Source organism: Filibacter tadaridae, from assembly GCF_900609045.1.
GTDB classification, from domain to species: Bacteria; Bacillota; Bacilli; order Bacillales_A; family Planococcaceae; genus Sporosarcina; species Sporosarcina tadaridae.
In genome coordinates this window covers 57672-115342 of sequence record NZ_UXAV01000039.1, presented here as the reverse complement: position 1 = coordinate 115342, position 57671 = coordinate 57672, and the positions used below count along the sequence as shown (strand labels likewise).

General features: G+C 42.6%; 54 protein-coding genes (2 of these 54 cut by a window edge). 44 read left to right on the top strand and 10 right to left on the bottom strand.

Translation table 11 applies throughout. The features are described from left to right. The 6 genes from FILTAD_RS08455 to FILTAD_RS08430 form a co-directional block, all read left to right on the top strand. Positions 1–347: the final stretch of an ABC transporter ATP-binding protein gene (locus FILTAD_RS08455; RefSeq protein WP_124070070.1), read on the top strand. It extends 631 nt beyond the left edge of the window; only the last 347 of its 978 coding nucleotides appear in the window; the start codon falls outside the window, past its left edge; the stop codon is at positions 345–347. A 1-nt stretch (position 348) separates the two neighbouring features. Next, complete coding sequence (locus tag FILTAD_RS08450) at positions 349–1308, top strand: winged-helix domain-containing protein (RefSeq protein WP_124070068.1); 960 nt, start codon at positions 349–351, stop codon at positions 1306–1308. Positions 1309–1342: 34 nt separating this feature from the next. Beyond that, positions 1343–2191: a D-amino-acid transaminase gene (gene dat, locus FILTAD_RS08445; RefSeq protein ID WP_124070066.1), complete on the top strand. Its 849-nt coding sequence runs from the start codon at positions 1343–1345 to the stop codon at positions 2189–2191. 111 nt (positions 2192–2302) lie between these two features. Continuing rightward, positions 2303–3121, top strand: coding sequence for a M55 family metallopeptidase (locus FILTAD_RS08440; RefSeq protein WP_124070064.1), 819 nt, complete (start codon positions 2303–2305; stop codon positions 3119–3121). 45 nt (positions 3122–3166) lie between these two features. Then, positions 3167–3880: a gamma-glutamyl-gamma-aminobutyrate hydrolase family protein gene (locus FILTAD_RS08435; protein WP_124070060.1), complete on the top strand. Its 714-nt coding sequence runs from the start codon at positions 3167–3169 to the stop codon at positions 3878–3880. A 630-nt stretch (positions 3881–4510) separates the two neighbouring features. Further along, entirely contained in the window at positions 4511–5680 is a 1170-nt protein-coding gene (locus tag FILTAD_RS08430) for a YeiH family protein (protein WP_124070058.1), read from the top strand. A 127-nt stretch (positions 5681–5807) separates the two neighbouring features. Here FILTAD_RS08430 and FILTAD_RS08425 read toward each other — a convergent pair whose 3' ends face one another. Next, complete coding sequence (locus tag FILTAD_RS08425; RefSeq protein ID WP_124070056.1) at positions 5808–6773, bottom strand: S8 family peptidase; 966 nt, start codon at positions 6771–6773, stop codon at positions 5808–5810. A gap of 705 nt (positions 6774–7478) precedes the next feature. Here FILTAD_RS08425 and FILTAD_RS08420 point away from each other — a divergent pair. Continuing rightward, positions 7479–7694 carry a hypothetical protein gene (locus FILTAD_RS08420; protein ID WP_124070055.1) on the top strand — a complete coding sequence of 72 codons (216 nt, stop codon included), beginning with the start codon at positions 7479–7481 and terminating at the stop codon, positions 7692–7694. A 50-nt stretch (positions 7695–7744) separates the two neighbouring features. Then, positions 7745–8170 carry a hypothetical protein gene (locus tag FILTAD_RS08415; protein WP_124070053.1) on the top strand — a complete coding sequence of 142 codons (426 nt, stop codon included), beginning with the start codon at positions 7745–7747 and terminating at the stop codon, positions 8168–8170. A 93-nt stretch (positions 8171–8263) separates the two neighbouring features. On the opposite strand, the gene FILTAD_RS08410 is transcribed toward FILTAD_RS08415, so the two are convergent. After that, entirely contained in the window at positions 8264–10240 is a 1977-nt protein-coding gene (locus FILTAD_RS08410) for a methyl-accepting chemotaxis protein (RefSeq protein ID WP_124070051.1), read from the bottom strand. Positions 10241–10544: 304 nt separating this feature from the next. Between FILTAD_RS08410 and FILTAD_RS08405 the strand changes: the two genes are divergently transcribed. Both FILTAD_RS08405 and FILTAD_RS08400 read left to right on the top strand, forming a co-directional pair. Next, complete coding sequence (locus FILTAD_RS08405) at positions 10545–10928, top strand: AbrB/MazE/SpoVT family DNA-binding domain-containing protein (protein WP_124070049.1); 384 nt, start codon at positions 10545–10547, stop codon at positions 10926–10928. Next, positions 10921–11265, top strand: a complete 345-nt coding sequence (locus tag FILTAD_RS08400; protein WP_124070047.1) for a type II toxin-antitoxin system RelE/ParE family toxin — start codon at positions 10921–10923, stop codon at positions 11263–11265. Before FILTAD_RS08405 ends, FILTAD_RS08400 begins: the two co-directional genes overlap by 8 nt. Positions 11266–11342: 77 nt before the next feature. Here the strand turns inward: FILTAD_RS08400 and FILTAD_RS08395 are convergent, their stop codons facing one another. Then, the gene (locus FILTAD_RS08395; protein ID WP_124070045.1) at positions 11343–12758 is read right to left on the bottom strand and encodes an IS1096 element passenger TnpR family protein; all 1416 of its coding nucleotides are present in this window, start codon (positions 12756–12758) and stop codon (positions 11343–11345) included. A 304-nt stretch (positions 12759–13062) separates the two neighbouring features. Here FILTAD_RS08395 and FILTAD_RS08390 point away from each other — a divergent pair, with 304 nt between their 5' ends. Beyond that, positions 13063–13434, top strand: a complete 372-nt coding sequence (locus tag FILTAD_RS08390; RefSeq protein ID WP_124070043.1) for a hypothetical protein — start codon at positions 13063–13065, stop codon at positions 13432–13434. 150 nt (positions 13435–13584) lie between these two features. Here FILTAD_RS08390 and FILTAD_RS08385 read toward each other — a convergent pair whose 3' ends face one another. Continuing rightward, positions 13585–15582 carry a methyl-accepting chemotaxis protein gene (locus FILTAD_RS08385; RefSeq protein WP_124070041.1) on the bottom strand — a complete coding sequence of 666 codons (1998 nt, stop codon included), beginning with the start codon at positions 15580–15582 and terminating at the stop codon, positions 13585–13587. A 248-nt stretch (positions 15583–15830) separates the two neighbouring features. On the opposite strand from FILTAD_RS08385, the gene flaG reads away from it, so the two are divergent. From flaG to hpf, 7 genes are all read left to right on the top strand, one after another. After that, the gene (gene flaG / locus FILTAD_RS08380; RefSeq protein WP_124070039.1) at positions 15831–16199 is read left to right on the top strand and encodes a flagellar protein FlaG; all 369 of its coding nucleotides are present in this window, start codon (positions 15831–15833) and stop codon (positions 16197–16199) included. Positions 16200–16216: 17 nt separating this feature from the next. Next, positions 16217–18031 carry a flagellar filament capping protein FliD gene (fliD, locus tag FILTAD_RS08375; RefSeq protein ID WP_124070037.1) on the top strand — a complete coding sequence of 605 codons (1815 nt, stop codon included), beginning with the start codon at positions 16217–16219 and terminating at the stop codon, positions 18029–18031. Between the two features lie 38 nt (positions 18032–18069). Next, positions 18070–18471 (top strand): flagellar export chaperone FliS, encoded by a 402-nt coding sequence (gene fliS / locus FILTAD_RS08370; RefSeq protein WP_124070035.1) that lies wholly within the window; start codon positions 18070–18072, stop codon positions 18469–18471. Beyond that, the gene (gene fliT / locus FILTAD_RS08365) at positions 18468–18821 is read left to right on the top strand and encodes a flagellar protein FliT (protein WP_124070033.1); all 354 of its coding nucleotides are present in this window, start codon (positions 18468–18470) and stop codon (positions 18819–18821) included. The genes fliS and fliT overlap by 4 nt, the downstream gene beginning before the upstream one ends. Positions 18822–19010: 189 nt before the next feature. Further along, positions 19011–20480, top strand: coding sequence for a methyl-accepting chemotaxis protein (locus FILTAD_RS08360; protein WP_203229677.1), 1470 nt, complete (start codon positions 19011–19013; stop codon positions 20478–20480). 326 nt (positions 20481–20806) lie between these two features. Beyond that, positions 20807–21181 carry a PilZ domain-containing protein gene (locus FILTAD_RS08355; RefSeq protein WP_124070030.1) on the top strand — a complete coding sequence of 125 codons (375 nt, stop codon included), beginning with the start codon at positions 20807–20809 and terminating at the stop codon, positions 21179–21181. 139 nt (positions 21182–21320) lie between these two features. Next, positions 21321–21884: a ribosome hibernation-promoting factor, HPF/YfiA family gene (gene hpf / locus FILTAD_RS08350; protein WP_124070028.1), complete on the top strand. Its 564-nt coding sequence runs from the start codon at positions 21321–21323 to the stop codon at positions 21882–21884. A gap of 45 nt (positions 21885–21929) precedes the next feature. On the opposite strand, the gene FILTAD_RS08345 is transcribed toward hpf, so the two are convergent. Beyond that, complete coding sequence (locus FILTAD_RS08345; RefSeq protein ID WP_160117586.1) at positions 21930–22211, bottom strand: hypothetical protein; 282 nt, start codon at positions 22209–22211, stop codon at positions 21930–21932. 141 nt (positions 22212–22352) lie between these two features. On the opposite strand from FILTAD_RS08345, the gene secA reads away from it, so the two are divergent. From secA to FILTAD_RS08285, 12 genes are all read left to right on the top strand, one after another. Then, positions 22353–24860: a preprotein translocase subunit SecA gene (gene secA / locus FILTAD_RS08340; RefSeq protein ID WP_124070025.1), complete on the top strand. Its 2508-nt coding sequence runs from the start codon at positions 22353–22355 to the stop codon at positions 24858–24860. 39 nt (positions 24861–24899) lie between these two features. Continuing rightward, positions 24900–26001 (top strand): peptide chain release factor 2 gene (gene prfB / locus FILTAD_RS08335; RefSeq protein WP_124070119.1). Its coding sequence is split into 2 segments (ribosomal slippage): positions 24900–24971 and positions 24973–26001, totalling 1101 coding nucleotides; the frame shifts between segments, so codons are not numbered across the junction. Positions 26002–26323: 322 nt separating this feature from the next. After that, complete coding sequence (gene cccB, locus FILTAD_RS08330; protein WP_124070023.1) at positions 26324–26665, top strand: cytochrome c551; 342 nt, start codon at positions 26324–26326, stop codon at positions 26663–26665. Between the two features lie 608 nt (positions 26666–27273). Next, positions 27274–27960, top strand: a complete 687-nt coding sequence (ftsE, locus tag FILTAD_RS08325; RefSeq protein ID WP_124070021.1) for a cell division ATP-binding protein FtsE — start codon at positions 27274–27276, stop codon at positions 27958–27960. Then, positions 27950–28834 carry a permease-like cell division protein FtsX gene (gene ftsX, locus FILTAD_RS08320; protein ID WP_124070019.1) on the top strand — a complete coding sequence of 295 codons (885 nt, stop codon included), beginning with the start codon at positions 27950–27952 and terminating at the stop codon, positions 28832–28834. Before ftsE ends, ftsX begins: the two co-directional genes overlap by 11 nt. A 34-nt stretch (positions 28835–28868) precedes the next feature. Continuing rightward, positions 28869–30152, top strand: a complete 1284-nt coding sequence (locus FILTAD_RS08315) for a murein hydrolase activator EnvC family protein (RefSeq protein ID WP_238988194.1) — start codon at positions 28869–28871, stop codon at positions 30150–30152. 311 nt (positions 30153–30463) lie between these two features. Next, positions 30464–31120 carry a hypothetical protein gene (locus FILTAD_RS08310; RefSeq protein WP_124070017.1) on the top strand — a complete coding sequence of 219 codons (657 nt, stop codon included), beginning with the start codon at positions 30464–30466 and terminating at the stop codon, positions 31118–31120. Next, complete coding sequence (locus tag FILTAD_RS08305; protein WP_124070016.1) at positions 31117–31698, top strand: redoxin domain-containing protein; 582 nt, start codon at positions 31117–31119, stop codon at positions 31696–31698. The genes FILTAD_RS08310 and FILTAD_RS08305 overlap by 4 nt, the downstream gene beginning before the upstream one ends. Positions 31699–31771: 73 nt before the next feature. Continuing rightward, entirely contained in the window at positions 31772–33208 is a 1437-nt protein-coding gene (locus tag FILTAD_RS08300; protein ID WP_124070014.1) for a S41 family peptidase, read from the top strand. 525 nt (positions 33209–33733) lie between these two features. Next, positions 33734–34903 carry a PDZ domain-containing protein gene (locus tag FILTAD_RS08295; protein WP_124070013.1) on the top strand — a complete coding sequence of 390 codons (1170 nt, stop codon included), beginning with the start codon at positions 33734–33736 and terminating at the stop codon, positions 34901–34903. Positions 34904–34942: 39 nt separating this feature from the next. Next, complete coding sequence (locus FILTAD_RS08290) at positions 34943–35188, top strand: CsbA family protein (protein ID WP_124070012.1); 246 nt, start codon at positions 34943–34945, stop codon at positions 35186–35188. 85 nt (positions 35189–35273) lie between these two features. Beyond that, entirely contained in the window at positions 35274–35723 is a 450-nt protein-coding gene (locus FILTAD_RS08285; protein ID WP_124070011.1) for a ribosomal eL19 family protein, read from the top strand. On the opposite strand, the gene FILTAD_RS08280 is transcribed toward FILTAD_RS08285, so the two are convergent. Both FILTAD_RS08280 and FILTAD_RS08275 read right to left on the bottom strand, forming a co-directional pair. Next, positions 35649–35957, bottom strand: a complete 309-nt coding sequence (locus tag FILTAD_RS08280; RefSeq protein WP_124070010.1) for an AzlD domain-containing protein — start codon at positions 35955–35957, stop codon at positions 35649–35651. The genes FILTAD_RS08285 and FILTAD_RS08280 overlap by 75 nt on opposite strands. After that, positions 35957–36679 carry an AzlC family ABC transporter permease gene (locus FILTAD_RS08275; RefSeq protein ID WP_124070009.1) on the bottom strand — a complete coding sequence of 241 codons (723 nt, stop codon included), beginning with the start codon at positions 36677–36679 and terminating at the stop codon, positions 35957–35959. Before FILTAD_RS08275 ends, FILTAD_RS08280 begins: the two co-directional genes overlap by 1 nt. A 163-nt stretch (positions 36680–36842) precedes the next feature. Between FILTAD_RS08275 and FILTAD_RS08270 the strand changes: the two genes are divergently transcribed. The 8 genes from FILTAD_RS08270 (at position 36843) to FILTAD_RS08240 (ending at position 49271) form a co-directional block, all read left to right on the top strand. Continuing rightward, positions 36843–37466 (top strand): TVP38/TMEM64 family protein, encoded by a 624-nt coding sequence (locus FILTAD_RS08270; protein WP_124070008.1) that lies wholly within the window; start codon positions 36843–36845, stop codon positions 37464–37466. A 125-nt stretch (positions 37467–37591) separates the two neighbouring features. Continuing rightward, positions 37592–41083 carry a helicase-exonuclease AddAB subunit AddB gene (gene addB / locus FILTAD_RS08265; RefSeq protein WP_124070007.1) on the top strand — a complete coding sequence of 1164 codons (3492 nt, stop codon included), beginning with the start codon at positions 37592–37594 and terminating at the stop codon, positions 41081–41083. After that, entirely contained in the window at positions 41067–44768 is a 3702-nt protein-coding gene (gene addA, locus FILTAD_RS08260) for a helicase-exonuclease AddAB subunit AddA (RefSeq protein ID WP_124070112.1), read from the top strand. Before addB ends, addA begins: the two co-directional genes overlap by 17 nt. A gap of 11 nt (positions 44769–44779) precedes the next feature. After that, the gene (locus FILTAD_RS08255) at positions 44780–45943 is read left to right on the top strand and encodes a DUF418 domain-containing protein (RefSeq protein ID WP_238988193.1); all 1164 of its coding nucleotides are present in this window, start codon (positions 44780–44782) and stop codon (positions 45941–45943) included. Between the two features lie 208 nt (positions 45944–46151). Then, positions 46152–47051 carry a fumarylacetoacetate hydrolase family protein gene (locus FILTAD_RS08250; RefSeq protein WP_124070006.1) on the top strand — a complete coding sequence of 300 codons (900 nt, stop codon included), beginning with the start codon at positions 46152–46154 and terminating at the stop codon, positions 47049–47051. Between the two features lie 72 nt (positions 47052–47123). After that, the gene (locus tag FILTAD_RS08245) at positions 47124–47498 is read left to right on the top strand and encodes a YisL family protein (RefSeq protein WP_124070005.1); all 375 of its coding nucleotides are present in this window, start codon (positions 47124–47126) and stop codon (positions 47496–47498) included. A gap of 24 nt (positions 47499–47522) precedes the next feature. Further along, positions 47523–47654 (top strand): hypothetical protein, encoded by a 132-nt coding sequence (locus tag FILTAD_RS16195; RefSeq protein ID WP_282432575.1) that lies wholly within the window; start codon positions 47523–47525, stop codon positions 47652–47654. 171 nt (positions 47655–47825) lie between these two features. After that, a complete protein-coding gene (locus FILTAD_RS08240) occupies positions 47826–49271 on the top strand; it encodes an alpha-amylase family glycosyl hydrolase (RefSeq protein ID WP_124070004.1) in 1446 nt (481 codons plus the stop codon). Between the two features lie 141 nt (positions 49272–49412). Here FILTAD_RS08240 and FILTAD_RS08235 read toward each other — a convergent pair whose 3' ends face one another. Then, positions 49413–50267 (bottom strand): DegV family protein, encoded by an 855-nt coding sequence (locus FILTAD_RS08235; RefSeq protein ID WP_124070003.1) that lies wholly within the window; start codon positions 50265–50267, stop codon positions 49413–49415. A 13-nt stretch (positions 50268–50280) separates the two neighbouring features. After that, the gene (locus tag FILTAD_RS08230) at positions 50281–51102 is read right to left on the bottom strand and encodes a Cof-type HAD-IIB family hydrolase (RefSeq protein ID WP_124070002.1); all 822 of its coding nucleotides are present in this window, start codon (positions 51100–51102) and stop codon (positions 50281–50283) included. Between the two features lie 137 nt (positions 51103–51239). On the opposite strand from FILTAD_RS08230, the gene FILTAD_RS08225 reads away from it, so the two are divergent. The 4 genes from FILTAD_RS08225 (at position 51240) to FILTAD_RS08210 (ending at position 55362) form a co-directional block, all read left to right on the top strand. Next, entirely contained in the window at positions 51240–52010 is a 771-nt protein-coding gene (locus FILTAD_RS08225; RefSeq protein ID WP_124070001.1) for a prolyl oligopeptidase family serine peptidase, read from the top strand. Between the two features lie 51 nt (positions 52011–52061). Beyond that, the gene (locus FILTAD_RS08220; RefSeq protein ID WP_124070000.1) at positions 52062–52370 is read left to right on the top strand and encodes a metal-sulfur cluster assembly factor; all 309 of its coding nucleotides are present in this window, start codon (positions 52062–52064) and stop codon (positions 52368–52370) included. A 113-nt stretch (positions 52371–52483) separates the two neighbouring features. Continuing rightward, complete coding sequence (gene rraA, locus FILTAD_RS08215; RefSeq protein ID WP_124069999.1) at positions 52484–52963, top strand: ribonuclease E activity regulator RraA; 480 nt, start codon at positions 52484–52486, stop codon at positions 52961–52963. 263 nt (positions 52964–53226) lie between these two features. Then, complete coding sequence (locus FILTAD_RS08210; RefSeq protein WP_203229681.1) at positions 53227–55362, top strand: ATP-dependent Clp protease ATP-binding subunit; 2136 nt, start codon at positions 53227–53229, stop codon at positions 55360–55362. Positions 55363–55414: 52 nt separating this feature from the next. On the opposite strand, the gene FILTAD_RS08205 is transcribed toward FILTAD_RS08210, so the two are convergent. After that, positions 55415–55585, bottom strand: coding sequence for a DUF2929 family protein (locus tag FILTAD_RS08205; protein ID WP_345788891.1), 171 nt, complete (start codon positions 55583–55585; stop codon positions 55415–55417). Between the two features lie 199 nt (positions 55586–55784). Here FILTAD_RS08205 and FILTAD_RS08200 point away from each other — a divergent pair, with 199 nt between their 5' ends. Continuing rightward, entirely contained in the window at positions 55785–56717 is a 933-nt protein-coding gene (locus FILTAD_RS08200; protein WP_124069996.1) for a beta-ketoacyl-ACP synthase III, read from the top strand. Between the two features lie 72 nt (positions 56718–56789). After that, positions 56790–57671, top strand: the 5' portion of a protein-coding gene (fabF, locus tag FILTAD_RS08195) for a beta-ketoacyl-ACP synthase II (RefSeq protein WP_124069995.1). 354 nt of this gene lie beyond the right edge of the window; only the first 882 of its 1236 coding nucleotides appear in the window; it begins with the start codon at positions 56790–56792; the stop codon falls past the right edge of the window.

The following is a 57671-nucleotide window of genomic DNA, read 5'->3' as shown; positions in this document are numbered from 1 at the left end:
TTGCTCATGATTTAAGTGTAGTTGAACATATCTCAGATCGGGTAGCAGTTATGTATTTAGGAAGACTTGTAGAGTTGACTACGAGAGACGAATTATTTGCGACCCCACTTCATCCTTATACAAAAGCATTACTAAGTGCAGTGCCTGTTCCTGATCCTACTGTGAAAAGAAATAGAATTATATTAAAAGGTGATATACCAAGCCCTGCAGCTCCACCTTCGGGATGTACATTCCATACGCGGTGTCCATTTGCACAAGATAGATGTAGAGAACAAATACCAGAATTCAGAGAGATAGAAAAAGAGCATTTTGTTGCTTGTCACTTTGCAGAAGAATTAGGAAGTTAATATGAAGAAAAAAGTTCATATTATATCCATTCAAAAAGAGTATTTAAATATTGTAGCGTATCAACTGTTAGATATATTCGGTGCTAAGATTGATTTATCAGCTTTAACATTGCAAGAGTTGACGAAGGAAATTATAGCGGAAGAAGATATCGTTGTTTTTTCAAAGGGAATATTGTTGGGTATTGCACGATCATTTATCCCAAAAGAGTGCAAAATTATCTTTGCAAATCGAGAAGTGAATATAGCAGCTACTAAAAGAATTAGTGAATTACCAAAAGGTCAGCAAATTCTAATCATCAATGACACAGTTGAACATGCAAAGGATACAGCTGTCGCTCTTAACACGATTTATTTTGAACATGAGTATAAGGTTTACAATCCAATTGACATAATGCCAACCAATGTCGATTGGATTGTAACGCCTGGTGAAATGGAACTCGTTCCACGAGGGATTTCAAATGTTATCGATATAGGTCCCAGAACGTTAGATTTTAAAACGGTAGTGGAAATTGATAAATGCTTGGGAGAAGAAGTTCAATATAAATCTTTAATGAACCGATTTTTTAAGTCTCAATTAAGTTTAACTTTTAGGCATGATACGTTAAATGGAACAAAGCATGAAAAATTGAAGAGTCATGAGACTGATGAGTGGTCGCAAGAAAAAATGATTTTAACAAACGAAATGATGAATTCGGTAATTGAGAAGATTGAGTCACATGGTTTCTTACAGGAAAGCTTAGCCATTCTTTCTATTTATAAAGAAGCTAGGGAAAACTATCAGACATTTGGACGAGCTAAAGTAAAAATGAAATTAAGGGAAAGTGGTATCGATTTATCTGATCAGCAACTTCGTCTTCGATTAGAAGTTATGCAAGAGTTAAAATTAGTAATTGCTCGAGTAGGTCGAGGTGGAACGAAGCTGTCAGATAAGGGTGAAGCTTTTTTAAAACAATATAAATAAACGACTAACAGTATATTTGGGGAGGTCTTTTTTTATGTCTATTGGTTACTTTAATGGTGCTTTTTATCCAATTGAACAAATAGTTATTCCTATCGACGAACGTGGACATCAATTTGGTGATGGTGTTTATGAAGTAATCCGAATATATGAGGATGCGTTCTTTATGTTGGATGAACATATTCAACGATTATTCAAAAGTGCAAAGGCTATTAAACTTAAAATTAATCACTCAGAAAATGAAATGAAAGAGCTTATCAAGGAAGTTGTAGCAAAGTCTGCATTGAGTAATTGTGATGTTTATATTCAAATTACAAGAGGTATTGCACCACGGAATCACTTATTCCCAGATGCACCTGTATCAGTTTCAATGACAGTCAAGCCTAGTAAAGTTATTAATGATTCTATCCGTCAAAAAGGAAAGACAGCTATTTTTCATGAGGATGAAAGATGGGCGAATTGTCACATTAAATCACTGAATCTTTTGCCGAATATCCTTGCTAAACAGGCTGCTTTTGAGGCTGGTTGTTACGAGGCAATTCTTGTGAAAGATGGATTTGTAACTGAGGGTACTAGCTCTAATGTGTATATGATAACTGACAAAACAATAACGACAACTCCGCTTTCAAAGCATATTTTAGCGGGGATCACTAGGATAGCTGTAAAAGAAGTTGCGACAGAACTTGGCTTTCAATTTGTAGAAAAGTCATTTACTCCTGATGAGTTATTGGAGGCAGATGAAGTTTTTATCACAAGTACAACAAATGAAATAATGCCGATTGTAAGTATCGATGGAAAGTCCATCCGAAATAGTGATTCAAAGGAACAAACGTTGACAGTATTTAAGCAGTTCATGAAAAGGGTAAAAGTTTTACAAACTAGTTAAGTGTTTTTGACTAAAAGTAATTCCAGTTAGTACGGGATATTGAATGGTCTTTTAATTCGACATTCCTGGCTAAATGGATAGTTTAACTAGTACATTTCAGAAGGAGTAATTATGAGAGTTTATATTTCAGCAGATATAGAAGGTGTCTCTGGAGTTGTTCATAGTGAGCATACTTTACGAGATGGAAGAGAGCATGACTATGCAAGGATGCTGATGACTGAAGAAGTCAATGCATGTGTACTTGGCGCTTTAGATGCAGGTGCTGAAAAAATAGTTGTGAATGACTCTCATGGAACAATGCGGAATATTTATCATGAAAAATTACACACGAAAGCTGAACTAATACTGGGAACGCCTAAAAGACTAGCAATGATGGAAGGGATTGCTACGGATTTCGACGCAGTTCTTTTTGTTGGTTATCACACTAGAATGGGAACAAATGGCGTGTTGAATCATACTTTTAATGGAAGAGTAATTCGTACAGTTAGTGTAAATGGAGTAGAACTTGGTGAATTTGGCTTAAATGCCCTCGTTGCTGGAGACTTTGATGTGCCTGTAGTTTTTGCATCTGGTTGTAATTTACTTGCAAAAGAAGCGATTGCATGTATCCCAGAAATCCATCAAACAATCGTCAAAGAAACGATTAACCGTACTACCGCCTTGAATATTCACCCGATAAAAGCCAGAGAACTAATTAGAGAAGGTACGAAAAAAGCGTTACAGAACTATAAAAAGGTTAAACCGTTCACAATGACGGCGCCCTATACAATAAATATTGAGTTTATAAATACTGGGTTTGCTGATGCAGTGGAAATTTTGCCATTTACGCAAAGAACAGGACCATTAACAGTGTCGTACGAAGGTAGTAACATAATTGAATGCTACCAACTCATTCGAAGTTCAATTATGATAGCGGGATCTGTTAGCTGAAATAAAATCGGATTTAAAAATACACGAGCAAAGGGGCAATTTACTTTGAAACCGATAATAGGAATAACATGCCATAACGGTTTTGATTATAGACATGAACTTAATAACGATTATATTCTAGCAGTGAGGCAAGCAGGAGGTTTTCCACTTTTAGTACCACTAGGAATGGAAAAAGATGTACTACAATTATCCGGCATATTAGACGGGTTACTACTTAGTGGTGGCTCGGATACCAACCCATTTTACTATGATGAAGAACCGCATCCTAAACTTGGAGGAATTTCACCGGGAAGAGATTCCAATGAGATTGAAATCATTCAAAAAATGTTAGCGTTAAATAAACCGATTTTAGGGATTTGTAGGGGCCATCAAATTTTAAACGTTACACTGGAAGGGAATATGTACCAGGATATTCATGCACAACAAGACCATGTATTATTACAACATGTTCAACAATCTCCTAGAAATCAACAATCACACTACGTACAAGTCAATAAAGAGACGATACTCGCTTCGATTGCAGGGGCTGAGCGCATTAGCGTAAATTCGTTTCATCATCAGGCCGTAAAGAATGTCCCTGAACCATTAATTGTTTCAGGAGTTGCGAGTGATGGAATAATCGAAGCTGTAGAAAGCGTACAACACGATTTCGTAATGGGCGTACAATGGCATCCCGAAGCATTAGCAACAGCAGGTGACGAAGTATCAGTCCGTCTATTCGAAAGGTTTATAAATGCATGTAAAGCTGAAGTGAAATAAAAACGGGGACCTGTGCTGAGTTGGGATAGTTTACGTAAGCTTTGTCAAACAAAGTACAGCTATAAACATCAACATGGAAACAAGCTAAATAGTAGGCATCCAAGTCTTAAAGGTATGTTTCTGCCTTACTTGTCGCGTAACTAAAAGAGTGTCATCACTGGTGCGGATGATTTCCTTCTTTTTTTTATGTTCAACAAATAATTGAGAGAATCATTTATTAGGATATTCAAACATATGATAGTTCGATAGTTAAACTATTGTATTTTTTGAGAGCCATTTTAACTGAAGATACCAAAAAAATATGTAACTAAAAGAAGGGGGAATTATTGATAAAGTTTAGCCATGTCTCGCATCTTCATTGTCCAAAGTGTCAAAAGGAATACAAAATATCTCTAGACGATTGTTGATTTTATTCCGCCCCTTGCAGCATATAGGGCCCAAAAATAATTGCAATAAAGATAATCTGTAAATTAGTTTTTATAAACGGAAAGTATGACCTTTTTAGTGAGACTAACTAGGGGATAAGCCCTTCTTTGTTAGTAAACTTATCTTCTGTTTATGTAAGGGCTGGGTATCTTGCCCTTGTAAAGTGAGGTAATAAACGAGTGAAAGGGTGAGTCTTTGGAAAAGATGAAAAAGTTTTACGAGTTAGTCTCCGCCAATCCCATTTGTAAACTATTTGTACGAGCAATACCTGGACTTTTTCTTTGTTTGTTTGTGACACTTTTAGGTATTTATGCAGCAGATCTAATAGGGAAAATAATTGTGAAACTAGGTTTATTACCAGAAGGAAGCGCAAGTCCCGTATCTGGAATATTTGTGGCTATATTACTAGGAATAATTATTCGAAATACAATTGGGTTACATAGGGTTCTCATTGACGGAGTGGCGTTTTCTGTTAAATACGCGTTGCGTGCCGGAATTATTTTACTAGGATTACGTCTAAGTCTTACAGAGGCGTTAAAACTTGGTGCATGGGGCCTTCCACTCATTATTGCTTGTATTACTTCTGGATTATTCGTAACGCTTTATTTCACGAAAAAAATGAATCAATCGAATCGACTTGGAACTTTAATTGCCTGCGGAACAGGTATATGCGGAGTAACTGCAATTATGGCTGTTTCCCCTGTTGTCAAAGCAAAAGATAATGAGATTTCTTATGCCGTCGCAAATATAACGATTTTCGGTTTGGTTGGTATGTTGTTTTACCCATACTTGGCCAATCTTTTATTTGCAGATGATCCTATTAAAGCGGGACTATTTTTAGGAACAGCTATTCACGATACAGCGCAAGTAACGGGTGCAGCTCTTATTCACAGTCAAATGTTCGATATGCAAAAGGTAGTTGATGTTGCTACAGTTACGAAATTAACAAGAAATTTGTTTATAATTGCAGTCATTCCACTCGTTTCTTATTTCTTTTTCAAAGGTGCCAGTAAGAATGAAGATGGAACTGAATACAAAATTCCAAAGTGGTACAAGTTAATCCCTTTATTCGTTATCGGGTTTTTAGCGCTTGCGTTGATAAGGACAATTGGTGATTTGACTGTTACGAATACCGGATCAGCTTTTGGCTTCCTTGATCCATCAACGTGGCAAGACTTTTATAATTCTTGGAGTTCATTTGGTTCAAAATATATGCTCGGGTTGGCAATGGCTGGTGTCGGGTTATCGACGAACTTTAAAGTTTTTAAAGGACTAGGCATAAAACCTTTCTATATCGGATTGATTGCTGCTGTGTCAGTTGGATTAGTAAGTCTACTACTTGTTTCAACTTTCGGTCATTTAGTCGTTATTTAATGCAAAGCGAGATAGCCGTATCCTTAATGTCCAAGGCGGGCTTTACTGTTCTTAAACTGGAAACCGATTAACACCGTTATACTTTCCGCGTGATTGGTTACAGATTTGTCAACCATTTGAATCTCAATCAGTGTGCGCTTAAGACCCATTCAGTGCTTTGTGGCTCAAATACGGCAGTCAAATGATCAGCTACTGTTAAATAGACGAGTCCGCTGCCTTCAAGTTTTGGCGAGAAGCCAAGTGGAACTGTTCGCTTAATGAGCTGGGCGAAGAGTTCGGTTTCCGAAAGTCTTCGTCCAAAGCGGTTGTTGACTACGTTTTTAATGAGCGCAAGTGCTCCCGTGACATGGGGAGCGGCCATTGATGTACCGCTTAAGGTAGCGTACTTTCCGTCTAAATAAGTAGAGAGTATACCTTCGCCAGGAGCAACTAGGTCGATTTCATTATGTGAGTTGGTGAAATCAGAAGGGCGGCGTTCAAGATTAACAGCACCGACGGCAATGACTTCATTATAATAGCCTGGATAGGCGAATTCATCTGTTGACTCGTTGCCATCGCCTTCATTTCCTGCCGCACAAACGACAAGTATATTATTATGGACCGCTTTTTTGAGGGCTTCATGAAGTTCAGGAGAATCGTTTGGACCTCCAAGTGACATGGAGATTATATCCACTTTTTGTTGGATAGCGTAATTGACACCATTGATAATCCATTTATATTGCCCCGCGCCCTTTTTATTCAACACCTTTACAATCAGTAAACTTGCTTCCGGGGCCACGCCGACTACGCCTATTTCGTTCTGCCCGGCGGCAATCGTTCCTGCTACATGTGTTCCATGGCCATTGTAATCGTGGAAGATGGTTGGATCGCTTCTATCATCGTCTGTAAAGTTTCGACCGCCAATAATACGTTCCTTTAAATCGGGGTGCCTGCTATCACATCCCGTATCCAGTACAGCTACCGTCACACCTTTACCCTTTGTTTCGGCCCAAATCTTTGGAGCTTGAATTAAAGATACTCCTTCAGGGATTTCATTGGCTTTTGCTGTTTGGATACCGACTTTGTAAGGGAATACGTGTGCATAGTTTTCCATTCGTAGACCTCCTCCTAATAGTGTCGAGCGTTGTTCAAAACGTAATCCAATGGGAAATAGTGTTAAAGACCTATCAAATTGTGATTAGTTAGATAGTAGTTACTGTTGCCTTGAAAAGTCCGTCTACTATGTTTCTATTCATAGTGCTTGTTGCATATCATAGATAGCGGGCAATCAATTTTCAAGACATAAGAGAACCTATTTGCATAAGTCACTAGTAGCATAGAAGTGGAGAACTTCTTCTAGCAAACTAGCATATAATTAGTAACGGAACATACAATAAAAAAGGGTTGGGTGTTTGAGTACTCAGTCCTATACTAGTAAACCGCTAGACGAAGTCATTTCCGATTTTGCATATCTTGAAACGGTGCGTACGGTACTTGTGTCTGGCTCGGAGTAAAGAAGTAATTGTCCGCACGTCTGCCGATGGGGGACGGTTACTTCTTACTTGATAAGAAAATGAGTAACGACAACGACACTGACATAAAAGCAATCCATCCACCAGATAGTTGGATGAGTAAGCTTACGACTTCGTATGTTGTCACTATTTTGACCTCCCTTCGTGTGAAAATGGCTAACTGACTCGCATATAATCATCGGAAATGACATAAGTCCGCAGTTTTTGTGTGGGAAAAAATGATAAAGATAGGTCTAGTATTATGTATATGTAAGGGGCAGGTTGAATAGACCTAGTTTGTTGAAGGGTTGGGGAAGCAACTTTTTGCTACATATGGAATTGTAAAAAAACGGCATGAGACGAATGTTGCGTCTCGTGCTGTTTTTTCATTTATTGGGCTTATGGACAGCCTTACTCGTAAGCACTTCTGTTCAGGCTGGATTGTTAAATCGGCTAAGGTTAGACTAGGTGGAACTGCAAGAGGTGGTTGGTCGAATCCATTTGTTGGCGAGACAACAGCGTGAGTTGTCCTTAACGGTTTAAAAACGTTAACATATATATAGGAGATGAAAACATGAAATTCCTAAGGCGTCTAATCATAACTGTCATCGTTCTCGCGGTTCTGGGACTCGGTGTTTATTATATCGGTACCAAGATGATTGCAGATCAATTGATGGGACAGGTATCAGAAGAGCTTGATCAAAGTGGGCAATTGGAAAGCATTAAAGATGAAGTGAGGGATGATCCGCAATTGCAAGCCTTCATTGCAGAAGGAAAGAATGTGGATAGTGAGAAGCTGCCTTTCCAGACAAAAGAACAGGCGACGAGACTACTGCTCAAAAAATTTAACATGAGTGAACTTGCAGAACTTCAAGCGAAAGCACGAAGCGGCATGACAGCGGAAGAAAAACAGCAATTGTTCGATAAGATTGAAAACAGATTGACAGAAGAGGAAATGTTGGCATTGAAGGTTTTAGCTTATAAAGAACTGATGAAATAATTCGTGCTGGTTAGCTATACATTTCATTGGAAAAAACTAAAAAGCATTGCGGACATTTATGTGACCGCAACGCTTTTTTAGAATTCTAAAAGATCAAATTTTAAACTGATTTACCGCATTACTCAATTCCTCACTCAACCCCGTCAGCGTTTCTGCTGCATCCGTAACAGATTGGATAGCACGAAGTTGTTCGTCCGTTGAAGCGCTCACTTCTTCACAGGCTGCCGCCGTTTCTTGAGAAGTAGCCGCCATCGTTTGGATTGTTTCAGCGACGTCTTCTTTGTAAGTAGCGACTTTCTGGATTTCTCCATACACGGAGTCGATGGAAACTTGCAGGTCGGACATAAGCGTTGAAATTCCTTCGAAAGTGATTTCCGTGTTGTGAACAACTGTGCCCTGAACTTGGAAGTTTTCACGGGTTTCGTTCATTTGTTGTGCAACGAGTCTGGACTCTTTTTGTAGCTCTTGTACGGTTACTTTCACTTCTTCCGTTGAACTTGCTGATTGTTCAGCGAGTTTCCGTACTTCATCCGCAACGACAGCGAATCCTTTACCATGTTCGCCTGCGCGTGCCGCCTCGATGCTTGCATTCAGTGCCAGTAGATTCGTTTGTGAAGAGATTTGGGTAATGGTTTCCATAACCCCGCCGATTGCTTTCACTTTATCCTCAAGCGTTCCGATTACCTCGGACATTGACTCCAAATTCGTTTCCCAATCACTGAAGGATAGTTTCAGTTCTTGCATACGCCCTTGACCATTTACGTTCATTTCACCTGCTTTTATGGCGATTTCAGACATCGCACCAGCTTTTGTCGTGATTTCGTTAATTTGCCGGCCGAGCAATTCAGCGCTTTCGGTGACGTTTTCTGCATCTTCAGCTGATCTCGATGCGCCTTGAGCGATTTCAGTCACCGCATTTGCAACTTCTTCACTCGATGCATTCGTCTCTTCCGCAACTGCACTCAAGCTTTCGGAGCTTGCGCGTACATTCGAAGCGGAACCGTTGACGACTGTAATGATAGCGTTCATATTTTCAATCATCGTATTGAAGTTATCACTAAGTTCGCCGATTTCGTCTTTTGTCTTAATGTCTGAACGGACGCTTAAATCACCTTTTGAGACGGAATCCATCAATGATTTCAATACTCCGATTGGCCTTATGGTACGACTGATCATGAAATAGAGAACGATGAAAAATAGTAGAAGTGTCGCAATAGCTACAATCATCATGGACTTCCTTAGACTAATTGCAATTTCGTTAATATCTTTCTCGTTATAAATCGCCGATATTTTCCACTCGAAACCAGGAATGGTTGCGAACACATTCACTTTGTCGTTGCCTTCGTGGGTATAATGGATGGCCCCTTTGCTTTTGTCCCTCGCGAACATTTCTTTAATGTAGGGAAGATTGATCAGGCTTTCACCGGCTAACGTCGGATGCACCATTGCAACCCCTGTGGAATCAAAGAGAACCGGATAGCCATTGTAGCCAATGTCACTTTCGGAAATGGATTCGGCTAGCGTATCCAGGTTGATATCAAGTCCCAGAACACCGATAAGTTTCCCGTTTTTCAGAACGGCCTTCATGGCACTGATTTCATACTCGCCTGTCGTACGACTGATATGTGGTTCCGTCCAGTAGACGGTATCGGGATTCGCTGCAGCTTCCGTATACCACTCAAAACTGGTCGGATCATAATCTTTTCCAAGGTCAGCATGCGGGACAAGCATCATCTGTTTTGTCGGAAGTGCGAAGTAAACCGCCGAAGACTCGCCGTATAAATCCAGGAACTCCGTAAATTCCGTATCCAACGTTGCACCACTGTCTGCAACTGTATAATCCCTTATTACTTTGGAATTAGATAATTGAGTAATCCCTTTTTCATATTGCCCTAAAAAATTTGTGATTGAATTTCCCATCTCATCTACAAACACTACACTTTGATCGATTAGATTTTTTTCTGTTTTACTTTGGACTTGCATACTGGAAATTGCGGTCATTGCTGTTACGCCGATAAGGAATAGCACCATTACAGTTGCTATGATTTTTGTCTTGATTGACCTAAACATTGAACACCATCACTCTCTCTATCTCTCTAGTTGTATTGGTTCACTAAGTATTCTTCGGCGCAATTAGTTAGTTGTTTAGGGGTGGATAAGTTAAACAATAAGTGGTAATAGTCATTCTCTTTTTATCATTTTAAATGTATAACGAGCAAGTCTGGTTCCAAACAGGGCTTGCACAACTTACATACAAAGGAATCGATAAATTAAAATCTGTCATGGCTTAGTGGCTGGTACCTTTGTGGTATACTAACAACAAAGAAACCGGAAAAGGGAAATGGGTATCAGAATAGAAAAGGGGGCGTATACTATGGAAAATGCAATGTTGTCACAGAAGGAGAGCACGCAGATGTCGATACCTAAGAAAATTGCTGTTTCGAAAAAAAGACAAATGACAATCCCGAAAGAGTTTCACGATCAACTTCAAATCGGCGACGAAGTACTTTGTGAAATGGTAGATGGGATTCTCATGATTAAACCTATACCGGAAGAAGTGGATAGTAGTGAGACTATTTTAGCGGATTTAGTTCGGGAGGGTTATGAATCAGGCGACGAGATGGTAAAAGAATTTGTTTACCGTAAATCTCAACTGAAATCGGCTTTGCAGCAGCTCATTGATGAAACCCGAGATGGAAAAATATATTCTAGTACAGAAGATTTATTCGCTAATCTTGAAGAGGTCGAAAATGAGTGAACAAAAGAAGTTAGATTTTGAAGTTTTACCTAGCGCAAAACGATTTTTAAAAGCGATTAAAAATGATAAGCCGCTGCAAGAAAAATTTAAGAAAGCGATTGAAGGCCTCCGGTTAGATCCAACTTTGGGAAATCCTAAAAAGGGCGATTTAGCTGGAGTTTCTTCTATGGATATCCGACATCAGAAAGCGAGTTATGAATTGGCTTATTGTGTAGAAGAACAGAAAAACGGGGAGTTATTACTTATCATTATGATAGGTACTCGAGAAAACTTCTATAAAGCATTAAAAGTATACATAAAAACTTCACCACGGATTAAAAACGATACCAAGTCCTGACACAACCCTGAATTGTGTTAGAACTTGGTATCGTTTAGTAAAACGGTATTATTTTAGAACGTAGCCATGTGTTTTTCTTAAAAATAATCCCAATACTGTTCGGGGGATTCGCCTTTTTGATCCTTCACATAAGGTTTAAAACGCTTTACAACCGTTTCTTCAATCTGCTCCACTTCTATTGTGAAGGTCCACTCGTCAATGTAGTCATTAATATAAAGAAAACGTTGAGTTGGTGTAAGTCCTAAAAAGCCAATTTGTATTTTGTAGGCATTTCCGTTGCCAGAGTCATCATGTGGAGAAGCGATGGATTGTTGAGACCATTTCTGTCCATCCATGAAAAAGGCATACAAATGGTCATCGTCAAATTGGAAAGAATGGAGAATCAGCTTATGCAAGTCATCCATCGTCTGTTGAGCAGATAGTACGATTTTACGCCAGACGTCGGGTGCATAGGTGACGTTGAATGTATACGCGCCCTCCGTAAATCTCGTTCGGTTTCTGGGTAACGTATGTGCCAGTTCGCCTAAAGGGAAAAGGGCAGTGAATGGTTGGTAAAAAGGTTGGTCGCTCTGGTCTTCATGAACATTCATCAATACTTGTTCAAAATCCTCATCAGATAAAATGAAACCAAGTGCACTCTCAACGTCAGAACCGGGGATTCCATTGTATTCTCCCAACGAACGTCGAATGGCGATATTCCAAGCGGCGATGTTTCGTGAAAAAAGTAAAATCGGCATGAGCGAGAAGCCAAACGGTGTCACTGTGATATTTTTTGCGAAATACACGCTTTTACTACCCCGTTGTTCCTTACGTCCAACATCCTCTTCACACATCCATAAGCCAAGCCATTCAAAATAAAGAAGAAAGAAATGCCAATCAAAAGTGCTTTGCGCGATCTCGTGCCCAGCATCCGTCATTGGATTTTTCAATACCCATTTCTTTCCGGGGGTCTCATGTCGAAGTGTTGCAAAAACATCTTCATATGTATTTGCCACAGTGTTACGAGAATTATTTTGTATCTTGGCCCAATCGACATCAATCCAGAATGTTTCAAGTAGAAAGAAGTACTTTTCAATATCCCTTAATGCTAGAAATAATTCCACACGGTCAGTCCCCGCCAACTGCATCTTACCAGCCTTTCCTGGAACAATCGTTAACAAACGTCCTCCCCGTGCAACATGATAAAGGAAATGGATGTACGGATAATATTCCTGCTCTGTATACGGAGTGCTGTCTTTTGTTTGTACAGTTAGTAGCGCGTTTATCACTGGGAGATGTTTTCTGGATATACGTTCTTTTGTTTTTGTCAAATGAACAGTATTATGTTGGCAATACAAGATAAACTTTTCAAAGTCAGTTACCAAATTAACAGGGGAATTTTCATTCGCATGCTGCTCTGGCGGCTTTTCAATAATTTCTTCATTCCCTAGATCCGGCAAGCCTTCAAAATATAATTGGCCAGTAGGTGTGGTATTCGTTTCATCTTTTTTCATTGCTGCCTCGCCTCCTTACGTATACCAATTATACATTTTTTAAGAAGCATGAAGAGGGGTATTTTCCTATCTAGAAGAGTATGTCCGTTTAGTACACAAAACTGTTTTTCGAAAAAATGAATTGGGACAAACATTCCAGTTCCATGTTATAATCGGATAAAGAACAGTGCTAATATATCTAAAGTTAAATCCCATTCATAGAAAATATATAGAAATGCTGTAGTCATTAAGAAAGCTAGAAAAAACTGCAACGTGATCAAGCCTTGCAGATACTATTTCAATACAAGCGGAAAGGAGGACCCTTATGAATACTGAATTAAAAGAGATGTTACAATCAGTGATGCAAGAAGCCCTGAAGCCTATTAATCAACGGCTAGATCGGATTGATAATCGTCTTGATAGACTGGAGACACGATTCGACGGACTAGAGACACGATTCGACGGACTAGAAACACGATTTGATGGACTGGAAACTGAAATGAAAACGCGATTCACGGAAGTGGACGCTAGGCTGGATTCCATTTCACAACAAGTGGCGATCAACAGTGAAGAGTTAGCAATAATAAAAGAGCAGACCGCAATTAATACTGAAATAACATCTCCATTAAAAGAAGTTATTTCCAGAGTGGACGAGCTCACAATTGACGTGAAGATAATGAAGAAAGCAATATCCTGAAAGCTTCATAAATTTAATGCTTTTCACTAAGATAATAGAGGGGAAAGAATAAAAAGCGTTCTGGATTGCATACCCAGAACGCTTTTTTTGTCTATATAAATCGACCACTTGCACCGAAACAATTTTCGACAAGTTTACTTTTTTCGTTCCTTAAACCTTAAACCGATTAACCGCCAAACTCAATTCCTCACTCAACTCGGTCAATGTTTCCGCTGCATCCGTCACTGAATGAATAGCCCGTAACTGTTCCTCTGTTGAAGCGCTAACTTCCTCACAAGCAGCGGCCGTTTCTTGTGAAGTTGCTGCCATCGTTTGGATTGTTTCGGCAACGTCGTCCTTGTGAGCCGCGACTTTTTGGATTTCTTCGTACACTGTGTCAATAGAGTCTTGCATCTCAGACATCAATGTTGAAATTTCTCCGAAAGTGACTTCCGTATCGTTAACGACGGTACCTTGACGGTGGAAGTTTTCACGTGTTTCATTCATTTGTTGGGAGACGAGCCTGGATTCCATTTGTAGTTCTTGTACGGTAACTTTTACTTCTTCCGTTGAACTTGCCGATTGTTCGGCGAGTTTCCGCACTTCATCGGCAACGACTGCGAATCCTTTACCGTGTTCGCCTGCACGCGCTGCCTCGATACTTGCATTTAGCGCTAATAGATTCGTTTGCGAAGAGATTTGGGTAATGGTTTCCATAACCCCACCGATTGCTTTCACTTTATCCTCAAGCGTTCCAATTACTTCGGACATGGACAGTAAATTAGTTTCCCAGTCGTTAAAGGAGATTTTCAGTTCTTGCATTTGACCTTGGCCATTTGTGTTCATTTCCCCGGCCTTTATGGCGATGTTGGACATGACGCCGGCTTTTGTCGTAATTACGTTAATCTGCTGGCCAAGGAGATTGGCTTTTTCTGTGACGATTTCTGCATCTTCAGCTGACTTAGACGCGCCATGGGCAATTTCAGTCACTGCGTGTGCAACTTCTTCGCTTGATGCATTCGTCTCTTCAGCTACTGCGCTCAAACTTTCGGAACTTGCTCGGACGTTCGATGCAGAGCCGTTGACGACTGTAATGATAGCATTCATATTTTCGATCATCGTGTTGAAGTTATTACCAAGTTCGCCGATTTCGTCTTTTGTCTCAATTTCCGAACGGACGCTTAAATCGCCTTTTGAAACGGAATCCATCAATGATTTCAATGCTCCGATTGGCTTGATGGTACGACTAATCATGAAAAAGAGCGCTATGAAAATGACTAAAAGCGTAGAGATTGCAACAATGAGCATCAAACTGCGTAAATCAGTAGCCATCGCGTCGATATTTTTTTCATTGTAGATTGCACCAATTTTCCAGCCGAACTTTGGAATTGTGGCGTAAATATTGGCTTTTCCGGTACCTTCATATTCATAGTGAATCGCACCTTTGTCGTTACCTCCTTCGTACATTTCTGCAATGAAAGGCAGTTCCATCAAGTTTTCTCCGCGTAATGTCGGATGGACAATTGCGGTACCTTCCGTATCGAAAACGACAGGGTAGCCGTCATAACCAATTTCGCTAGACGAGATTTTTTCTGTTAACGCACCCAGTTGGATATCAAGTGCGATAACGCCGACCAGCTTACCATTTGCTTGAACCGCTTTCGAAGCACTGATGACAAATTCTCCGGTCGCTTGGTCAATATAGGGTTTAGTCCATTGCACCGCATCCATATCTGCGATTGCCAGCGAATACCATTCTCGTGAAGTAGGATCGAAATCAGTGCCTAAATCCGTGTACGGCATAATTACGGTTTGTTTAGTAGGCAGTGAAAAATAGATTGAGGATGAATCTTCATATGTATCGAGGAAGTACTCGAATGCTTCATTGAGGGCGGGAAGAGAATCAGTCGTTGTTTCGTCTTCACTGCCATTCTGAAACCCTGTTACTAAAGGTGAAGTTGAAAATTGTGCAAGACCTTTGCTGTATTGACCTAGATAGTTCTCAATAGCAAAACCCATCTCATCAATAAGTGCACTACTCGAGTCAACAACACTTTCTTCAGTTTTATTTTTTACCTGTGTACTGCTGATGGCGGTCATAATAGCTATCCCGATAAGGAAAAGTACCATGACTGTCATGATGATTTTTGTCTTGATTGATGTAAACATACAAAGAGCACCTTCGCTTTCTATTATCTAAATGAATTAACTATACTTACTTCGGTTTCTTGATTCATTTATTTAGATGGGAATAAATGTGAAGGGATTTAGAATGATGTTATAATCGTTTCTTTCAATAAAACTAGAACTGATTCCATTATGGGGCCATTCAACTTTTATCCGCCATCCTCTCAACTTCCATTTTTCATTGCCGATATAATCCATAATGAATGTTCTCAAACACAGGGGGTAAGTGAATGGTAAATCGTATGGATAACGGTGCCGTTACACAAACAAGGGCATCGACGGAGAAAACAGCGCCTACCGAAAAAATAGTAGTAGCGCCAGTAGAGGTAATCGAAGATAAAGCGCAGCAACAACCTGACAATGAGCATCCATTACAAGCAGATAAAGCAAAACAGATGACAGAAAGCATGAACAACTTTTTAGAAACAGCAAATACGCACCTACAATTCAAATTTCATGAAAAACTCAACGAATATTATGTGACAATCGTCGATTCAACAACAGACGAAGTCATCAAAGAAATCCCGTCAAAAAAACTAATGGACATCCACGCGGCAATGCGCGAATTCATCGGCTTGCTTGTCGACCGAAAAATTTAAGAAAGGCGTGATCTACTATGCGAATAAGTGGACTAGCATCAGGTATTGATACGGAGAAAATTGTCGCCGATCTCATGAAGGCACACAGAATACCGATGGATAAAATAACGCAGAAAAAACAATACCTGGAATGGCAGTTGGATGATTACCGGGCAGCGAACCGCCAAGTGCTCGATTTCAAAAACAGGACATTTGACACAATGATTCTGTCCAAATCGTTCACAGCGAAAACGGTGAATATTTCTTCGCCAGATGACGTAGCGATTAAAAACATTAGTTCAACAAGTGATTTTTCGGGATCGATTAAGGTTACACAGTTGGCGAAGAATGCCACTTTGCAGAGTGGAAAAAGTATTAAATTTGAAATGCAGCTTACGGAAGATACAAAAGATGATTCAGAAGCAAAGGAAATGCAATCGGAAAATACAAAGCTAAAGAATTTGGGTATCACTGGAACGGTGTTGAAAATCAATGCCCCTGATAAAGATGGTAATATGCCAGATAAACCAGTAGAAATAACATTCGACCCCGCAACAGATACTATAAATTCTGTGCTTAGCAAAATTAACGAATTAACAGGTGTGAGCGCGTTTTTTGATTCACATACTGGGAAATTTGCGATGACAGCTAAGAATAGTGGAGCGGGAAATATTGAGGTTGATGGAGATTTAGGAAAGTCATTGGGATTAAACACAGGGCCTAAAACTTTTTTTGCGGGAATAGATGCATCTGAAATAAAAAAAATGAGAATTACAATCAAGGTAGATGGAAAAGATGAAGAACTGGATTTCAGTGCATGGGATGGAATAAATAAAAAAATTGATTTCTCAAAAAAAGGATTGGAAGTAATCTACAACAACGAAACTAAAGATTTCACAGTTAACATTCTCAATGACTCAGTAGGTAAAAAGATAGAAAGTGTTACAGTCACCAACACCAACGATCCCGATTATTCTTTGTCTATTAGTATCAGTACTTCAACAGCCGGCCAAAACGCAGAATTCACATTCAATGGATTAACAACACAACGTGCATCCAACACATTCCAAATCAACGGTTTTGAAGTTACATTAAAGGGTGTCAACACAGAGGGCATCAACTTCAGTTCCGCACCCGACACCGATAAAATATTCGACAACGTCGTTAAATACGTAGATGAATATAACAAACTCATTGAAGACCTGAACAAACAGATTCGCGAACCAAAATACCGGGACTTCCAGCCGCTTTCAGCTGAGCAAAAGAAGGATATGACGGATAAAGACATCGAACTATGGGAAGAAAAAGCGAAGAGCGGTACGCTTCGCAATGACTCCACCATTTCCAGTATGCTGACACAAATGAGGACAGCGCTTATGGGGGCTATAAATGGGAAGACATTGAAAGACATCGGGATTGAAACGACAAGTGACTACCTGGCTAATGGCAAGCTGACCATTAAGGAAGATAAATTGAAAGAAGCAATCAGTGCAGACCCGAACAAAGTGCATCAAATGTTCTCGAAAGATGAAAATAAACTGGATGAGGATGGAAACCCTGTAATAGAAGATGGAAAAAACGTGAAGGATCTAGGGTTTGCACAACGCCTTAAAATTATCCTTGAAAGTACCGAAAGTTCAATCGCTGAGCGTGCAGGTAAAGCTGGCGCGGTCAATGATACATTTTCACTCGGCCGTTCATTGAAAGACATGGACAACCAAATAGAACGTTTCGAAGATCGCTTGAAAATGATGGAAAACCGTTACTGGAGACAGTTCTCAGCAATGGAAACGGCGATCAATCGTGCGAATTCACAATCAGCCAGCCTTATGAACGCATTCAGCAACTCATAACACAGGCTGTTACATAATTTAAAGGAGATAGATCACAAATGGCTATTAACAATCCATATGCAACGTATCAAAATAACACGGTTACGACTTCAACGCCTGGAGAACTTACACTTATGCTGTACAACGGCTGTCTGAAATTCATTCAACAAGCGAAAAAGGCAATGGAAACAGGAAATATCGAAGAAAAGAACAAGTCTATCCAAAAAGCGCAGGCAATCATATCCGAACTTATGCTAACACTCGATAAAACGTACCCTGTTTCCCAAAACATGCTCGTCCTTTATGAATTCGCAAATAGCCGCCTCATTGATGGCAATATCAAAAACGATGGTGCATTCTTCGACGAAGCATCCGACATCATTAAAGAATTCCGTGATACATGGAAGCAAGTTATTCAAATCAACCGGCAAAAACAATATGCCAATGTGGATGAAATATGATCCGGCCTGCGTTAATTACCTGGCAAGAGGTATCTGAAAAACTCATTGCGCTGACAAATCTGAATGCGGGGAATCAGCGCGATGAAACGATAGCAAGCATCGAGGCATGTATCGACATGCGAGACAAACTACAACCGCAAATAGCTGCACCGTTTACAGTAGAGGAAGAAGTATTCGGTAAGGAACTTATTGTGTTGGAAAAAACTGTGGAACAGAAACTTACTTCATTCAGGAAACAAATTCGTCTAGATATTTCAGGAATTCAATCGAAAAAAGGTAGTGTGAAAAGCTACGTCAACCCCTACAGCAATGTAGCACGTGATGGTGCGTATTACGATACAAAACAGTAAAGTATGCCCGTTAGAGAACCCTACTCTTTCGGGTGTTTTTTTGAATTTAAATCAGTACACGCGTTTTTTAATCTAATTGGTTAATTCAACCCATATGAACTACCATTCATTAATGATACATTTTACATACAGTCATTATTTTGCAAAAGCATAATGAATCGATATATATATATAATAGGGGAGTGTCTCATGATAACTATTAACCAATTGAAGCAAGAGGATTGGCTTCGTAAAAATCGAATTATGATGTTGGGATTTGCGTTAGCTGCTGGTCTCGGTTTACTAGCGCAACTGATTCAGCAGTCTGCACTGGCCATTCAGCTATCCGTTGCGATTCCATTTGTATTCTCCATTATTTTCTTTTCTATCAGCAGAAAAGTTGCGGTTATTTCTACTGTTTTACCTTACCTTTTACTCATGATGAATTTTGCAATTGCGATGGGTGTTATCTTTTTCTCGGAAGCGAATCTTGGGTCAATCGGAATTATTATTCTGTTATTGGTGCTTGGCTCCATTCATGGCAAGATGCCTATTTTGGTGTTTGGTTTTGTATTGAGTTTTGTCGCAATGGTGACGAATAATCTGTTGTTTACAGCGCCGGAACTTGTAGGTGTTAGCGGGAAGAATCTTCTTCTCCTTCACTTTCTTGCGGGTCTAGTCCTATTCCTTCTCGTTCGCCAAAATGGGCGGGTATTCAAGCATGTGGAGCAACTAGTCGAATTGACAGAGACAAAGGTAGCCGAAGAAGAGGCACTTGCATTTCGTCTTGACGGCGCAGTCGAGAAAATTACAGCGAATCTTGCCTATCTACGTTCGAACTCGGAGATAGCCGCCACTTCACAAATCGACATGCTTTCCGCTGTCAATGATGTAAGTGTAGGCAGCCAACATCAAGCGGATTATATCTCGGATATCGCCGAGAATGCAGAGCAGACACACGACTCTGTTCAACAAATGGCGAAAGAATTGGAGCAAGTCGTAATCCAGGCGAATGAGGCAGGCTCCAAAGCCGAAACTGGAACAGTAACCATTTCAAAGTTGAAAACGAGTACCGACTCCTTCTCAACATTTTTCAAAGATTTAACTGAAACCTTTAGTGTGTTATCTGAAAAGATTGACGAGACGAATGCATTCGCCGGTTCGATTAAAAAGATTACGGAACAAACAAATTTACTTGCTCTTAATGCATCGATTGAAGCAGCTCGTGCGGGAGAACATGGCAAAGGCTTTGCGGTTGTCGCAGATGAAATTCGAAAATTGGCAGGTCTGACGAATGAAACGTTGAAGAAAATTGATACGAATTTAAATGAAGTAAACAGTTATAACGAACTTGCAGTAGGCAAACTGGCGTCAGGTATGAAACAAGTGGCAACCCAAGCGACAGCGGCAGATGAGTCGAAAGCATCTTTCGAAGATTTGTTCGAAACGATGCATAAGCTCCAAGAAGTGCTGTCCACATTCATGGATGACTTCGACACGATTTCAGTAAACAGTGAAGCGATTCGGGAGCGGACGATGGAATTCGCTGCCATTGTAGAAGAAAGTACAGCTACAGTCGAAGAATTGAATGCGACACTAACAGAACTGACGGAAGAACAGCAACAAATCGCGCGATATATTAATGAAACGCATGAAGAAGCAGTGCAAATTCAAAAGTAAATCAATCGTGTCCTGAATAATTTTCGGGACACTTTTTGTATAATTATCTTTACCTAACTATTCAATCATATCAACTTATGGTACATTTTGAATAGATAGAATTTCCTGAAGGGAGAATGTGTGCAAAACGTTGATAGTCTGCGACAAAAAAGAATTTCCGAACAAGAACTTTATACTTTTGGCGACACTCGGAGGATCAAGTTTCATCGACACTCTTGAAAGTACAATACAACGTATACAAAGTTTATCCGAAGTTCGCCGTAAAAGATTTAGTAAGGCATATTATGGGTATCCAATTACTATGATAGAGGAACGAGGTGGGCAACATGCAATACAAACGAACTGAATACTTCAGGTATGCATTTGGTGAACCGCTGGCAGCAGAATTCCGAATCATCGTCGAAAACGGTACCGGGGCGGAGTCAAGCCCAGGGGACTGTGAACTCATGGATTTGAGCCCAGGCGGCATGAAATTTTTTGCGGCATACGATATCCCGTTGGGTGGGGAACCCGTCAAGCTACATATCAAATTCACCCTGCAATCCGTTCCCATCGACGTTCAAGGCACTATCAAATGGAAAAAGCCCAGCAAAAATGGTCAACTGTATGGATTTGATTTCGAAAAGGACGCTGCACTTGAACAATTGATTGTCGATGAACTCAAGTTGCGTCGCCATGCTGAAATCGAAGACGGAAAATAAAATGAAGTAGCCAAAACCTTTTACCTATACGCTTTCGTCACACTTCGACATTTATTTTAAATTTATTCATGTTTTTAAAAGGACTTTTCGGGGAAGATGTAGAAGAGTACAGTAAGGGTTAAACAAAGGAGGAGTTCATATGCTAGACTTCAACATGCGTGGTGAGAACATTGAGGTGACTCCGGCGATTCGTGAGCACATCGAAAAAAAAGTACACAAACTTGAGAGGTACTTCTCAGAAGGCGCGAACGCAACAGCACATGTAAACTTGAAAGTTTACAATGATAAACAAACAAAAGTAGAAATTTCAATTCCTATGAAAAACTTGACACTCCGAGCAGAGGAACGACACACTGATTTATATGCTGGAATCGACTTGATTGTCGATAAATTAGAACGTCAAATTCGTAAATACAAAACAAAAGTCAATCGTAAATTCCGTGAGCACGAAGGTGTAGCTGCATTCTTCGCATCAGTAAATAGAAGTGAAGACAAAGGAGCTGACATAACAGAAGACGATAAAGAGTTTTCTGTTGTACGCACAAAGCAATTCGAATTAAAACCGATGGACCAGGAAGAAGCGATTCTTCAAATGAACATGCTAGGTCACAACTTCTTCGTCTTCACAGATGGCGAATCAGACGGCACAAACATCGTCTACAAACGTAGAGACGGCAAATATGGCCTAATCGAAACAAATTAATGAACTGAATGAACTGAACCTCTCAGTAGTTTGCTACTGAGAGGTTCAGTTTTTTTGTGGTGAGATCAAATCCAGTGGAAAGCGATCAATCCACCGCGCGAAGCGATCAAAGCCCCGCGCGAAGCGATCAAAGCCCCGCGCGAAGCGATCAATCCACCGCGCGAAGCGATCAATCCACCGCGCGAAGCGATCAATCCACCGCGCGAAGCGATCAATCCACCGCGCGAAGCGATCAAAGCCCCGCGCGAAGCGATCAATCCATCCCGCAAAGCGATCAATCCGCCCCGCCAACCGCCCAATCCACCCCACAAACTGCTCAATCGCCAACAAATTCCCCGCGCACCTGCCACATAATCACCGCCCAACAACCAATAATCCAGCCTCCACCCTATCTAGCAGTTGCACTATTTGCACCCTTCATTTCACAGTGTTAAAATGAAGGGTGAACCTAATGAGGATGTGAACTTAATGCTTGACGTATTGAATAAAATGTTTGATATGAATAAACGGGATTTGAAGCGACTTGATAAAATCGCAAATAAAGTTGATGCATTCGCTACAGAAATGGAACAGCTCACAGACGAAAAACTGACCGCTAAAACTGAAGAATTCAAAGATCGTCTTGCTAAAGGGGAAACATTGGATGATATCCAGGCGGAGGCGTTTGCGGTAATTCGTGAAGCGTCACGCCGTGTGCTCGGGCTCTATCCGTTCCATGTCCAAATCATCGGGGCGGCAGCATTACATGAAGGTAATATTGCAGAGATGAAAACCGGTGAAGGGAAGACATTGACGTCTACGCTTGCGGTTTATTTGAACGCGCTGTCAGGAAAAGGCGTGCATATTGTAACAGTCAACGAATACCTTGCCAGTCGTGATGCGATGGAAATGGGACAACTGTATGAGTTCCTCGGTTTTTCCGTCGGCTTGAACCTCAACAGCTTATCAAAAGACGAAAAACGTGAGGCATATAGTGCCGACATTACGTATAGTACGAATAACGAACTTGGTTTCGATTATTTGCGTGACAACATGGTGCTCTATAGTGAACACAAAGTGCAACGTCCTTTGAATTATGCGGTTATCGATGAAGTCGACTCGATTTTAATCGATGAGGCACGTACGCCACTTATCATTTCAGGGCAAGCTGCTAAGGCGGCTGAACTGTATCGGCTTGCAAATACGTTTACACAAACATTGAAAAAAGAAGAAGATTATTCGTATGATGAATCGACAAAAGGCGTTGTGTTAACAGAAGCGGGTATTGAGAAAGCGGAAGCTGCGTTTAATATCGATAACTTGTTCAACTTGCAACATGTTACGCTCAATCACGCGATTAACCAGTCTTTAAAAGCGCGAGCAAGTATGCATATCGATGTCGATTACGTCGTGCAAGAAGGCGATGTTGTCATCGTCGATTCATTCACAGGGCGTCTGATGAAAGGACGTCGTTACAGTGATGGCCTTCACCAAGCGATTGAAGCGAAGGAAGGCTTGGAAGTTCAAAACGAAACGATGACACTTGCAACGATTACCTTCCAGAACTTTTTCCGGATGTACGACAAGCTTTCGGGCATGACGGGTACGGCTAAAACGGAAGAGGAGGAATTCCGCAATATCTACAATATGAATGTTATTGCGATTCCGACAAACCGCCCAATCGTCCGTGATGACCGAGCAGACCTTATTTACGCTTCCATGGAAGGTAAATATAAAGCTGTCGCTGAAGATATTAAAGAACGACACCAAAAAGGGCAGCCAGTTTTGGTTGGTACAGTCGCAATCGAGACATCAGAGATTATTTCGAACCATTTAACGAAGTTCGGCGTAAAGCATAATGTTTTGAATGCGAAAAATCATGGCCGTGAAGCTGACATCATTTTGGAGGCCGGTCAAAAAGGTTTTGTCACCATTGCGACGAACATGGCTGGCCGTGGTACGGACATCAAACTCGGCGAAGGTGTGAAAGAACTCGGTGGTCTTGCGGTTCTTGGTACAGAGCGGCACGAGTCACGCCGGATTGATAATCAGCTGCGCGGTCGTTCAGGTCGGCAAGGAGATCCGGGTATTACACAATTTTATCTTTCTCTTGAGGATGAATTAATGCGTCGTTTCGGTTCCGAGCAGATGAAATCGATGATGACGAAACTAGGAATGGATGACGAAACGCCAATCCAATCCAAAATGGTGTCACGTTCAGTTGAATCCGCGCAAAAACGCGTTGAAGGGAATAACTTCGATGCACGGAAACGTTTGCTTCAGTATGATGATGTTTTGCGCCAACAACGAGAAATTATTTATAAAGAACGTAATGAAATTCTCGAATCCGCGAATATCCGTGCTGTGCTGGAAAAAATGTTGATGAATGTGATCGACAGAGCGATTGCACTTCATACAACAGAAGAAAAAGAATCCGATTGGAACTTAAGAGGGCTTGAGGATTTCCTTGGAGCCAACCTACTTCCGGAAGGTCAGTTGACGCAAGCGATGATGGCTGGCAAATCGGTAGAAGAGCTGACTGAATTGATACAACAAAACGTAATCGCCCGTTATGATGAAAAAGAAGCAGAAATGACGGACGAACGCATGCGCGAATTTGAAAAAGTTGTACTTCTCCGCGCAATCGATTCGAAATGGACAGATCATATTGACGCAATGGACCAATTGCGAGGCGGCATCCATTTACGTGCGTATGGCCAAATCGATCCACTGCGTGAGTATCAATCTGAAGGTTTTACAATGTTTGAAGAGATGCTTACATCAATTGAAGCAGATGCTGCAAAATACGTCATGAAAGCGGAAATCCGCAACAACCTTGAACGTGAGGAAGTTGTGAAAGGGCAGGCTGTCAACCCGAAGGAAGACGGCGAAAAAGTGACGAAGAAACCAGTGCGACGCAGTGTAAACATCGGACGTAACGACCCATGCCCATGCGGCAGCGGGAAAAAGTATAAAAACTGTCACGGAAAAGCGTAAGCGCTCCGGACAACCCAATTTCAGGAGGAAACCACAATGATAGAATTATCCGATGTACGTAACGAGCTTGACAAATCAGCTAAGAAATTAGCGGACTTTAGGGGGTCTCTTTGACTTAGAAAACAAAGAGGCACGAATCCAAGAGCTCGATGAAATTATGTTAGAACCTGAATTCTGGAATAACCAGGATGAAGCGCAAAAAATCATTTCCGAATCGAATGGATTAAAAGATGTTGTAGGCGACTACACAGAGCTTAACGACGTCCAAGAAAACCTGGAAATGACGCTGGAATTGTTAAAAGAGGAATTTGATGAAGAAATGCAGGAAGACCTTAGCACCGAATTAAAAGAATACAAACAACAATTGGAAGCATTCGAACTAACTATGTTGCTAAGCGATGAGTTCGACAAAAATAATGCCGTTGTAGAATTGCATTCCGGCGCAGGCGGTACGGAGTCACAGGACTGGGCATCCATGTTGTTGCGTATGTATACGCGGTGGGCAGAGAAACGTGGCTTCAAGGTCGAAACGTTGGATTACCAGGCAGGTGACGAAGCCGGTGTGAAATCAGTGACCTTATCCATCAAAGGTCATAATGCATACGGCTACTTGAAAGCTGAAAAAGGCGTGCATCGACTCGTTCGTATTTCACCATTTGACTCTTCAGGCCGTCGTCATACTTCATTTTCTTCTATAGAAGTGATGCCTGAATTCGAAGGCGATGTGGATATTGATCTTAAAATGGAAGATGTTAAAATCGATACGTACCGTTCAAGCGGTGCAGGCGGTCAGCACGTCAATACGACGGACTCCGCTGTTCGAATGACACATATTCCGACAGGTGCCATTGTTACATGCCAAACCGAACGATCACAAATCAAAAACCGTGAACGCGCAATCAACCTGTTGAAAGCAAAAATTTATCAGATCCGTGTGGAAGAAGAAGAAGCAAGACTGCTTGCCATCCGTGGCGATCAAAAAGAAATTGGTTGGGGAAGCCAAATCCGCTCATACGTCTTCCATCCGTATTCCATGGTGAAAGATCACCGGACAAATGCGGAAACAGGAAATGTCAGTGCGGTTATGGATGGCGACATCGATTTGTTCATTAATGCTTATTTACGTTCACGTATTTCATAAGTTTCGAAAAAAAAGTACACTTCGGTGTGCTTTTTATTTTCCAACAAACAACAATTCAAATTGAAGGTCGCAAAGGTTTTGAATGTACAGAAAAGGTGTATAGTAATAGGTATATGACCAAGTTGAAGTTAGCGTCTGTTTTGCGTTCGGTAATGGAGTCCTGCAAAAAAGCTGGCAGTAGAATAAAGCGAATGGATAGTTGGATTCGCTGAAAATTGTCATTGTTTAGTTGAATTTCAGGCTGTCCATGAAGGACGCAAACGCTCATAACTTTGGTATACTTGGAAATGTAGCACATTATTTAACTTAGGGAGGAAACAACATGAAGAACAAGCTTCTAGCAGTATTATTCGGAGCAGCCCTTGTCCTTGGGGCATGTGGCGGCGATAAAGCGGATGAGAAAGACGACGGCGCAGCAACAACTGATGATAACGCAACAGCATCCGTTGACGCAGAAGAAGTCGTAAACGCAAAATGTATCACATGTCACGGCGGGAACTTGGAAGGCGCTATGGGTCCAAAACTTTCTGACATAGGTTCACGTATGTCTGAAGACGAAATTCATGGCATAATTGAAAACGGTACAAAAGGCGGAATGCCTGCTGGACTTATCAAAGGTGAAGAGTTGGACGCTGTTGCAAAATGGCTTTCAGAGAAAAAATAATTCTGTAAATGGAACCGCTACTGGACAATTTGTCCGGAGCGGTTTTTTGTTGTTTCATAAGTCTTGATGTATTATTTTAACTTAACTCAGCAGATGTCCCCCATTTCCATAAGTGTCTAGATGAATGCTAGATATGCATTCAATTCGGTGGGCGTTTCAAACCTCTGCCGAATCAAGTTAAAGCCTCCGGCGGATGTCACAGATTTTGAAGGGAATGAATTGAGCAAGCTCAATTCAAAATCTGGACGCAATCAAGCCAAGGCGCGATTGATTGTGCACAATTGACATTAATTGCCCCACAGCTATTATTCCCGCATCAACAGACAGTAAAACCCTTACTGATTGAGGTTTCGCTTTTTACCGATAAAAATCCGCCTTTTTTCGTATAGTAAAAATAATGGAGTAATCTTCCTGCAAAGGTCGAATAGATACAGTACTGTAGTCATTCAGTCACTTATGAAGAGTGTAACTATAGTATGTAAAGCCTTATTTAACAACACTTTCAACTGTAATCAAATGAAACACAACTGTAATACGAATATGCTTGAATCATGTTATAATAGGCATGTTGGTTAAGAACAGGAAAATTTAATTCAGGTGGTTTTTACATGATTGTGATGAAAGATGTGTACAAGAAATACCCAAACGGGGTCGTAGCGGCGAATGGTATCAATATTGAGATCAATCGCGGAGAATTTGTCTATGTAGTAGGCCCAAGTGGTGCAGGTAAATCGACATTCATCAAAATGATGTATCGTGAGGAAGCCCCGACAAGTGGGGATATTATTATTAACGGTATCAATCTTGCAACCTTGCGAAATAAGAGAGTTCCATACTTACGTAGACAAATAGGTGTCGTTTTCCAAGACTTCAAGTTACTACCGAATCTGAATGTCTATGAAAACGTAGCATTTGCACTTGAAGTAATTGAAGAAACACCACAGGATATTCGAAAGAAAGTAAATGATGTTCTCGCACTAGTCGGGCTCACTCAGAAAGTGCGAATGTTTCCGAATGAATTATCAGGCGGCGAGCAACAGCGTGTTTCCATCGCAAGATCTATTGTTAATGTTCCAAAAGTCGTAATTGCAGATGAGCCGACTGGGAATTTGGATCCCGATACGTCCTGGGATATCATGAAAATATTTGAAGAGATTAATGCACGCGGCACGACGATTGTCATGGCAACGCATAACAAAGAAATCGTAAACACGATAAGGCACCGTGTTATCGTCGTTGAAGGTGGACTTATTACGCGTGATGAGTACGGAGGCGAGTACGCTTATGAAAGCTAGGACATTTCGCCGGCACTTGCGGGAAAGTTTTAAAAGTTTAGGGCGAAACAGTTGGATGACATTTGCGTCCGTCAGTGCTGTAACCGTTACGCTTCTACTTGTTGGTGTATTCATCGCTATTATGATGAATCTAAACGGTTTGGCTGGTAATTTGGAAAAAGATGTTGAAATTAAAGTCATTGCGGATCCAGCAGCGGGTCAAGAAGCAGTTGCAGCACTGGAGAAGAAAGTGAAAGCGACCGAAGGTGTACTCGAAGTCGAGTACTCGTCGCGAGACGCTGAATTGGACAAGATGATCAAATCGTTCGGTGACGAACTCAATTTATATAGGCAAAGCAATCCGTTAGGGGACGCTTTATATGTAAAAGCAAAAGATCCACATAAAACAGCAGCAATTGCCAAGAAAATTGATACATATGACTACACATATGAGGTTGTCTATGGGCAAGGCAAGATTGAAAAGCTATTTAAAGTGTTGAATACGGGTCGCAACGTCGGGCTTGTGCTTATCTTGGCACTATTATTTACCGCAATGTTTTTGATTTCCAATACGATTCGTATAACAATCGTTGCAAGAAAGACAGAAATAGGCATTATGAAACTAGTTGGAGCAACAAATAACTTTGTACGGATTCCATTTTTATTGGAAGGGATATGGCTTGGTATTTTAGGGTCGCTTATTCCAATGGCTGTCATCTCGATTGGCTACTATAAGTTATATCAAGAGATGGCACCAAAATTACAAGAAGAGTTATTCCAACTACTACCAACAACACCGTTTATTTTTCAACTTAACGGGCTCATTTTATTCATGGGTGTGTTCATCGGCATATGGGGAAGCTTTATGTCAGTACGTAAGTTTCTGAAGGTTTGAGTGAAACACATGATTCGGAAGGGGTATTGAGAAATTGAAAATATACAAGTTGCTGTTATCAGGTATCGTTATGGTATTACTCCTGTCTACTATTTGGGTAGTACCAGGCGTTCTAGCAAGCCCATTAAAAGACTTGCAGAAAGAACAGAAGAAACTTGAATTAAAGAAAAATGACCTAAACACAGGCATTACTAAAAAGAACTTAGAAATTAATGCAAATAAGTCGACAATCAATCAGATTATGGATCAAATCGCTGCATTTAACGCAAAGATTGAAGAAACAAACGAAAATATCGATCAAGCAGTATCGAAAATAAATAAAACGACAGATGAAATCAAAGCACTACGAGAATCGATTAAAGAGTTAGAGAAAAAAATCGAAGAGCGTGACGTTGTATTACGCGAACGTGTCCGTGCTATGCAAGTAAAAGGCGATCCGGTCAACTATATCGATGTCTTCCTCGGAGCGAATAGTTTCTCTGACTTTATTGACCGTTTCTCGGCTGTCAGTACATTAATGGATGCAGACCGTAAAATCATGCAACAGCAAGCAGATGACAAAGCTCAATTAGAAAAAGACAAAGCACTTGTCGAAGAGAAACTAGCGAAACAAGAAGAGACTAAAAAGGAACTAGAAGGCTTGAAAGCATCTCTTCTTTCACAGAAAAAAGAGAAGGACAAGCTCATCGATAAATTAGAAGTTGAACAAGCGAAACTCGTCAATGAGAAAGAATCATTGAAAGACGAATTGCACGAAACACACGAAGTTAGTAAAAAACTTGAAAACCAAATTAAGGCTGAACAACAACGCCAAGCGAAAGCTGCGCGTGAAGCCGAGCAAAAACGTAAAGCGACGGCAAATGCAGGTTCTACAGGTGGCGGCTATGCACCTCCAGTATCAAGTGGTACATGGACAAAACCAGCGAACGGCGTCTATACATCTTCATTTGGCTGGCGTACACATCCAATCTACGGCACGAAAAGACAACACCGTGGAGCAGATATTGCAAACGCTACCGGGACAACTGTTCTTGCTGCTGGCGATGGAGTCGTTTCGCATGCAGGTCCAATGAGCACATACGGAAATGTCATCATGATCACGCACTCTGTAAATGGCCAGATTTTCACAACGGTCTATGCCCATCTTTCTAGAGTAGGTGTTCGTGTAGGACAGCATGTACCTAAAGGTCAGCCTATTGGAGCAATCGGAACAACGGGTGCATCAACAGGACCTCATCTCCATTTCGAAATGCACGTCGGCAACTGGTCGGCTTCAGGCCCAAGTGCCGTTAACCCATTGCGTTACGTATCATTTTAAAGAGTCATCCATGAAAAAAGGTCCGTTCCGGTAAGAGGAACGGGCCTTTTAAAATTGGAAAAGTATATGCATTTTTCGTAACTAAGTAGGACCCCTTCGCTTTTCAAGTTATCCAGTTTCGGCATGCCTAGCCCCCCGAGTCGCTTCGGGTTTGAAAGCAACGGCGAAGAACATCATTACTTTCCAGTCCATCAGCTTATTTCGTTGCTGATCAAGGCACTTCAGCATTTCAATAGAGGCAAAAAAATCGCAATCTATAAGACAGTTAGATACGATAGAGGGTATATGAACTTAGAAAGGATGTTGAGTAGATGCCGGTTACAAAAGTATTTTTACTCGGTAACTTTACCATGCTTTCTTCGTGGGTCGCGCTCATCATAGCATTCGTCATCGCATATAGTGCTGTCCGGATAAGGTATGGAAAAAAACAAGGTGCCTATCTATTGGATCTCTATTTTTACATCGTGATTATTTGGAAATTGAGTGTTATTATTACTGACTTCAGTTCGGTAATCCGGTCGCCGTTGTCGATTTTTTATTTCCACGGGGGAACTGTCGGGTTTTACCTTGGACTGGCGTTTGTGATGGGTAAAATTGTAGTTGATTGGAAGAAGGAAAGGCCAACTATAGCGGATCCCATTGCCCTTTTAACAGCTGCTATCGTCAGTCAAGTGGTCTATCAAGTGATGATGGTCGTGCTAAATGAAGGCGAGTTGGTTGCACAAGTTGTTACAGTCAGTGCATTTATGTCGTTTGCCATTCTTTTTTGGTTTTCTATCAGGAAAGCGGACAGCTGGCCACTTCAACTTACATTTATCTTTATGGCTGTCCATGTTTTCGTCAGTGCATTTCAACCAAAGGGGTTTAGCGAAACGCCCTTCATAACAACCCTTCTTATCGGGTTATTCTTCACGGCAGTATTGATGATGAAAAATAGTGAAAGCCAAAGAACGGAGGAACAATTGTGAATAAAAAAATAGCTGGTTATGTCATTGTAGCGCTACTTATTGGCTCAATGATTGGCATTATGGTGAACAAAAACTTGAATAAGACGGAGCCGATTGACACTTCACTTGCACAGATGGATATGACATCCACTGAAGGCGAAACGGGTTTGGAAAGAGGATCAATCCCGCCGGACTTCGATTTAACGACTTTGGACGGTGAACAATTGAAGCTTTCGGATTTAAAGGGTAAAAAAGTGATTCTGAATTTCTGGGCATCATGGTGCGGTCCATGTAAAGCGGAAATGCCGCATATGGAGCAATATTATAAGAAAAATAAGGACAAAGATAACGTTGAAATTGTGGCAGTCAATCTGACGACCTCGGAAAGAAATGGCATGAAAGGCATACAGGATTTTGTCGATGGGTATGGCTTGACGTTCCCTATTCCATTAGACAAAGAAGGTACAGTGATGGATGCCTATCAAATCATCCCGATTCCGACAACGTTTATGATTGGAACAGACGGCAAGATTGAACATAAAATAGTCGGTCCCATGGATGAAAAAATCATGAAAAAGTTAGTTGGAAATCTAAAGTAAAAAAAGTCAGTTTTCTAGTGTCGTACATCGCCTTTCCCATTCATATAGTGGATGGAGGAGGGAGTGTTGCACGATGCGCAAAAGAAGGTTTTTAGTATTCATTCTACTTGCCATTTTGGCAGTGGCAGTCTTTTTTCTACTCGACGGACGTGTAGGAAAAGAAACGAAACAACAAGGGGCAGCGAGTACGATGAACGTCATAGACGAAGCACTTGATGTCATTAAGAAGGAAGGTGTCTATCCAGTCGATGGGGACATGCTCGTTGAAGGGGCCCTACGTGGCATGGCGGATGTGATTGGCGATCCGTATTCGACCTATCTTTCGGAAGATGAAGCAGCTGCCCACAAGGAATCACTTGCTGCCGAACGAGTTGGAATTGGTGCAGAGATTACCCGTTCAAATGGCAAGTATATTATCGTTTCTCCATTGAAAGCATCACCAGCGGACAAAGCGGGGTTACGTCCGTATGATGAAATCGTTCGGATTGATGGTGAACGCATTGATGGCGAATCGTTGCAAAAAGTGGTTCAACGGATACGCGGGAAAAAAGGGACACCGGTCTCCATGACGATTTACAGACCAGACGATGGCAAACATCTTGAACTGACAGTTACGCGTGATGCGATTCCTGTGAAGACGGTTTCCAGTAAAGTGATCGAAGAGCGCGGAGAAAAATTCGGTTACATATCGATTACAACATTCGCCAGTGAGACTGCAAAAGAATGGAAAACTGAGACAGACAGCCTGCTGAAAAAAGGCATCAAAGGTCTCATTATCGATGTTCGGGGAAATCCGGGCGGTTACTTGCATAGCGTCGGTAATATTGCCGGCAGCTTACTGAAAGAGGACACAGTTTTCGCATACATGCAAGACGCGAAAGGGGCGTTAACGCCACTTGTGACAGAAAGGGCTGAGGATCTTTCATTCGATAAAAAGCTGAAGAAAGTTCCCATTATACTACTACAAGATAAGGGAAGTGCCTCGGCAAGTGAAGTGTTGAGCGGCGCTTTGAAAGATTTGAAAAGGGGCTTCATTGCTGGGACGACAAGCTTCGGAAAAGGGACAGTTCAAGAAACCTTCGACATCTCAAACGGCGGTGAAATGAAGCTATCCACACACAAATGGCTAACACCTAAAGAACAATGGATCCATGGAAAAGGTGTAACGGCAGAAATTGAAGTCGAGCAAAATGAATTATTCAACGAACACATCCGATTAATAACAGCCGAATACGAAGATGGAGATTACCACGAAGACATCGCTTACGGACAACGATTACTAACTGCTCTTGGGTATGTAGTCGGCCGTGAAGACGGATACTTCGATGCATCAACAGCACGCGCAATCCATGAATTCCGTGACGACGCAAAAATCGAAACAAATAGTAATATGAATAAAGCGTTTTTCGCTGAGCTAAAAAAGCGAGTAGAAGAATTTAGAAAAGACCCTATAAACGATGACCAATTGCAAATGGCAATCGGCTACATCCACCACGTAGTCACTGAATAGTAAATTTGAAGAACTCGGCCATGCGCCGGGTTTTTCTTATGGAGTGGATTTGTGTGTGACCGTACACTATTTGGAATTTTTTTTGATAGATTGTCCTTAGAGTTTAGGAAATTGCCCTTACAGTTTGGTGGGGCCCTTACAGTTTCCGAGAAAGCCATGACAGTTTGCTGGATTGCCATTAGAGTTTAGGGGATTGCCCTGACAGTTTGGTGGAGCCCTTACAGTTTCCGGGAGAGCCCTGACAGTTTGCTGGATTGCCATTAGAGTTTGAGGAATTGCCCTGACAGTTAGCCGGAGCCCTTACAGTTTCCAAGAGAGCCATGACAGTTTTATGGATTGTCCTTACAGTTTGTGAAATTGCCATGTTGATTTCCTGAAAAACTGAAATAAATCTCTTCTTTATCAATTAAACATGAGTGGAATTTCCCTTTTTAATGAAATACTCGCCAACGACTCACATTAAGTACGCATCTTTTGGTACAATGAATAAAAATGATGTTTCGGGAGATTGGATGGTGACGTGTCGTGTCTGAAAATGTGTTGTTCGATTTCGTACAAGCAATTGCGCTATTTTTCCTAAATCCTTTATTCATCGTTGCGATTTTCATTTCAGTTGCAATCGGCTACTATCGTGTAAAAAGGGAACGGCGTAGTTTCAAAATTCGACTGTTGCCTGGATTGACTGAATTGAAACGGTTATTGACGGAATCATGGCCCTATGCGCTCGTACTCTCCGTTTTGATTTCCGGAGTGGGTTTGGTCACTGATTCAGGATGGCTTGTTTTATTTTCAACAATTGCACTTATTGCAGTACTTTCATTTAATTTCAAATTAACGTCACCGGTTTACTTTGCGGCAATCGCTTCTTTGGTGCTTTATGGCATGCAGGGGTTTGCGGATGGTTTCAGTTTATGGGGATGGACACCGGGTGATGCGAATCTGCTTGGTAATCTTGCTGTTACAATACCGCTAATCGCAGGGATGCTGCTTATTGCGGAGGGACTTCTTATCCGCCGCCACACTGTGCATTATGCGTCGCCGTACTTGACACATACAAATAGGGGCCTTCGAGCTGTCGCTTACAAAGTGAAACGACTTTGGTTGCTGCCGATCGTCTTTCTTGTGCCGGGAGATATGATTTCCGCTTACGTTCCATATTGGCCGCAATTCACAGTGGGCAGCACCGCGTTCAGTTTTGTGCCGGTGCCGCTTATTATCGGATTTTCGCAAGTGACGCGAGCATTGTATCCAGATGTTTTATTCCCCAAAATGGGAAGAATGATCATTTGGACTGGTTTTATCGTCATCGTTGTCGGCCTTTGTGCTCTTTGGATGCCGATTTTAGGATGGGCTGCACTGTTGATTGGCGTTTTGGGTCGGTCATTTGTTTCCATCCGTGCCTCAATCCATGAGCGAAAAGGTCCATTTGCCGTCGCTCCACAATCAACGGGTGTTGTCATTGCGGGCGTATTACCGGAATCTCCGGCCGAGAAAATGGGGATATTACCTGGCGAATGCATCCGTGCAGTCAATGGACGCCAAGTGGCCAATGAAAAAGAATTGTATGACGCAATACAAATAAACGCAGCCCATTGCCGCCTGCAAGTAGTCGATCGCAACGGGGAAGTGCGACTTATGCAACAAGTCCTTTTCCACCAGGACCATCATCGGCTAGGACTTCTAGTCGTTAAGTGAGTCACGAAATGATTAGTTCGATAGGAGAGGATTTATGAAATGGACTCATTTGAAACGAAATTGCTGTTTGCCATTTTCTTGCCTGGCCTCCTTGTCATCCTGTTCACGCGGGTGACTTTCCATCATATTGTCGGCCTTTTGTTGACAGTCGCACTCATCGCCGCATCCGTCTATGCCGGTTATACCCATAATTGGCTACTTTACGCCGTAGATGCCATGTCACTCACAATCGGCTTCTGGTATGCGGCACGAATGGTGAAGCGCACAAGGAAACAGATAAAATAGGACTAACTAGTAAAACCGCCCTAGCAAATAGGAGCGGTTTTTTGGTGAAATGAAATATGGAATTACTTTCGGAGGGTGGCTTTGATTGTGTGCGATCAAAGAACTGTCGTTTGCGCTCAATCCTACATCCAAAGCGATCAATCAAGCGCCCCGCGCGCTCAATCATCCATCCAAAGCGATCAATCAAGCATGCCGCGCGCTCAATCCTCCATCCAAAGCGATCAATCAAGCGGCCCGCGCGCTCAATCCTCCACCGAAAGCGATCAATCAAGCGGCCCGCGCGCTCAATCCTCCATCGAAAGCGATCAATCAAGCGCCCCGCGCGCTCAATCCTCCATCTGAAGCGATCAATCAAGCGGCCCGCGCGCTCAATCCTCCATCGAAAGCGATCAATCAGGCCCCCCACGCGATCAATCCTCCGAACAAAAAAAAAAGCCGCACACCCGCACGGCTCTTTCCCCTACATAAACAAACTATACACAGCAAGTACGCCAATCGTGCCGAGCACAACGGGCATCACGCCGCCGCCCAATAATGCGATCAAAAAAGCAACACCGGCGCCAATCACGCCGAATAAAATATTCCCTTCTTGCACGAACAATACAGCTGGGAAAATGAGTGCACCGAGAACAGCATACGGAATATTGCGCAAGACACCCGCCACGATGGGTGGCAATTCTTTACCATCCAAAAATGTCAACGGCACCATGCGAGGAATATAAGTCACGAGCGCCATGCCGAACAGCATCCACCAATAAGTGGGTCCCATCACTCATTCACCTCCTTTGCAAGCGAAGATTCAACCGTTTTACCACTCCGAACATATATAAACTCAACAACAACCGACGAGACGAGCGTCGCAACGAGAATCGACCAACCCGTTGACAATAATCCTGTAAAGTAAAGCACACAGTGTATCGCTGCGGCCAGCCCAGCGAGGATGACAACTTTGCGGTTGCCTTTCATTGAAGGAACCAATAATCCGATGAACATGGCATAGAGCGCAATCGACATGGCTGCCTTTAGAAAAAGAGGTAAATTAGCGCCGATTACATGACCAACGCCAGTGAAGACGACCCAGCTTCCATATGCTATGATAATGACACCCATTGCGAAAGCGGTTGAAATCCTGCCGTCTTTATGCGTTGAGATGACTGAAAAAGATTCATCCGTAATGCCGAATGAATAAAGTGCTTTCACCCATTTACGCTCGGGTTGCATCTTTTCATTGAGAGATGCTGTCATAAGAAAGTGCCGAATATTGACAACGAATGTATTCATGACGATTACGAATGGGGCAACGCCCGCTGTAATTAGACTAAGTGCTATGTATTGCGAAGCGCCGGCATAGACGAATAGACTCATGGCTATTGCTTCGACGATGGACAACCCAGCTGTTTTTGCCAGTAATCCAAAAGTAAGTGCAACGGGAAAATAGCCGATAGCTATGCTTACTCCCGCTTTTAATCCAGCAGAAAACTGTTTATTCACGGTGCCATCACACCTTTCATAAGTGTATTTCTGTGATTATACTATACTTCAGTGTTTTGAAGTGCATCTGAAAGGGAATTTTGTGAATAATGACTATTAATCGAGTAGAAAATTGGACATACTTAACAGTATATAGAATAAGAGTCTAGTGAGGGTGTTTAGGATGCATGATTGGTTTGACGTAGATACGATTGTTGAATTAGCAAAACACTATAAGGCACTTGGGCCGTTTGTCGGATTGTTATTGACCTTTATCGAATCTTTCCTGCCATTTCTTCCGTTATTCATTTTTGTTTTCGCAAATGCGTCAGCATACGGGCTTTGGCTTGGGTTCATTTTATCATGGGCAGGTACGGTTGTTGGATCGTATGCTGTGTTTCTCATCATTCGAAAATACGGCCGCAATCGATTTTTGCGTTTTTTAACGAGAAGTGCAAAAGTGCAGAAACTTATTAAGTGGGTAGACCGCAATGGTTTTGGACCACTCTTTTTGTTCATCTGTTTTCCGTTTACACCTTCAGCGCTCGTCAACCTGGTCGCAGGCCTTTCAGATATGAAGAAAACGTATTATTTGTTCACGCTGATGGCTGGGAAACTTGTTATGATTTTCACAATCAGCTTCATCGGATATGATTTGAAGGCACTTTTGACGCAACCGGTTCGCACGATAATTGTAGCCGTCATCATTTTCATCCTGTGGTTGGTCGGCAAATGGTTCGAAAAAAAAGTAAATCATAAAGTGGAGGCGGACTTCCGGTCGTTTGCACAACACCATGAGGAAAAATAACCAAACTCAAACTATCAATTAGTACCTGTCCTCCTTATCTTTCTGTACAATGAAAGAAAGGAAGACGGGATTTTTTGTTTTGCCCGAAATACATACAAGTCCACTAGAAGAGGAGGCGATCATTCATGTCATTGCGTTTTATCACCGGCAGGTCGGGAGCAGGGAAGACGACGTTTATCCAACGTGAAATTGCGGAGGAGTTGACGACGAATCCGGTCGGAGCGCCTATTATTATAATTGTTCCAGACCAAATGTCGTTTTCGATGGAACATAGTTTGTCCGTCAATTTCGGATTGAAAGGAATTATTCGTGCACAAGTGCTGACGTTTAAACGGCTTGCATGGCGAATCTTACAGGAAACGGGCGGTATTACACGTAAGGAAGTGGATGGCTTCGGCTATCGGATGCTCGTTCGAAGTGTCTTGGAAGAAAATCAAGATGAATTCAAGTTATTCCGTCAAGCTGCAAATAAACGGGGATTCACTGAACAAATTGGTGATTTACTGAAAGAATTCAGCCGCTATTGTCTGGATTGCGTCACGATGGATGATCTACATGATGAACTTGCGGCAAAAGGGGCACCACGCACATTGCTCGACAAAGCAAGCGATTTGTCACTACTTTTAACCAAAATCGAGGAACGGCTTGGCACAACATACGTTGACAGTGAAGGACATCTTGCCCTTCTCGCTTCGCAAATTAAACACTCGGAGCTGTTACAAGGCGCATCCATCTATATTGACGGCTTTGAAAATTTCACAACACGTGAAACGGAAATTGTTTTGGAATTAATGAAACACACAGATCGGGTGACTGTTGTGTTACCGATGGAAGGGGCTCTTACAGGCTTCCGCGACCATGAATTGTTTTTCAATCCTGTTCGGACGTCACTTAAATTGCGTGAACTGGCGCGCAGCGAATCAGTGGATGTAGAAGAAGATATATATATGTCTCAAGCCCTTCGATTCCAAAATGCAGACCTTACGCATTTTGAGGCGGAGTTCGATCATTATCCGGCACCTGAAAAAGCGGCTGAAGGGGGCATCGTGTTGATCGAAGCGGCGGACCGTCGTGCGGAAGTCCATGCGATTGCGCGTACAATCCGTGAATTGATGATCCAAGGGAAGCGTTATAAAGACATTGCCATGCTGTATAGACAGCCTGAACTATATGATGAGCTGATTGAAACGATATTCCCGCAATACGACATCCCGGTGTTCATCAGCCAGAAAAAGCCGATGCTCCATCACCCGCTCATTGAGTTTTCACGTTCAGTATTAGAAGCGGTGTCGTCTGGTTGGTCGTATGAAGCTATTTTCCGTGCAGTCAAGACAGATCTCTTTTTCCCGCATCGCGAAGACAAGAAATTATGGCGCGAACGGGCTGACCGCCTTGAAAATTATGTGCTTGCGCAAGGAATTTATGAAAATCGTTGGTTCGATGATAGTCGTTGGCGCGTTAAACGGTACCGCGGACTTGAACTGTATACAGATGTACAAACCGATGAAGAAAAAGCGATGGAAGAGGAATTGCATCTTGTCCGCGACCTAATTAGAGAACCCCTTACTCATTTTGAAAAACGGCTGAAGCGTTCGAAGACTGGCCGGGAAGTGGCGGAGGCCTTGTTTACCTTCATGGAACAAACACATGTCTATGATAAGATTATCGACTTGCGTGCTGAAGAGGAGCGTGCAGGTCGGCTACTCGGTGCAACTGAACATGAGCAGGCATGGAATGGATGGATCAACGTACTTGATCAGTTTGTGCTGATGTTCGGTGATGTCCAAATGGATCCGGCAGGTGCTGCGCGAATTTTGGATGAAGGTTTTGATTCGCTTGAATTCGCGCGTATCCCTCCATCGCTTGACCAAATCACCGTAACGACAGTGGAAGTTTCTAGCCTCATGGATATCGATGCGGTATTCGTTCTTGGCGTCAATGATGGCGTATTGCCGAAACGCATTGACAATGAAGGTATTCTTTCCGATGTGGATCGAGAGTGGTTCGCTGAAATCGGTTTTGAACTCGCACCTACTTCGAAAATGAAGCTGATGGATGAAACCTATATGGCGTATCGGGCATTTACAGCACCAAGTGAGCGGCTTTATGTATCGTATCCGACTGCCGATGAAGAGGGCAAGGCACTTATTCCATCGTTATACATTACACGAATCCGCCAACTGTTCGCAGGAATCGAAACGAAACTGGCAGTGACGGATCCATCCGAGCTGTCGCCTGATACAAATCCACTCGATTACATCAGTCATCCACGTGCAGCACTGCCGTATGTATCGATGAAAATGAAAGAAGCACAGCACGCGGGTACGCTGTCGAAAGAATGGCGGGCCGTGCTCGCCTATTATGAAGAAGATCCGCTATGGAAAGCGATTATAACCCAGATTTTAAGCCCGATGTATACGAACAATGAAACAGACCGACTGCGTCCTGAATTGACGACAGGTCTATACGGAGAATCGTTCGTCTCAAGCGTTTCCCGTATCGAATCCTATTACAGCTGTCCTTTCCAACATTATGCGTCTTACGGACTTGGCCTCCGCGAACGTTCGGAGTTCACACTTGAGGCGCCAGCTATCGGTGATTTATTTCACGCGGCTTTAAAATTGGTGTCGGATGAAACGATGCGTCTTGGGCTATCGTGGGCCGCGCTTTCGAAAGAGGAATGTTGGAAATTGGCAAGAGAAGCTGTTGAAGATATTTCACCTTATTTCTTCAACCGGATTTTATTGTCAACGAATCGTTATTTGTATATTAAACGCAAGCTGATGCATATTATTCAGCGCACAATTTACTCACTGAGTACACAAGCGAAAGCGACAATCTTCAAGCCGGTCGCCATTGAAGCGGCATTCGGTCCGGGTGAAGAACTACCTTCGCTCGATATCCCGTTGCGCCGTGGGAATTCCATGAAATTACGTGGCCGGATTGACAGGGTGGATGCGTCTGAAATAGGCGGTAAAAATTATGTCCGCATTGTGGATTATAAATCATCTGCGAAAAGCCTTGATTTGTCGGAAGTGTATTATGGTTTGTCGTTGCAGATGATGACCTATCTCGATGTGGCGCTTGAAAATGCGGAAGAATGGCTTGGCGTCCATGCAGATCCTGCGGGTGTATTGTATATGCATGTCCATAATCCGATGATTCGTACGGGAAGGGAATTAACGCAGGAATTGTTGGAAGCTGAAATCGCTAAATCATATAAGATGAAGGGTTATCTGCTTGAGCATCCCGAGGTCGTCGTCGGCATGGATGAGGATATTGGGCGGTCGTCAGCAATTATTCCAGCTGCCCTTAAAACGGATGGTTCCTTTACAAAAGCGTCCAAAGTACTCTCTTCGGACGATATGCAAATGATGCGTTCTTATGTACGGACGCGGCACCAAAAAGCGGGAGACGGCATGCTTGCGGGTGATACACGGGTCTTGCCTTACAAATTGCGCGAAAAGATGCCGTGCCAATTTTGTTCCTATCGTTCGGTCTGTCAGTTCGACCCGACAGACCCGCAACAACCGTACCGTTTATATGACGAGTTAGAACCTGAACAATCCCTTGAAAAAATGCGGAAGGAAGTGGCGGATGATGCACATACCGAGTAAACCTGAAGGGCTGACATTTACAGATGCACAGTGGAAAGCGATTTGGGCGACGGGCAAAGACGTCCTTGTGTCCGCTGCCGCCGGTTCAGGAAAGACGAAAGTGTTGATCACTAGGATGATTGAAAAAGTGTTGGATGAAAAAAGTCCAATTGATGTCGATGAATTGCTGGTCGTTACATTCACCAATGCATCCGCGGCAGAAATGCGTCACCGCATGGCGGAAGCCCTGGAAGAAGCAATTGCGGCACGTCCTGAGTCCGTCCATTTACGAAGGCAACTGAATTTATTGAACAAAGCACAGATTTCTACACTGCACTCATTTTGCTTGAATGTCGTGCGGCAGTATGCCTATTTGTTGGATGTCGACCCCGGTTTTCGGATTGCGGATAGTACCGAGGCGGCCCTATTACGTGACGATACAATCGGTGATGTACTTGAGGAGGCGTATAGTGCTGAAAATCCAGAAGCGATGTACCGATTGGCGGATAGTTTCACATCGGATCGCAACGATCAGTCGATTGAAACGCTTGTTGACCGGTTGTACGACTATTCGCGCGTCCATCCTGTGCCGGAAAAATGGCTTCGCCTCATTCCAGCACAATATGAAATTAAAGACGATGCGTCCATAGAAGACTTGGATTTTATCGAGCCGTTGAAAACGGCGATTCGGCATTCACTGGAAGAGGCCGCATCTTTACTTGGTGATATGAGGCGAATTGCGCTCATGCCAGACGGTCCTGAACCGCTTGCAGCGACTGCAGAAACGGATCTACTCTGGATTGACGAAGCGATTCGCCGTATTACACAAGGCTCGTGGGAAGAAACGTACGCCTTTTTTGCATCCCTTAAATGGGTGAAAGCGGGGACCATTCGTAAGGATTCGTGTGATGAAGAACTTGCAAAACGGGCGAAAACGTTGCGCGATACAGTGAAAAAAATCGTCAACAACTTGAAAGAAGACTATTTCACAAGGACAGCTGCGCGTCTTTTGGATGAAATTCGGTTAATGGCACCTACCATGCATACCCTCATCGACTTAGTCGTTGAATTCGGCAAGCGGTATGAACAAGTGAAGATAGATCGCGGGATTGTCGATTTCTCGGATTTAGAGCATTATGCACTGCGTATTTTATCCACTGAAAAGAATGATGAACTTCGACCATCGGATATTGCGCTCGATTATCGGAACCGGTTTGCGGAAGTGTTGGTCGATGAATACCAGGATGTCAATCGATTGCAAGAAACAATTGTCCAGCTCGTGAAGCGGGGCGGCGAATCGGACGGTAATCTGTTCATGGTGGGCGATGTGAAACAATCGATCTACCGGTTCAGACTTGCCGAACCGATGCTATTTCTCGGGAAATATAATCGGTTTACGGACACAGATGCAGAAGATGGGTTAAAAATCGACTTGAATGCGAACTTCAGGAGTCGACGAGAAGTACTCGATGCGACAAATTTCATCTTTTCACAAGTGATGGGTGCACGGGTCGGCGAAATCGATTACGATGACGCGGCGGCACTGAAATACGGGGCAAACTATCCTGAGAAGGAAATGGCAGCCCAGTTAACGCTGCTTTACGAAAATGAGGAAGACGAAGAAGAGCTGGATGCGGCAACGGAACTCGCCGGGCAAAGCTTGAAAAGTTCGCAAGCCGAGGCACGATTCATGATCAAGAAAATTAAAGAATTGATGACGTCCGGTGCTGAAGTAACCGATGCATTCAGTGATAAAAAACGTCCCCTTGAATACCGGGATATCGTCATCTTGATGCGGTCGATGACATGGTCGGGGGAGATTGCAGAAGAGTTTAAATTGGCGGGCCTGCCTGTACATACGGAACTGAAACGCGGTTATTTCGACGCGCTCGAAGTGATGATCATGTTGAATACATTGCGGGTTATCGATAATCCTTACCAAGACATTCCGCTTGCTTCCGTATTGCGTGCGCCGTTTGTCGGCATAACGGAAAATGAATTGGCGCAAGTACGGCTTGCGGCGAAAAATGAACCGTTTTATGAAGCATTGAAGCGTTTCATTTCAACGGGTGGGGCAGGTATGGCACCCCAAACGCAGGAGAAGTTGCAGCGATTCTTTATTCAATTTGAAGAATGGCGCAATCTCGCCAGACGTGGGTCGTTGTCTGAACTCATTTGGCAAGTGTATACCGATACGCATTACTATGAAATGGCAGGTGCGATGGCAAATGGCAAGCAGCGCCAGGCCAATCTGCGCGCGTTGCATGATCGGGCGATTGATTATGAAAAGACGTCATTTCGCGGGTTGTTCCGATTCTTGCGTTTTGTAGACCGGATGAGAAAACGCGGCGATGACTTGGGTGCTGCGCGATCATTAAGTGATAAAGAAGATGTTGTTCGCATTATGACGATTCACTCTTCAAAAGGATTGGAGTTTCCGTATGTGTTCATCGCAGGAGCTGGTAGGAAATTCAATAAAATGGATTTCAATGAACCATATTTATTCGACCAGCATTTCGGTCTGGCAGTAAAAGCGATTGATCCTGATAACCGGATTACCTATACATCGTTGCCATTCCTTGCGATGAAGGAAAAGAAAGAGCTTGAAATGCGGTCGGAAGAGATGCGGATACTATACGTCGCAATGACGCGCGCAAAAGAGCAACTAATGATAATCGGTTCTGTAAAGGAGATTGAAAAAGCAATAGGCAAGTGGCAAGATGCGCAGCTCATCGACCCCGTCCTTATGCTGCCGGAATATACGCGTTCCCGTGCAAACGGCTACCTCGACTGGATCGGGCCTGCAGTTGCGAGACATATGGGGTTCTCTAAATTCGGCGTCATTGCGGGCGGGTATTCTGTTGAAGATCCATCCATCTGGCAAATTGACGCGATACCGGTCTCATCGCTGTACACGGTTACGGCCGAAACAGCGGATGAGGTAGAGCAGCAAGTAGCAGAAATCGAAGAGCCGGAAGTTGAGAAAAGTGTGCTTGCAGAAGTGAAGCGACGATTTGATGCAACTTATCCTCATGCCGCTTCCGTCACGAAACGGTCAAAACAGACAGTAAGTGAGTTGAAACGATTGGCTATTCTTGAACAAGAAGTCGATAGGGATGATCCATTTATGTCGAAAAGTGATGAAGTGAGTACGGCTTATCTGCATGAACGGCCGGCATTCATGCAATCAAGGGCTTTATCAGCAGCGGAAGTGGGAACGGCGATGCATACTATTATGCAGCATATCGATATTCATCACGCCAATGATGCCATAAAGATCGAAAATCTTGTCGATAAACTGGTGGAACGTCAATTGTTGACACGCGAAGAAGCAAATGCGGTCGATGTGGAATCGATAGAAAGTTTCTTCAACACACCCATTGCAAAGCGGCTCCTATCAGCAATCCGCATAGAGCGTGAATTGCCGTTTACCTATGCGTATGACGGCAAAGATGGAGACTATCAAATCTTGCAAGGGATTGCGGATTGTCTATTTGAAGAACAAGATGGCTGGGTATTGCTCGATTATAAAACGGACCGCGTTCAAGGACGTTTCCAGTCGGATGAAGAAATAGATGCAGAAATGCAAGTACGTTATGGTATCCAGTTATCGCTCTACGAACAGGCGATTGAAGAGATTATGAACATCACAATTAAAGAGAAAGTTCTTTATCTGTTTGACGGACGAAGGACTGTACGTATTTAGGGGGAATCAGATTGAAGTTAACACCTACATTAGCGGGTAATCGGATTGAAACGTTGGATATGATGAGAGGGTTTGCGCTACTTGGTATTTTCATCGCCAATATGTTGCTTTTCCATTCACCTTATTTGTATATGGATCCGTATACGTGGTTCAGTTCCCCGAGTGATGAGATGACATATAAATGGATTGATATTTTTATAGAGGGAAGTTTTTACCCGATTTTCGCCTTGTTATTCGGTTATGGTCTGAATATGCAATATGAAAAAGCGAAGATGAACGACACACCTTATGCATCACTTTTAGCACGTCGACTCGGAATTCTTCTCGTATTCGGTTTGATCCATGCACTGCTAATCTGGCCGGGTGATGTACTGTTCACTTATGCACTGATGGGCTTTGTGATGATTGCATTCATGCGCATTCCAAAGAAATGGCTAGTGTCACTGGCGATAGTTCTGTATGTATTGCCTTCAGGTATGCTTTATTTACTCACATATATGCTTGAAAAAGCTAATCCGAATGCAATGATGGAAGGATATGCAGATATCCATCAAATTGAACTCTCCATTAGTGCGTATGCACATGGAACGTTCGCTGAAATCTTCAGCTTCCGTTTTTTTGAATGGATATTGGTGGGGCTTGGCGGATCGCTTATGGGTATTTTCATCGTATTGCCAATCATCATGTTCGGTGCAGCACTGTCGAAATTTAAAGTGATAGAGCGTGCCAGTGAATTCAAGGGACGTATTGCAATCGTTACGGTTGTGGGGCTTGCCGCAGGTATATGGATGAAGGCATTGCCGTTTACTAGTGGACCGACATCAGACGTGCGGATGCTACAAGACTTATTTGGTGGGGTTGTACTCGCGGGCGGCTACATCGGCTTAGTGCTTCTTTTATGTCAAGTGAAGCTATTTACGACAGTATTCAGGCCTGTCGCAAAGGCGGGTAGGATGGCGCTGACAACGTATATTACACAGTCGATCGTCGCAACGCTGATTTTCTATTCGTACGGTTTCGGCCTGTACGGAAAAGTCGATTTGGCGACAGGAACGTGGATTGCAGTTGGCGTGTTCGTTATCCAAGTCCTATTTGCAGAAATTTGGTTGTCAAAATTCCGCATGGGACCACTTGAATGGATATGGCGAAAAGGGACGTACGGAAAGAAGTTGTAAGATAAAGAAGGAATAAGTCGGCACTTGTCGAACTAGTAAGTATACGAACTTACACACTCAGGTGCCAGTTACTGACACAAAGCACACCCGGTGTCCAGTTACTGACACCATTTGCGCTCTTCAAATTGTGGCAGCAGCTGGCACCAAATTCAAAGGGTAACCACACAGGATTCAATATCAACCTATATCTGAAGGGATGGTCAAGTAAATGAAATTATTGTCGTTCCGCTATAACGGACAAACAGCATTCGGTCCGAAAGTAAAAAAGGAAGACGCCGTATGGAATATGTTAGCGATTGCGGAAGCCTATGGAGAAGCCAATTTTCCACAGACGATTACAGATGGAATTGCAGCGGGATTGGATTTTGTTGAGAAGGTGAGAAAACTTACGGAACAAGCGCAAGTAGATGAAAACCCAGACCGTTTCAAACAACCATTTACTGCTATCGAATGGCTAGCTCCACTACCGAGAACAGCTAAAAATATCATATGTGTCGGCAAAAATTACGCAGATCACGCAGCAGAAATGGGGGCGGAAGCACCTCCCGAAAAACTCGTTGTATTCACAAAATCACCAACTACGCTTGCTGCTGACGAACAAGACATTTCTGTGCACGCAGATGTAACGGAAAGCCTGGACTATGAAGGTGAACTTGCGATAATCATCTGTAAAGAAGGCCGTAATATTCCAAAACAACTGGCTTACGATTACGTATTCGGCTATTCGATTGCAAACGATGTAACGGCACGTGATATCCAGGCGGCGCACGGACAATATTTCCTTGGCAAAAGTTTAGACGGCTCATGTCCAATGGGACCATATATTGTTACAAAAGATGAAATTCCAGATGCACATGATTTATCAATCGTCACAAAAGTGAATGATGAGGTTAGACAGAATGGACATACAAGCTCGATGCTTTTTTCAATTGACGAATTGATTGCCGAAATCTCTCGATATGTAACGCTTGAGTCGGGGGATATCATTTTAACAGGAACGCCTGCGGGTGTCGGCAAAGGAATGACACCGCCAACGTTCTTGAGAAAAGGGGATACTGTAAAAGTGTCCATTGAAGGAATTGGCACACTCGTAAACCGTTTCGTGTGAGATGATTCACTTCCGTGAAAAGGGCTGTTGTGGTACGATTGAGTCTGAAATCTATTAAACGAGGTGACTAGTTTGGACGTATTCACAAGCACAACGCATCTTCATATTTTCACATGGGTTGTCGGTATTATTCTTTTCATCGTAGTAAGTGGTTTAGAGCCGCGTTCAAAAGGTAGAAAGATTGCACATATGATTGTCCGTCTGTTTTATGTTTTGATTTTACTAACAGGTGCATTCCTATTCTTCGAGCATTCAAGTATCGATGGAATGCTTTATGGCATGAAGTTCCTATTTGGTCTTCTAACAATCGGAATGATGGAAATGGTTCTAGTTCGTTCGCAAAAAGGAAAAAGTGTTTCGATTTTTTGGATTCTGTTCCTCGTTTTCGTTTTGGTTACGATGTTCCTAGGATTCAAATTACCAATCGGCTTCGACTGGTTCGCTTAAATTGACCGCAGAGGGGGGAGTATGATGGAATCAGGCATGGGCGTCGTAATGCTTATTGTCATATTGCTACTCATGGCGCTTTTCGCTGTTGCTGTCTATCTGACCTCGCGGAAAATGAACAAACTGGTGGATAAAGATGAATCATTTGAAGAATAAAGTACTCGCTGGCGATTATGCCAGCGGGTATTTTTTTGCTGGGTCACACCCTCTATTCACAAAATCGACCTAATTCGCTAGCGGGATACCTGTTTTTAGTTGAATGAATGGCGATTAAGGTCATCATTTGGTAAAATGGCGGAAGACAGTTCGTTTAGAGGAGGCTTTTTTGTGAAGGTGAATAAAGGATTCGGACTCATCGCAACACTATTACTACTTGTATCCTTACTAAGCCCTATTAGTGCGTCTGCGAAAACAGACAGGACGATAGCGGACGAAAGTATATATGACCTTTTAGTCGACCGTTATAATAACGGTGATGGCACGAATGATATCGACGTAGATTCACAAGATTTACATGCATTCAATGGTGGCGATTTCAAAGGGATCGTGGATAGACTTGATCATATAACAGATCTTGGTTTTACATTGCTATCTATTGGTTCTGTTTTTGAAACCGAATCATATGACGGCAGCAAAGTGCTGGATTATGCGAAACTGGAACCACATTTTGGAACAGATAAAGACTTTTCGAAAATGCTTAAAGCTGTTCATAAGGCAGACATTTCCGTTATTGCCGACTTCCCACTAGCCGGTGTCAGCGCGAACCATGTATGGGCAAAAGAGGGCAAGTTCAAGACAATACCTGCATCTGAAGGGACCATAGATTGGGACCTGACAGATAAGGATGTACAAGATGCTTTGAAAAAGGCTGTCATTACATTTATCGAAAAATATGATTTAGACGGTATCCGATTAACAAAAATAGATGCCGCCGACACAACTTTTCTAAATGAAATGATTGCGGCGATAAAGAAAGCGAAACCTGATGCTTATGTGATTACAAACGTAGAAAGCGATGCAGATTTTGATGCCGCAGTAAACGCGGAAAAAATGAATGCATTGAAACAATCGTACGTAAAATCAGATGCGGATACGTCACCTCTTTCGCAGTTTAAAGTAGAAAAAGAACCGCAGTTCCTTCAATTCGATAAATTGACAGGACCCCGATTTACATATGATATCGTAAAAGAAAGAATGTTCCCACCGACTAGATGGAAACTAGCAACAGCAGCTTTATTTACATTGCCGGGTATTCCGGTCGTTCCATACGGTACTGAAATTGCTGTAAACGGAAAAGAGGCACCCAAGAGTCATCCGCTTGTGAATTTCAAAACAGATATGGAATTAAAAGATTTCATAGGTGATTTGAATACATTGCGTAACAAATCAGAAACGCTTCGCAAAGGTGATTTCGAAATGCTGCACAATAAAGACGGATTTACGGTCTTTAAACGTCAATCCGATGAAGAAACATGGATTGTTGCGATAAACAATACGACACATACAGAAAACTTAGCAATATCAAATGAATTACTAGGTGACAATAAACGTCTGCGTGCTGTCTTAAGTGATGATTTCATCCGACAAACAAAGGATGATCTCTATCATGTCGTATTGGACCGTGAAGTAGCTGAAATCTATATTGTAGTAGATGATGTAGGGTACAATACACCCTATCTGATTGCTACAATTTTAGTCGTTGTCTTTTTCTTGGGCTTTATATTTATTGTAAGGAGAAAAGGAAGAAATCAAACAAGTGAAGAGAACTCTTAAAACAATGTCAAAAAACCTTCTTCGTTCCGGTAAAAGCCGGTTCAAAGAAGGTTTTTTCATTCAGCAGAAATCTTCTACTGCTGTCGGTGTCTAGTACTAATTTTGATAGTCATATATTCGCGTATTCTTGACTTCGACTGGTCACTCATTCAATTTATTCAGGAAAAAGATTGATACAGTACCAGGACCTGTATGCGCACCGATTACGGAGCCGATCATATGGATTTCGATTTCTTTCGGATGAAATTTTTCTTCGATTAATGCTTTTAACTCGTTCGCAATCGCTTCATCATCTGCGTGGCTGATGGCGACGGTTTGTTCAGATAGACGGTCCCCGCGTTGTTCCATGAGTTCAATCATGCGTCGCAACACTTTTTTACGTCCGCGTTGTTTTTCAATTGGAACGAGTCTACCGCCTTCGACGTGCAGAAGGGGTTTAATGTTCAGAAGTCCACCTATGAATGCACTGGTTTTTGAAACACGACCGCCGCGTGCCATATAGTCTAAATCTTCAACTGTAAACAAATGCTCCATATGAGCCGCCATTGCCCGTATTTTCCGCTCGATTGTACGCACGTCTTCACCCGCGGCACGGAGACGAACGGCTTCTTTAACAAGAAGACCGTAACCAAGTGATGCACACCGCGAATCGATGATGACAAGGTTCATACCCGGGTTTGTTTCTTTCACTTGGTCCTTAATCATGACGGCAGTGTCGTATGTGCCTGATAATTGTGAGGAGAACGCGATGTAAATGCCATCTTCTTTAGATGCTGCAAGTTCTTTCCACTTTTCAAGAAAAAGTTCCGGTGATACTTGCGATGTCTTCGGTTGTTTGCCTTCCCGAATCGCTTTATACACTTCTTTCGAATCAATGGTGACGATATCATCGTACTCATCGTCTCCGATAAGAACACGTAATGGAAAAAGTGTGACGTCATTTTCTTCATAGAATGACTTCGGTAAATCAGTTGCACTATCTGCAAAAATCCGCATGTAAACTCCTCCCTTAAAGTCGTCGTTCGTTCAAGTGTAACCGTTCTTGCAGCACGTGGGCAATGCCGTCTTCGTTGTTTGTCAAAGTTACTTCGTCGGCAATTGATTTTAGTCTATCAATTCCATTGCCCATTGCCACGCCGACCCCGACATAGTCAATCATTTCAAGGTCGTTATCCTCGTCACCGAATGCGATGATTCGTTCTTTCGGTATGTCCATCCATTTAGATACGTGTGAAAGGCCGACTGCTTTGTTCAAACCGTGACGAACGATTTCAATGACAGGCCAAGGTGCACCCCAACGTCTATGATCGATGACTTCTGCGTGTACTTCAGCAAGGTGTTTACGGATGGGGTCAACTTTATCTTCATCCGCTTGAATAAGTAAGCTTGTTGGATTCACTTTTAAGTACTGACGAATGTCGCCTTCAGTAATGTGTGGATCACCAAAACTTAACATATCCATCAATTTTTCATCATGAACTTGCATATACACATCATCCATTACTTCCGCAATGATATTGTGGAAGGTGAATTGTTGCATAGCATCGATGACGTCTTTCACAACGGGTAGTGAGATTGTCTCGTGAATCGTTTGCCATGACGTATCGGTTGGATGATGCACAAAAGCACCATTAAAATTGACGATTGGCGTTTTAAGACCTAGTTGTTTGTAATAGGCTGCACTTGCACGGTATGGCCTACCTGTCGCAATCATGACATGGTGGCCTTGTTCTTCTGCTAACTTCAATGTGTGTGCTGTTTTTTCAGAGATGACTTTTTCATCTGTCAGTAATGTCCCATCGAGGTCGAGGACAATTAAATGTGGTTTCAAAAAAACTCCCCCTTATTTCTCTTTAGTTTATCGTTAATCCGCCATCTAAGTCAAAAAATCCCGCCAGACGGACCTTCCTTTTTGTTTTTTTAGAAAAACTTTGGTACGCTCAATAGAAAAGATAAAGGTGTGAGGACATGATTATTAACGAAGAAACGTGGGGGGAAATCCCTGTATTACATATTGTACAAGAAGAATGGATGAACCATGATGTACCTGTCGTGATTTTCCTACATGGCTTCATGAGCGCGAAAGAACATAATCTACACTACGCATATAACCTTGCGAAAAACGGCATTCGTGTCATACTCCCTGACGCACATTTACATGGGGCGCGTTCGGAGAAGCTTGACGAAGTGCAATTGAGTTTGCGCTTTTGGGAAGTCGTGTTGACTTCGATTGAAGACGTCAGTTTCTTGCGTGAAGAACTTTTGAAACGCGGTTTTTTATCAACTGCTAAATTAGGAGTGGGCGGGACGTCGATGGGCGGCATTACAGCGCTTAGTTGCTTGACGGTATATGAATGGATTGATGCAGCTTCCATCATGATGGGCACTCCAGGACCTGTCCAATTGGCAAAAGCACAAATGGCTCAATTTGAGCGCCAAGGTTTTACTCTACCTGTAACAGATGAAGAACGCCGTGCACTACTCGACACGATATCCATATTCGACATGACAAAACACGCTGACGCAATGAATAGACGCCCAATTTTCTTTTGGCACGGCAAGAAGGATTCAACTGTACCTTTCGAACCGACTTACCATTTCTACGAAGCGATGAAAAAAGACTATGTAGACGCTCCTGACCAAATTGAATTTATGGTGGATGAAACAGCCGGCCACGCCGTTTCAAGAACGGGCATGCTGCGGTCGACAGATTGGTTTGCAGTACATTTGAAAAAATGAGTTGAACTCTGTTATGATGAACCTATCAACTGAAGGAAAAGGGGTATGAATATGAGTCAAGATATGAAAGATAGCTTGATGGGCGCGCTCGAAAACGTCATCGACCCGGAACTTGGAATCGATATCGTCAATTTAGGGCTCGTTTATGATGCTGAGCTTGATGAAGAAGGCACGGCAAAAATCACCATGACACTTACTTCAATGGGTTGTCCAATGGGACCCCAAATTGTTGCGAATATCGACCAAGAACTAAAAGAGCTCCCTGAAGTGAAAACTGTTGATGTTAATATTATTTGGAATCCACCATGGTCAAAAGAAAATATGTCACGCTATGCAAAAATAGCGCTTGGCGTTAGATAAAATCGAATAGACAACAAAAAAAGCTGGATGACTTATGCAAAGTCGTGCAGTTTTTTTAAACCAACGGGAAACTGAAAATTCTATCAGAATAGTAAAATAAGGGGTGAGAGGAAATGACGATAAAGACAGCTGATTTGTGCGATGACTTTGCAAGTGAACTAACGGTTTGTTCATTGGATATGAAATCTTTTGGTAAGCATAAACGTTTCGCAGGTCCCGTCGCTACTGTGAGAGTATTTGAGGATAATGTATTGGTGAAAGAAGCATTGGAAACGATTCCGGCAGGGTATGTACTTGTAGTGGATGGCGGTGGATCGACGAGGTGTGCTTTAATGGGTGACCGTCTAGGAGCTATCGCTGAAGACCGTAAACTGGCAGGTGTGATTATCAATGGCTGCGTGCGCGATACAGTCGATCTTGGTAGTCAAGAAATAGGCGTAGTGGCACTCGGCAGTAATCCGTTGAAAAGCGTGAAAGAAGGCAAAGGGCAACGTGATGTACTGCTTGATTTTGGTGATGTCCAGTGGAAGCCAGGGAACTATGTCTATGCAGATGAAGACGGAATCGTCGTCGCACAGCGAAAACTAGATTAACCGGTGATTACTAGCCCTTCAAAAGGGAATACATCCTTTTGAAGGGCTATTTTTGTTTTGAACAAATAGAGGGTATATGTTGAATTCACACCCGGTGTCCAGTTACTGACACCATTTGTGCCCTTCAAATTGTGGCAGCAGCTAGCACCGATTGCAATTGGAATCACTAAGTCACTATACTTTACTTCATCGTTGGGAAGCACTATTATTAAGTTAGTCAAAGATAGTCAAAGTCAAACATTTAGGAGTCGATGACCATGCGTATGAACGAACAACAAGAAGACCAACGCACACCACTTGAACAATTTGGACGTAATCTCGTAGAAGAAGTAAAAAAAGGGAAAATGGATCCAGTCATTGGACGCGATGAAGAAATTCGAAACGTTATTCGGATATTATCAAGAAAAACCAAAAATAACCCAGTACTGATCGGCGAACCAGGCGTCGGTAAAACAGCTATTGTTGAAGGCCTAGCTCAGCGAATCGTCAAAGGTGATGTACCGGAAGGGTTAAAAGACCGCTCCATTTTTGAACTTGATATGAGTGCACTGATTGCAGGTGCAAAATACCGCGGAGAATTTGAAGAACGCTTGAAAGGCGTCTTGAAACAAGTAAAAGACAGTGCCGGGGAAATTATTTTATTCATCGACGAAATCCATACGATTGTAGGTGCCGGAAAGACGGAAGGTGCCATGGATGCAGGTAATATGCTGAAACCAATGCTAGCACGGGGCGAATTATATTGCATTGGCGCTACAACGCTCGATGAATATCGTATGTATATTGAAAAAGACGCTGCGCTTGAACGCCGCTTCCAACAAGTGATGGTGCGCGAACCTTCAGTGGAAGACACTGTTTCCATCTTGCGCGGCTTGAAGGAACGATTTGAATTGCACCATGGTGTCCGGATTCATGACCGGGCTATTGTTGCAGCATCGACCTTATCGGACCGTTATTTAACCGAACGTTTTCTACCAGACAAAGCAATCGATTTAATAGACGAAGCAAGTGCGATGATCCGAACTGAAATCGATTCCATGCCAAGTGAACTCGATGCTGTAACGCGCCGGATTATGCAACTTGAAATAGAAGAACAAGCACTACGTAAAGAAAAAGACGCAGCGAGTAAAAGCCGATTGGAAATATTGCGCGATGAACTGAAAGAATTGAAAGACTCATCCTCAGGCATGCGTGAGCAATGGGATACCGAAAAAGCGGCATTGGCGAACATCCAAGGGAAACGTGAAGAACTTGACCGCTACCGCCGTGAATTGGAAGATGCCGGAAACCGTTCCGATTTGAATAAAGCGGCAGAACTGCAATACGGGAAAATCCCAACACTTGAGCAAGAACTAACAAAACTCGAAGCGCCTTTAATGGCCAGCCAAGACAACCGCTTGATCCGCGAAGAAGTGACAGAAGAGGAAATTGCCATGATTGTTGCGCGTTGGACAGGTATTCCCGTAACGAAGCTTGTGGAAGGAGAACGCGAAAAACTGCTTCGACTCGGTGAGACGCTGCAACAGCGTGTCATTGGGCAAGATGATGCAGTGCAACTTGTCACTGAAGCTGTTTGGCGTGCGCGTGCAGGTATCCAGGATCCCGACAAACCGATTGGCTCGTTCTTATTTTTGGGGCCAACAGGTGTAGGTAAAACGGAGCTTGCGAAAACGCTTGCCGCCACATTATTTGACTCCGAAGATCATTTCATCCGCATCGATATGTCGGAGTATATGGAAAAACACAGTGTGTCACGACTTGTCGGGGCGCCACCGGGGTATATCGGCTATGAAGAAGGCGGTCAGTTAACGGAGGCCGTACGCCGGAATCCATATTCAGTCGTCTTGTTAGATGAAATTGAAAAGGCTCATCCCGACGTGTCCAATATCTTACTACAAATTCTTGACGATGGACGGATTACGGATAGTCAAGGAAGGCTTGTCAACTTCACGAATACAGTGGTCATTATGACATCTAATATCGGATCCGCGTATTTATTGCATGGATTGGATGAAACAGAAAATCATGCAGCAGAAGATTTAGTCATGGCAGAATTACGTAATCATTTCAAACCTGAATTGCTAAACCGAATGGATGATATTATCATTTTCCACTCGCTTACAAGCAGCTCGTTCAAACGAATTACGAATAAAATGTTAGAAGATCTAGTGAAGCGACTTGAAGAACAAGATGTGGCGCTTACGTACAACGAGGACGTCATTGATTGGATTGTAAAAGAAGGGACAGATGCCGACTTTGGTGCCAGACCTTTGAAGCGATTCATACAGCGGCATGTCGAAACAGTCGTTGCTAAAGAAGTCATCCGAGGGGAACTTCAACCAGGTGCAACGCTGATTCTATCGATGGATGACGGCAAACTGGTTGTAAGCAAAGAATAAGGTCATATAAAAAAACCATCTTCCAAGTGGAGGATGGTTTTTTGTATAGCTATTAATGGTCTGCAACTGTTTCATCCGGGAAAGATTCACCCATTACGATTACTATCACAGAAAAGACGACAGAAATGATGGCGCCTGGTAAAAAGTCGAATGGTACGTTAGCGATTGATCCTGCAACATAGTTGAGCATCGACACTAAAAGGAAACACCATACAAACGTCATTAGATATCTCATCAAATTCACCTCAACAGTACTATTTCACTGTTCATCATATCATAGCTGTCCTGCTGTAGAAACAATTATCATCAAGGAATTTCACTTTATTTGGCGAAAACGTGTCACCAGGTTGAATTATTGACTCATTTCTTTTATGATTAATACCAGGTACTAATAATAGATAATAAAGAATGGGGGATATTAGATGAATGCAGGTCTTATCGGTACAGGAAAATACGTGCCACCACATATTCTGACAAATGCTGATTTGGAAAAACGGATGGATACTTCAGACGAATGGATTCGGACGATGACGGGTATAGAAGAAAGACATATTGCTGACGATTCAATCGATACCTCTGATATGGCCTATCACGCTGCAGTGGATGCAATTGCTGATGCAGGAATTACGCCGGATGAAATTGGCTTGATCCTTGTGGCTACTGTTACACCAGACCAACCATTTCCATCTGTTGCAACGATGATACAGGAAAAGTTAGGGGCAAAAAAAGCAGCGGCGATGGACGTTTCGGCCGCATGTGCAGGATTCATGTATGGTATTGTAACAGCAAAGCAGTTCATAGAGTCTCAAACATATGATTATGTACTTGTTGTCGGCGTCGAAAAATTATCAAAAATCACCAACTGGGAAGACCGTAATACGGCAGTTCTTTTCGGAGATGGTGCAGGAGCCGTGGTAATCGGGAAAGTAAGTGAAGGACGGGGGATCCTTTCTTTCGAACTAGGCGCGGATGGCTCAGGTGGAAAACACCTGTATCAAGAAGAAAAATTAGTGATGAATGGCCGGGAAGTCTTTAAATTCGCTGTGCGTCAAATGGGTGAATCCGCTGTCAGCGTCATTGAAAAAGCAGGATTAACATTGGATGAAGTCGATTACCTCATTCCACATCAAGCGAATATCCGCATTATGAATTCGTCACGTGAACGCCTTGGATTGCCGCTTGAGAAGATGTCCAAGACAATTCATAAATACGGAAATACTTCTTCCGCATCCATTCCGATTTCACTTGTCGATGATTTAGCGAATGGCAAAGTGAATGATGATGACGTCATTGTCCTCGTCGGATTCGGCGGCGGTTTAACATGGGGCGCTTTGTGTATTAAATGGGGAAGATGAACCAAGTTTTACAGGTTTAGAAAATGTGGGAATGGGATTATCCATTTATGATAGAAGGGAAGTTTACTATATATGGAAACGAAACGTGTTGTTGTAACAGGGATTGGAGCAGTTTCACCAGTCGGTAATAGCGCTGAGGAATCTTGGAAAGCTGTTTTGGAAGGCAAGTCTGGAATTGGCATGCTGACAAGACTCGACCAAGAATTATTTCCTGTGAAAGTGGCGGCGGAAGTGAAAGACTTTGATATCGAGGAATATATACCGCGAAAAGATGCACGTAAAATGGACCGCTTCACGCATTATGCGCTTGCATCGTCGATTATGGCCATGAAAGACGCAAACCTTGAATTACATGGAGATCTAGCGCTTCGGACTGGCGTTTGGATTGGGTCAGGTATCGGCGGAATGGAAACACATGAAAACCAATTTAAGATATTCCAAGAAAAAGGTTATCGACGTGTAAGTCCATTTTTTGTACCCATGATGATCCCGGATATGGCATCAGGCCAAGTATCCATTTACCATGGTGCAAAAGGCATTAATTCATGTTCTGTAACAGCATGTGCATCGGGAACGAATTCAATCGGAGACGCATTTGAAGTCATCCGCCGGGGTGACGCGGATGTGATGATTACGGGCGGCGCAGAAGCACCGATTACAACGATGTCAGTTGCTGGATTTTGCGCAAATACAGCCCTTTCATTGAACCCTGATCCCGCGACCGCATCCCGTCCATTCGATGCAGAACGTGACGGCTTTGTCATTGGTGAAGGTGCTGGAATTCTTATCCTCGAAGAATACGAACATGCCGTTGCACGTGGTGCGAAAATGTATGCAGAGATAATCGGCTATGGCTCGACGGGAGATGCACATCACATAACGGCACCGGCTCCAGCAGGGGAAGGTGGCGCACGTGCCATGGCGCAAGCGCTTGAAAAAGCGACGATTAGTCCG

Coding starts and splice junctions, on each gene's coding strand:
- FILTAD_RS08425 (WP_124070056.1), bottom strand. CDS start 6,773: ATGGAAAACTATGCACACGTATTCCCTTACAAAGTCGGTATCCAAACA.
- FILTAD_RS08360 (WP_203229677.1), top strand. CDS start 19,011: ATGATAACTATTAACCAATTGAAGCAAGAGGATTGGCTTCGTAAAAAT.
- FILTAD_RS08225 (WP_124070001.1), top strand. CDS start 51,240: ATGATTATTAACGAAGAAACGTGGGGGGAAATCCCTGTATTACATATT.
- FILTAD_RS08410 (WP_124070051.1), bottom strand. CDS start 10,240: ATGTTTAGGTCAATCAAGACAAAAATCATAGCAACTGTAATGGTGCTA.
- FILTAD_RS08235 (WP_124070003.1), bottom strand. CDS start 50,267: ATGCGGATTTTTGCAGATAGTGCAACTGATTTACCGAAGTCATTCTAT.
- addA (WP_124070112.1), top strand. CDS start 41,067: ATGCACATACCGAGTAAACCTGAAGGGCTGACATTTACAGATGCACAG.
- FILTAD_RS08310 (WP_124070017.1), top strand. CDS start 30,464: ATGCCGGTTACAAAAGTATTTTTACTCGGTAACTTTACCATGCTTTCT.
- FILTAD_RS08220 (WP_124070000.1), top strand. CDS start 52,062: ATGAGTCAAGATATGAAAGATAGCTTGATGGGCGCGCTCGAAAACGTC.
- secA (WP_124070025.1), top strand. CDS start 22,353: ATGCTTGACGTATTGAATAAAATGTTTGATATGAATAAACGGGATTTG.
- FILTAD_RS08250 (WP_124070006.1), top strand. CDS start 46,152: ATGAAATTATTGTCGTTCCGCTATAACGGACAAACAGCATTCGGTCCG.
- hpf (WP_124070028.1), top strand. CDS start 21,321: ATGCTAGACTTCAACATGCGTGGTGAGAACATTGAGGTGACTCCGGCG.
- FILTAD_RS08355 (WP_124070030.1), top strand. CDS start 20,807: ATGCAATACAAACGAACTGAATACTTCAGGTATGCATTTGGTGAACCG.
- FILTAD_RS08300 (WP_124070014.1), top strand. CDS start 31,772: ATGCGCAAAAGAAGGTTTTTAGTATTCATTCTACTTGCCATTTTGGCA.
- flaG (WP_124070039.1), top strand. CDS start 15,831: ATGGTAAATCGTATGGATAACGGTGCCGTTACACAAACAAGGGCATCG.
- FILTAD_RS08200 (WP_124069996.1), top strand. CDS start 55,785: ATGAATGCAGGTCTTATCGGTACAGGAAAATACGTGCCACCACATATT.
- FILTAD_RS08385 (WP_124070041.1), bottom strand. CDS start 15,582: ATGTTTACATCAATCAAGACAAAAATCATCATGACAGTCATGGTACTT.
- FILTAD_RS08400 (WP_124070047.1), top strand. CDS start 10,921: ATGAGTGAACAAAAGAAGTTAGATTTTGAAGTTTTACCTAGCGCAAAA.
- addB (WP_124070007.1), top strand. CDS start 37,592: ATGTCATTGCGTTTTATCACCGGCAGGTCGGGAGCAGGGAAGACGACG.
- FILTAD_RS08430 (WP_124070058.1), top strand. CDS start 4,511: ATGAAAAAGTTTTACGAGTTAGTCTCCGCCAATCCCATTTGTAAACTA.
- fliD (WP_124070037.1), top strand. CDS start 16,217: ATGCGAATAAGTGGACTAGCATCAGGTATTGATACGGAGAAAATTGTC.
- ftsX (WP_124070019.1), top strand. CDS start 27,950: ATGAAAGCTAGGACATTTCGCCGGCACTTGCGGGAAAGTTTTAAAAGT.
- FILTAD_RS08440 (WP_124070064.1), top strand. CDS start 2,303: ATGAGAGTTTATATTTCAGCAGATATAGAAGGTGTCTCTGGAGTTGTT.
- FILTAD_RS08415 (WP_124070053.1), top strand. CDS start 7,745: ATGAAATTCCTAAGGCGTCTAATCATAACTGTCATCGTTCTCGCGGTT.
- FILTAD_RS08205 (WP_345788891.1), bottom strand. CDS start 55,585: ATGACGTTTGTATGGTGTTTCCTTTTAGTGTCGATGCTCAACTATGTT.
- FILTAD_RS08270 (WP_124070008.1), top strand. CDS start 36,843: ATGCATGATTGGTTTGACGTAGATACGATTGTTGAATTAGCAAAACAC.
- rraA (WP_124069999.1), top strand. CDS start 52,484: ATGACGATAAAGACAGCTGATTTGTGCGATGACTTTGCAAGTGAACTA.
- FILTAD_RS08405 (WP_124070049.1), top strand. CDS start 10,545: ATGGAAAATGCAATGTTGTCACAGAAGGAGAGCACGCAGATGTCGATA.
- FILTAD_RS08390 (WP_124070043.1), top strand. CDS start 13,063: ATGAATACTGAATTAAAAGAGATGTTACAATCAGTGATGCAAGAAGCC.
- fliS (WP_124070035.1), top strand. CDS start 18,070: ATGGCTATTAACAATCCATATGCAACGTATCAAAATAACACGGTTACG.
- FILTAD_RS08280 (WP_124070010.1), bottom strand. CDS start 35,957: ATGGGACCCACTTATTGGTGGATGCTGTTCGGCATGGCGCTCGTGACT.
- FILTAD_RS08290 (WP_124070012.1), top strand. CDS start 34,943: ATGGACTCATTTGAAACGAAATTGCTGTTTGCCATTTTCTTGCCTGGC.
- FILTAD_RS08395 (WP_124070045.1), bottom strand. CDS start 12,758: ATGAAAAAAGATGAAACGAATACCACACCTACTGGCCAATTATATTTT.
- FILTAD_RS16195 (WP_282432575.1), top strand. CDS start 47,523: ATGGAATCAGGCATGGGCGTCGTAATGCTTATTGTCATATTGCTACTC.
- ftsE (WP_124070021.1), top strand. CDS start 27,274: ATGATTGTGATGAAAGATGTGTACAAGAAATACCCAAACGGGGTCGTA.
- FILTAD_RS08450 (WP_124070068.1), top strand. CDS start 349: ATGAAGAAAAAAGTTCATATTATATCCATTCAAAAAGAGTATTTAAAT.
- dat (WP_124070066.1), top strand. CDS start 1,343: ATGTCTATTGGTTACTTTAATGGTGCTTTTTATCCAATTGAACAAATA.
- FILTAD_RS08210 (WP_203229681.1), top strand. CDS start 53,227: ATGAACGAACAACAAGAAGACCAACGCACACCACTTGAACAATTTGGA.
- cccB (WP_124070023.1), top strand. CDS start 26,324: ATGAAGAACAAGCTTCTAGCAGTATTATTCGGAGCAGCCCTTGTCCTT.
- fliT (WP_124070033.1), top strand. CDS start 18,468: ATGATCCGGCCTGCGTTAATTACCTGGCAAGAGGTATCTGAAAAACTC.